Source organism: Brevundimonas sp. AVps23W (genome assembly GCF_058681395.1).
Genome location: NZ_CM178738.1, coordinates 2,893,740 through 2,951,410, shown reverse-complemented (window position 1 = coordinate 2,951,410; position 57,671 = coordinate 2,893,740). Strand labels below are relative to the sequence as shown.

43 protein-coding genes (2 of these 43 cut by a window edge) are annotated in these 57,671 nt (G+C 66.6%); 26 read left to right on the top strand and 17 right to left on the bottom strand.

Going from position 1 to position 57,671, the window contains the following annotated elements; translation table 11 throughout:
- The 7 genes from ACW177_RS14285 to ACW177_RS14255 form a co-directional block, all read left to right on the top strand.
- A protein-coding gene (locus tag ACW177_RS14285) for a phage/gene transfer agent baseplate hub protein (protein ID WP_492026342.1) crosses the window boundary here: on the top strand, nt 1–490 show its 3' portion. Its footprint begins 158 nt before the window's first position; the window shows 490 of its 648 coding nt (coding positions 159–648); its start codon lies off the left edge, out of view; the stop codon is at nt 488–490.
- 8 nt (nt 491–498) lie between these two features.
- Complete coding sequence (locus tag ACW177_RS14280; RefSeq protein WP_492026341.1) at nt 499–939, top strand: NlpC/P60 family protein; 441 nt, start codon at nt 499–501, stop codon at nt 937–939.
- Complete coding sequence (locus ACW177_RS14275; protein WP_492026340.1) at nt 940–4,671, top strand: baseplate multidomain protein megatron; 3,732 nt, start codon at nt 940–942, stop codon at nt 4,669–4,671.
- Nucleotides 4,672–4,760: 89 nt separating this feature from the next.
- Complete coding sequence (locus tag ACW177_RS14270; RefSeq protein WP_492026339.1) at nt 4,761–5,678, top strand: DnaJ C-terminal domain-containing protein; 918 nt, start codon at nt 4,761–4,763, stop codon at nt 5,676–5,678.
- Between the two features lie 25 nt (nt 5,679–5,703).
- A complete protein-coding gene (locus ACW177_RS14265) occupies nt 5,704–6,861 on the top strand; it encodes a phosphoserine transaminase (RefSeq protein ID WP_492026338.1) in 1,158 nt (385 codons plus the stop codon).
- A gap of 73 nt (nt 6,862–6,934) precedes the next feature.
- Nucleotides 6,935–8,230, top strand: a complete 1,296-nt coding sequence (locus ACW177_RS14260; protein ID WP_492026337.1) for an adenylosuccinate synthase — start codon at nt 6,935–6,937, stop codon at nt 8,228–8,230.
- Nucleotides 8,231–8,306: 76 nt separating this feature from the next.
- Entirely contained in the window at nt 8,307–9,113 is an 807-nt protein-coding gene (locus ACW177_RS14255) for a response regulator (protein WP_492026336.1), read from the top strand.
- 45 nt (nt 9,114–9,158) lie between these two features.
- Here ACW177_RS14255 and rpoH read toward each other — a convergent pair whose 3' ends face one another.
- The 3 genes from rpoH to ACW177_RS14240 all read right to left on the bottom strand — a co-directional run bounded on the left by rpoH (nt 9,159) and on the right by ACW177_RS14240 (nt 11,619).
- Nucleotides 9,159–10,046: an RNA polymerase sigma factor RpoH gene (rpoH, locus tag ACW177_RS14250; RefSeq protein WP_267514364.1), complete on the bottom strand. Its 888-nt coding sequence runs from the start codon at nt 10,044–10,046 to the stop codon at nt 9,159–9,161.
- A 239-nt stretch (nt 10,047–10,285) separates the two neighbouring features.
- Nucleotides 10,286–10,591 carry a GNAT family N-acetyltransferase gene (locus ACW177_RS14245; protein WP_492026335.1) on the bottom strand — a complete coding sequence of 102 codons (306 nt, stop codon included), beginning with the start codon at nt 10,589–10,591 and terminating at the stop codon, nt 10,286–10,288.
- Nucleotides 10,592–10,599: 8 nt separating this feature from the next.
- Nucleotides 10,600–11,619 (bottom strand): RluA family pseudouridine synthase, encoded by a 1,020-nt coding sequence (locus tag ACW177_RS14240; RefSeq protein WP_492026334.1) that lies wholly within the window; start codon nt 11,617–11,619, stop codon nt 10,600–10,602.
- A gap of 81 nt (nt 11,620–11,700) precedes the next feature.
- Here ACW177_RS14240 and ACW177_RS14235 point away from each other — a divergent pair, with 81 nt between their 5' ends.
- Nucleotides 11,701–12,339, top strand: coding sequence for a DUF2799 domain-containing protein (locus tag ACW177_RS14235; RefSeq protein WP_492026333.1), 639 nt, complete (start codon nt 11,701–11,703; stop codon nt 12,337–12,339).
- A gap of 4 nt (nt 12,340–12,343) precedes the next feature.
- Here ACW177_RS14235 and fba read toward each other — a convergent pair whose 3' ends face one another.
- From fba to gap, 3 genes are all read right to left on the bottom strand, one after another.
- Complete coding sequence (gene fba, locus ACW177_RS14230; RefSeq protein ID WP_492026332.1) at nt 12,344–13,429, bottom strand: class II fructose-bisphosphate aldolase; 1,086 nt, start codon at nt 13,427–13,429, stop codon at nt 12,344–12,346.
- A gap of 143 nt (nt 13,430–13,572) precedes the next feature.
- On the bottom strand, nt 13,573–14,769 hold the full coding sequence (locus ACW177_RS14225) for a phosphoglycerate kinase (RefSeq protein WP_492026331.1): 1,197 nt from the start codon (nt 14,767–14,769) through the stop codon (nt 13,573–13,575).
- Nucleotides 14,770–15,108: 339 nt separating this feature from the next.
- Nucleotides 15,109–16,116 carry a type I glyceraldehyde-3-phosphate dehydrogenase gene (gene gap, locus ACW177_RS14220; RefSeq protein WP_492026330.1) on the bottom strand — a complete coding sequence of 336 codons (1,008 nt, stop codon included), beginning with the start codon at nt 16,114–16,116 and terminating at the stop codon, nt 15,109–15,111.
- Nucleotides 16,117–16,366: 250 nt separating this feature from the next.
- Here gap and ACW177_RS14215 point away from each other — a divergent pair, with 250 nt between their 5' ends.
- From ACW177_RS14215 to ACW177_RS14165, 11 genes are all read left to right on the top strand, one after another.
- A complete protein-coding gene (locus ACW177_RS14215) occupies nt 16,367–16,519 on the top strand; it encodes a hypothetical protein (protein ID WP_492026329.1) in 153 nt (50 codons plus the stop codon).
- 90 nt (nt 16,520–16,609) lie between these two features.
- The gene (gene ilvD / locus ACW177_RS14210) at nt 16,610–18,361 is read left to right on the top strand and encodes a dihydroxy-acid dehydratase (RefSeq protein ID WP_492026328.1); all 1,752 of its coding nucleotides are present in this window, start codon (nt 16,610–16,612) and stop codon (nt 18,359–18,361) included.
- A 6-nt stretch (nt 18,362–18,367) separates the two neighbouring features.
- Nucleotides 18,368–19,381 carry a ketol-acid reductoisomerase gene (gene ilvC / locus ACW177_RS14205; RefSeq protein ID WP_492026327.1) on the top strand — a complete coding sequence of 338 codons (1,014 nt, stop codon included), beginning with the start codon at nt 18,368–18,370 and terminating at the stop codon, nt 19,379–19,381.
- Between the two features lie 18 nt (nt 19,382–19,399).
- Nucleotides 19,400–21,112 carry an acetolactate synthase 2 catalytic subunit gene (ilvG, locus tag ACW177_RS14200; RefSeq protein WP_492026326.1) on the top strand — a complete coding sequence of 571 codons (1,713 nt, stop codon included), beginning with the start codon at nt 19,400–19,402 and terminating at the stop codon, nt 21,110–21,112.
- A gap of 1 nt (nt 21,113) precedes the next feature.
- Complete coding sequence (locus ACW177_RS14195; protein ID WP_492026325.1) at nt 21,114–21,365, top strand: ACT domain-containing protein; 252 nt, start codon at nt 21,114–21,116, stop codon at nt 21,363–21,365.
- A complete protein-coding gene (locus ACW177_RS14190; protein ID WP_492026324.1) occupies nt 21,365–22,606 on the top strand; it encodes a 2-isopropylmalate synthase in 1,242 nt (413 codons plus the stop codon). The genes ACW177_RS14195 and ACW177_RS14190 overlap by 1 nt, the downstream gene beginning before the upstream one ends.
- Entirely contained in the window at nt 22,599–24,011 is a 1,413-nt protein-coding gene (leuC, locus tag ACW177_RS14185) for a 3-isopropylmalate dehydratase large subunit (RefSeq protein ID WP_492026323.1), read from the top strand. Before ACW177_RS14190 ends, leuC begins: the two co-directional genes overlap by 8 nt.
- A complete protein-coding gene (gene leuD / locus ACW177_RS14180) occupies nt 24,004–24,591 on the top strand; it encodes a 3-isopropylmalate dehydratase small subunit (protein WP_492026322.1) in 588 nt (195 codons plus the stop codon). The genes leuC and leuD overlap by 8 nt, the downstream gene beginning before the upstream one ends.
- Nucleotides 24,588–25,694, top strand: coding sequence for a 3-isopropylmalate dehydrogenase (gene leuB, locus ACW177_RS14175; protein ID WP_492026321.1), 1,107 nt, complete (start codon nt 24,588–24,590; stop codon nt 25,692–25,694). The genes leuD and leuB overlap by 4 nt, the downstream gene beginning before the upstream one ends.
- Nucleotides 25,695–25,908: 214 nt before the next feature.
- Nucleotides 25,909–27,258 carry an ammonium transporter gene (locus ACW177_RS14170; RefSeq protein WP_492026320.1) on the top strand — a complete coding sequence of 450 codons (1,350 nt, stop codon included), beginning with the start codon at nt 25,909–25,911 and terminating at the stop codon, nt 27,256–27,258.
- 90 nt (nt 27,259–27,348) lie between these two features.
- Nucleotides 27,349–28,044 (top strand): TorF family putative porin, encoded by a 696-nt coding sequence (locus ACW177_RS14165; RefSeq protein ID WP_492026319.1) that lies wholly within the window; start codon nt 27,349–27,351, stop codon nt 28,042–28,044.
- Between the two features lie 60 nt (nt 28,045–28,104).
- Here ACW177_RS14165 and ACW177_RS14160 read toward each other — a convergent pair whose 3' ends face one another.
- The 3 genes from ACW177_RS14160 to ACW177_RS14150 all read right to left on the bottom strand — a co-directional run bounded on the left by ACW177_RS14160 (nt 28,105) and on the right by ACW177_RS14150 (nt 34,231).
- Nucleotides 28,105–30,474 (bottom strand): glucan 1,4-alpha-glucosidase, encoded by a 2,370-nt coding sequence (locus tag ACW177_RS14160; protein ID WP_492026318.1) that lies wholly within the window; start codon nt 30,472–30,474, stop codon nt 28,105–28,107.
- 9 nt (nt 30,475–30,483) lie between these two features.
- Nucleotides 30,484–32,019, bottom strand: coding sequence for an MFS transporter (locus ACW177_RS14155; protein ID WP_492026317.1), 1,536 nt, complete (start codon nt 32,017–32,019; stop codon nt 30,484–30,486).
- Between the two features lie 145 nt (nt 32,020–32,164).
- Nucleotides 32,165–34,231: a glycoside hydrolase family 97 protein gene (locus ACW177_RS14150; RefSeq protein WP_492026316.1), complete on the bottom strand. Its 2,067-nt coding sequence runs from the start codon at nt 34,229–34,231 to the stop codon at nt 32,165–32,167.
- 103 nt (nt 34,232–34,334) lie between these two features.
- Between ACW177_RS14150 and ACW177_RS14145 the strand changes: the two genes are divergently transcribed.
- A complete protein-coding gene (locus ACW177_RS14145; RefSeq protein ID WP_492026315.1) occupies nt 34,335–35,348 on the top strand; it encodes a LacI family DNA-binding transcriptional regulator in 1,014 nt (337 codons plus the stop codon).
- 5 nt (nt 35,349–35,353) lie between these two features.
- Here ACW177_RS14145 and ACW177_RS14140 read toward each other — a convergent pair whose 3' ends face one another.
- Together ACW177_RS14140 and ACW177_RS14135 are read right to left on the bottom strand one after the other, a co-directional pair.
- Nucleotides 35,354–36,994, bottom strand: coding sequence for an alpha-amylase family glycosyl hydrolase (locus ACW177_RS14140; protein WP_492026314.1), 1,641 nt, complete (start codon nt 36,992–36,994; stop codon nt 35,354–35,356).
- Nucleotides 36,991–38,799, bottom strand: coding sequence for an alpha-amylase family glycosyl hydrolase (locus ACW177_RS14135; protein ID WP_492026313.1), 1,809 nt, complete (start codon nt 38,797–38,799; stop codon nt 36,991–36,993). The genes ACW177_RS14140 and ACW177_RS14135 overlap by 4 nt, the downstream gene beginning before the upstream one ends.
- Nucleotides 38,800–39,082: 283 nt before the next feature.
- Between ACW177_RS14135 and ACW177_RS14130 the strand changes: the two genes are divergently transcribed.
- Nucleotides 39,083–41,905, top strand: coding sequence for a TonB-dependent receptor (locus ACW177_RS14130; RefSeq protein ID WP_492026312.1), 2,823 nt, complete (start codon nt 39,083–39,085; stop codon nt 41,903–41,905).
- An 80-nt stretch (nt 41,906–41,985) separates the two neighbouring features.
- On the opposite strand, the gene ACW177_RS14125 is transcribed toward ACW177_RS14130, so the two are convergent.
- Complete coding sequence (locus tag ACW177_RS14125; RefSeq protein WP_492026311.1) at nt 41,986–42,615, bottom strand: TetR/AcrR family transcriptional regulator; 630 nt, start codon at nt 42,613–42,615, stop codon at nt 41,986–41,988.
- A complete protein-coding gene (locus ACW177_RS14120) occupies nt 42,616–43,515 on the bottom strand; it encodes a carotenoid biosynthesis protein (protein WP_492026310.1) in 900 nt (299 codons plus the stop codon).
- Nucleotides 43,516–43,767: 252 nt separating this feature from the next.
- Here ACW177_RS14120 and ACW177_RS14115 point away from each other — a divergent pair, with 252 nt between their 5' ends.
- On the top strand, nt 43,768–45,051 hold the full coding sequence (locus ACW177_RS14115; protein WP_492026309.1) for a sugar MFS transporter: 1,284 nt from the start codon (nt 43,768–43,770) through the stop codon (nt 45,049–45,051).
- Nucleotides 45,052–45,122: 71 nt separating this feature from the next.
- Here ACW177_RS14115 and ACW177_RS14110 read toward each other — a convergent pair whose 3' ends face one another.
- Entirely contained in the window at nt 45,123–45,587 is a 465-nt protein-coding gene (locus ACW177_RS14110; RefSeq protein WP_492026308.1) for a TetR/AcrR family transcriptional regulator, read from the bottom strand.
- Nucleotides 45,588–45,863: 276 nt separating this feature from the next.
- On the opposite strand from ACW177_RS14110, the gene ACW177_RS14105 reads away from it, so the two are divergent.
- From ACW177_RS14105 to ACW177_RS14095, 3 genes are read left to right on the top strand one after another with little or no spacing between them, the layout of a single operon-like run.
- Complete coding sequence (locus ACW177_RS14105) at nt 45,864–47,072, top strand: efflux RND transporter periplasmic adaptor subunit (RefSeq protein ID WP_492026307.1); 1,209 nt, start codon at nt 45,864–45,866, stop codon at nt 47,070–47,072.
- 3 nt (nt 47,073–47,075) lie between these two features.
- Complete coding sequence (locus ACW177_RS14100) at nt 47,076–50,342, top strand: efflux RND transporter permease subunit (protein ID WP_492026306.1); 3,267 nt, start codon at nt 47,076–47,078, stop codon at nt 50,340–50,342.
- Nucleotides 50,342–51,787 (top strand): efflux transporter outer membrane subunit, encoded by a 1,446-nt coding sequence (locus ACW177_RS14095; protein WP_492026305.1) that lies wholly within the window; start codon nt 50,342–50,344, stop codon nt 51,785–51,787. Before ACW177_RS14100 ends, ACW177_RS14095 begins: the two co-directional genes overlap by 1 nt.
- A 562-nt stretch (nt 51,788–52,349) precedes the next feature.
- Here the strand turns inward: ACW177_RS14095 and ACW177_RS14090 are convergent.
- On the bottom strand, nt 52,350–52,772 hold the full coding sequence (locus tag ACW177_RS14090) for a cupin domain-containing protein (RefSeq protein WP_492026304.1): 423 nt from the start codon (nt 52,770–52,772) through the stop codon (nt 52,350–52,352).
- A gap of 89 nt (nt 52,773–52,861) precedes the next feature.
- Here ACW177_RS14090 and ACW177_RS14085 point away from each other — a divergent pair, with 89 nt between their 5' ends.
- Entirely contained in the window at nt 52,862–53,785 is a 924-nt protein-coding gene (locus ACW177_RS14085) for a LysR substrate-binding domain-containing protein (RefSeq protein ID WP_492026303.1), read from the top strand.
- Between the two features lie 159 nt (nt 53,786–53,944).
- Here ACW177_RS14085 and ACW177_RS14080 read toward each other — a convergent pair whose 3' ends face one another.
- Both ACW177_RS14080 and ACW177_RS14075 read right to left on the bottom strand, forming a co-directional pair.
- Nucleotides 53,945–54,418, bottom strand: a complete 474-nt coding sequence (locus ACW177_RS14080) for a hypothetical protein (RefSeq protein ID WP_492026302.1) — start codon at nt 54,416–54,418, stop codon at nt 53,945–53,947.
- 623 nt (nt 54,419–55,041) lie between these two features.
- Nucleotides 55,042–57,671, bottom strand: partial view of an autotransporter family protein gene (locus ACW177_RS14075; RefSeq protein WP_492026301.1) — the 3' portion only. 778 nt of this gene lie beyond the right edge of the window; only the last 2,630 of its 3,408 coding nucleotides appear in the window; its start codon lies off the right edge, out of view; it ends in the stop codon at nt 55,042–55,044.

Below are 57,671 nucleotides of genomic sequence, written 5' to 3'. Positions count from 1 at the left end.
CGGGTGGACCGCCGGGGCGGCGGAGAGCGCGGTTGGTCTGGCGGCGGGTGCGGTTTCGGCGGCCGGGGCGCTGGACGACGCGGCGATCAGCGAGGCGGATGTGGCGGCGGGCCTGTTCGACGGGGCGGCGGTGGAGCTGTGGCGGGTGGACTGGTCCGAGCCGGCGCTGAAGGTGCGGCTGTGGGCCGGGGCGCTGGCGCGGATTCGTCGGCAGGACGGGGCTTTTGTCGCCGATCTGGAAGGGCCGTTGGCGAAGTTGGAGCGGGTGGTGGGGCGGACCTATGGGCGCATGTGCGACGCGCGGTTGGGGGACGACCGGTGCGGGGTCGCAGCGTCGCCGGGTCAGGTCTGCGACAAGCGGTGGGAGACCTGCGTCGGGACGTTCGGCAATGGCGTGAACTTCCGAGGGTTTGCGGATGTGCCGGGAGACGATTTCCTGACGGCCTATCCGGCCGGGAGCGCACGGAACGACGGCGGGAGTCGGCGGTGAGGGGGGACGTGATCGTCGCCGCCGCCCGGTCTTGGTTGGGCACGCCTTATCGACATCAGGCCAGCGTGAAAGGCGTGGGGGCGGACTGTCTAGGGTTGGTGCGCGGGGTGTGGCGCGAGGTGATCGGGGCGGAGCCGGAGGCGCCGCCGGCCTATTCGGCGGACTGGGCCGAGACCGGTGGGCGAGAGGCCCTGCTGGAGGCAGCGGGGCAGTGGCTGAGGCTTGTGCCGGTCGCGGATATGCGGGCGGGGGACGTGTTGGTGTTCCGTATGTCCGCAGGGGCGGCGGCGAAACACTGCGCGATCCTGAGCGCGGGCGAGGGGCCGGAGCCGAAGATGATCCACGCCTATTGGGGACGTGCGGTGGTGGAGAGCTGGATGGGCGTCTGGTGGCGTCGGCGGCTGGCGGCGGTGTTCCGGTTTCCGGAGTGTGGTTTGCAGGAGGGCTGAATGGCGCAGGTGGTGCTGAGCGCGGTGGGGCAGTCGGTTGGCGGGCCGGTCGGTCGGGCGATCGGGGCGACGATCGGACGGGCGATCGACAATCGGGTGGTCGGGTCGCTGTCGCCGGCGCGGCAAGTCGGGCCGAGGCTGGACGCCTTGAAGGTGCAGGGAACGGCGGAAGGGGCGCCGATGGCCTGTGTTTTCGGACGGGCGCGGGTGACGGGGCAGGTGATCTGGGCCGCGCGTTTTCTGGAGGGTAAGAGCAAGGGACAGGCGGGCAAGGGCGGTCCGAAGACGGTCGATTATGTCTATTCGCTGAGCTTCGCCGTGGCCCTGTGCGAGGGGGAGATCGACGGGATCGGGCGGGTCTGGGCCGACGGGCGGCTGATGGACCTGAGCGCGGCGGTGATGCGGGTGTATCGCGGCGGCGAGGCGCAGACGCCGGACCCGTTGATCGATGCGGTCGAGGGGGATGTTCCGGCGTACCGAGGCACGGCCTATGTGGTGTTCGAGGATCTGCCGCTGGGGCCGTTCGGGGATCGGGTTCCGCAGCTGAGTTTCGAGGTGTTTCGTCGACCGCGCGGCGCGGAGGCGCGGCTGGAGGACCTGCTGGAAGGCGTGTGTCTGATCCCCGGCGCGGGGGAGTTCGCCCTGGCGACGCAGGCAGTTGTGCGGCGCGAGGGACTGACGCGAACGACGGCGGAGAATGTCCATAATGGCGAGGGGCGGGCGAATTTGGTCGTGTCGCTGGACCAACTCCAGGCGCAGCTGCCGAACCTGAAACGGGTCAGTCTGGTGGTGGGTTGGTTCGGAGATGATTTGCGGGCGGGCGTCTGCCGGGTTCGGCCGGGGGTGGAGCGGCGGGACAAGCCGTCGGAGCCCATGGTCTGGTCCGTGGCGGGCGTGGAAAGGCATGAGGCCTACGAGGTCAGTTGGGCCCCCTCCGTCGGCTTTGCCGACACCTCCCCCAGCGGGGGAGAATCTGCACCAGCCTATGGCGGGACACCATCGGACGAGAGCGTCCGGCAGGCGATCCGGGAGTTGAAGGCGCGGGGGCTGGAGGTGACGCTGTACCCGTTCGTCTTCATGGACTGCCCCGGCTATCCGTGGCGGGGACGGGTGGCGGGCGTGGACGGGGCGGGGGCGACGGCGGAGATCGCGGCCCTGTTTGGCGGCGCCGAGGATTGGGGGCTGCGGCGGATGGCGCTGCACTATGCCCGGATCGCCGCCGAGGAGGGCGCCGACGGCCTGCTGATCGGGTCGGAGATGCGGGGCGTGACCTGGACGCGGGATGCGACCGGGGGCTTTCCGGCGGTCGAGCAGCTCCGGGCGCTGGCGGCGGAATGCCGTGCGGTGGTCGGGCCGGAGGTGAAGCTGTCTTACGCGGCCGACTGGAGTGAATATTTCGGACGGCAGACGGGTGGAGAGGTGGTGTTCCATCTGGACCCGTTGTGGGCCGATCCGAACATCGACCATGTGTCGATCGACTGGTATCCGCCGCTGACCGACTGGCGCGAGGGCGACGGCGGGGTTGATGCGCCAGCGTTCGCCGGGGCGGCGGACCCGGTCTATCTGGCCGCGGGCGTCGCGGGCGGCGAAGGGTTCGACTGGTTCTATGCGGACGAAACGGATCGGGCGGCGCAGGTGCGGACGCCCATCGTCGATACGGCCCACGGCGAGGACTGGCTGTTCCGGCCGAAGGATCTGAAGGGGTGGTGGTCGAACTTCCATCATGACCGGCCGGGCGGGGTGCGGAGCGCGACCCCGACGGCCTGGGTTCCTGGGATGAAGCCGGTGCGGCTGTCGGAGTTCGGCTGCGCGGCGGTGGACCGAGGCGGCAATGCGCCCAACCTGTTCCAGGATCCCAAGAGCAGCGAGAGCGGCTTGCCGCCGGGATCGACCGGGGGGCGGGACGACGCGGTGCAGCGGGCGGCGCTGGAGGCTGTGCTGGGCCATTACCGCAGGTCTGAGAACAATCCGGTGTCGGCGGTCTATGGGGGACGGATGCTGGAGGGGGCGGACGCCTGGTGCTGGGACGCACGGCCCTATCCGGCTTTTCCGGCGCTGGCGGATGTCTGGGCGGACGCGGGCGCATGGCGGGCCGGGCATTGGTTGAACGGGCGGCTCGCGGGGGATGGGCGTGACCTGATCGCGGCGGTGCTGGCGCGAGGCGGTCTGGCGGCGGACGAGATGTCGGTCGAAGGCGTCGAGGGGGCGGCGGCCGGCTATGTCATCGACCGGCCGATGCGGACGCGCGATGCGTTGGAGCCCTTGCTGGCGGCGTTCGACGCGATGGCGGCCGAGCGGGACGGGCGGGTGGCCGTGCTGGGCCGGACGGCGACCTGCGCCGATCTGAGGCGTGAGGCTCTGGCCCTGCCGGATCAGGGGGCGGCGGAGACGGCGACGCGTGCCCTGGAAGCCCGGCCGGGCGAGGCGCGGGTGCGGTTCATCGACGAGACGGCCGATTATCAGACGGGCGCCGTGACGGCGCGGGCGGTGGATGCCGGGGCTGTGGCGACCGGCGGAGGGGTAGATCTGGACCTGCCGCTGGCCTGTGGCGACGGTCTGGCGCGGGCGGCGGCGGAGCGGGCGCTGGATGCGTCGGGGGCGGAGGTGATCACTCTGGCGTTGGGACCGTTGGAGGCCTTGCGGTTGGAGCCGGGCGACGTACTGCAGCTGGAGGGGCGGGACGGCGATTGGCGGGTGACGCGGGTCATGGCCGACGAGACGCCGTCCGCCGTGCTGGAGCCGGTTGGAGGCAGGCGGACGTACGAGGACCGGGTCGGGGGGCACGGAGGCGATGCGCCGGCCGTGGTCGCGGCGCCTTTCGTGCGGGTCATGGATCTGCCGCCGCTGATGGGCGGCGAGGACGACGGGCGGCCGGTCGTGGCGGCGGCGGCAGAGCCGTGGCGGTCGATGCGGCTGCACGCGGGGGGCTCGGCTAATGCTCTGACCGCACGGGCGGACATGGAGGCGCCGGCGACGGTCGGGGTGCTGATCGAACGGCTGGAGCCGGGCCCTCGGCACCGCTGGGACGAGGTCAGCGCGATCATGGTCCGGGTCGAGGGGGCTGCGCCCGAAGGCGCGAACGAGACAGCGGTGCTGGGTGGGGGCAATACTCTGGCGGTCGAGACGGCTGGGGGATGGGAGTTGGTGCAGTATCGATCCGCGGTCCTGGTCGAGGCGGAGACCTGGCGGCTGACGGGCCTGTTGCGCGGGCAGCAGGGGACGGAGGTCGAAATGCGGGCGGGGGCGGCGGTTGGGTCGGTGGTGGTGTTCTTGGACGAACGGCTGGCGCGGGCGGAGATCGGGCGAAATGAGCGGGGACTGCCGCTGATCTGTCGTGTCGGGCCGGCGGGGGCGGCGCCGGGCGGAGCGGGGTTCAGCGAAGCCGGCTTCACCTTGCAAAGTTTGTATGCGCGGCCCTGGTCGCCGGCGGGACTGGTCGTCGAGGTCGGGGGCGAAGGGGTGACGGTGCGGTGGACGCCGCGCGTGCGGTTGTATGGCGACGGCTGGGACGGCGAGCCGACGGCGGTCGATCCGATGCGGTTCCGGGTGAGGGTGCTCGACGGCGGAGCGGTGGTGCGGACGATGGAGGTCGAGGGGACCGCGGCTCTGTATTCCGCAGTCGAAAGGGCGACTGACTTTCCGGGCGGCTTGACCCCGACGGCGCGTATCGGCGTGGCGCAATGGGGCGAGGGGTTCGGCTGGGGCGTTGAGGCGGAAATCGAGCTGGTCTGAGCAAATATGCCGGGTTCGGCCCTTTGCGGGGGCGGGGGCATGGCTTAACTGACGGCCTCTTGGTGTTTTCAGTTGGAGCGGCAACGCACGTGGCAGGCGATCCCTATAAGGAACTGGGCGTTTCGAAGGGCGCGAGCGCGGATGAGATCAAGAAGGCGTTCCGCAAACTGGCCAAGGAACTGCACCCCGACAAGAATCCCGGGGACAAGATCACCGAGGACAAGTTCAAACGGGTGACGGCCGCCTTCGACATCCTGGGCGACGCCGAGAAGCGGGCGAAATACGACGCCGGTCAGCTGGATAATGACGGCAACGAACAATATCGCGGCTTTGGCGGCGGCGGCCGTGCGGGGGGCAATCCGTTCGGGCAAGGTGGCTTCTCCGGAGGCGGTCCTGGCGGGCGCGCTAATTTTGAAGGCGTCGATCTGGACGATCTGTTCGGGATGTTCGGCGGCGGCGGGCGTCAGCGCGGTGCGCGGGACTTCACGGCGCGTGGTCAGGATGTGAAGGCGACACTGGACATCAGTCTGGAAGACGCCATCGCCGGGGCAACCAAACGTATCCAGTTCTCGGACGGGCGGACCCTGGACGTGACCATTCCAAAGGGGGCGGCGGACGGCCAGACCATTCGCTTGCGCGGACAAGGATCGCCCGGACGTGGGGCCGAGAACGGCGACGCCCTGATCGAGCTGAAGATCGAGCCGCATCCGATCTACAAGCGCGACGGCGCAGACTTGTCCATGGACCTGCCGGTGTCGGTGCCCGATGCGGTGCTGGGCGCCAAGGTGCGGGTTCCAACGCCCGAGGGCGTGGTGCAGATGACGATTCCGGCCGGCTCCAACTCGGGCAAGCTGCTGCGGCTGAAGGGGCGGGGCGCCTTCGCCCAGGGACGTCGGGGCGATCTGCTGGCGCGGCTGGTGGTGACTTTGCCGGACGAGCCGGATGCGGCTCTAGTCAAATTCGCCGAAGACTGGCGCGCCAAGCGGCCCTATACGCCGGGACGTTGAGCGGCGCTCGAGCAGGGGACAGACCATGATCGCAAAGCCTGATGTGAAGCCGGCGCGGCCGTGGTTTTCGGCCGGGCCGACGGCCAAGCGGCCTGGGTACAGCCTGGCCGGTCTGCCGCAGGATTTGCTGGGGCGCGGCATCCGAGCGCCCGAAGTGGTGGAGCGGTTCGCGCACGGTCTGAAGCTGACGCGGGCGGTGCTGGAGGTCCCTGACAGCCATGTGCTGCTCTATACGCCGGGCTCCGACACCGGGGCGGTGGAGGCGGCCCTGTGGGGCATGTTGGGCGCGCGGCCGGTGCAGGTGGTGGCGTTCGAGAATTTCGGCCTGACCTGGTTGGCGGACGTGCGGGATCATCTGGGATTGGAACCGGAAGCCCTTACGGCGCCCTGGGGCGAACTGCCGGACCTGAGCCGGGCGGACTGGTCCAAGGATGTGGTGTTTCCATGGAACGGCACGACCTCAGGGGTGCGCGTGCCGGACGCCGACTGGATCGCCGATGATCGCGAGGGGCTGGCGATCTGCGACGCCACCTCGGCCGCCTTCGCCATGAATCTGCCGTGGGACAAGCTGGATGTGGTGACCTTCAGCTTCCAGAAGGGGCTGGGCGGGGAAGCGGGCATCGGCGTGATGGCCCTGTCGCCGCGCGCGGTGGCGCGGCTGGATACGTATCGGCCGGATCGGGCCATTCCGAAGCTGCTGCGGTTGACGGACGGCAAGGGATTCGACCGGGCGCTGGGCGATGGTGTGGCGATCAACACCTTCTCGATTCTGACCATTGAGGACTGGATCGACGCCTTGGAGTGGGCGCAAGGGATCGGTGGCTTGCGCGAGCTGATCAGGCGCACCGACGCCAACTACGCCGCCTTGGCCGAATGGGTGGCGCGGACCGACTGGATCGATTTCCTGCCCGAGCGGGCAGAGATCCGTTCGACCACCTCGGTTTGTCTGAAGTTCGTCGATCCGCGGATCGCGGCCCTTGACGCCGAGGCGCAGAAGGCCTTCGTCAAACGGTTCAAGGCTCTGCTGGAAGGTGAGGCGGCGGTGTTCGACATGGAGCCCCACCGTAATGCGCCGCCGGGGCTGAGGCTGTGGTGCGGTTGTACGGTCGAGACGGCGGATGTGGTTGCGGCGACGCCGTGGCTGGAGTGGGCGTTCGAGGCGGCGGCGGTCGAAGTCGTATAATTGCGCGTGACGGGACGACATCGGATGATTCCCCCGCTATAGGCTGCGCCCGCATTCAAGCGGAGTACGGACTTTGGCGAACGTAGCGGTGGTCGGCGCCCAGTGGGGCGACGAGGGCAAGGGCAAGATCGTGGACTGGTTGTCCAACCGCGCCGATATGGTCGTGCGGTTCCAGGGCGGTCATAACGCGGGCCATACGCTGGTCGTGGACGGCAAGGTCTACAAGCTGGCCCTGCTGCCCAGCGGCGTGGTTCAGCGCAAGCCGTCGATCATCGGCAATGGCGTGGTCGTCGATCCCTGGCACTTGGTCGGCGAGATCGAGAAGATCGCTGTCCAGGGCGTGAACATCAGCCCCGACATCCTGACTATCGCCGATAACGCCTGCCTGATCCTGCCGATCCACCCCGCGCTGGACGTGGCGCGCGAGGCGGCGGCCAGCGCGCCGGGCGCCAAGATCGGCACGACCGGCCGCGGCATTGGTCCGGCCTATGAAGACAAGGTCGGACGTCGCGCGATCCGGGTCTGTGACCTGGCCAATGAAGACGACCTGAAGGTCAAGATCGACCGGTTGCGCTCGCACCACGATCCGCTGCGCGCGGGCCTGGGGCTGGAGCCGATCAATCCGGAGGCCTTGCTGGCCCAACTGCTGGAGATCGCGCCTAAGATCCTGCCCTATGTGAAGCCGGCCTGGCGGGTGCTGGATCAGGCGCAGAAGGACGGCAAGCGAGTGCTGTTTGAAGGGGCGCAGGGCGCCTTCCTGGACGTCGATCACGGCACCTATCCCTATGTCACAAGCTCCAACACCGTGGCCGGTCAGGCGGCGGCGGGGTCGGGCATCGGGCCACGCGGCGTCGGCTATGTTCTGGGCATCGTGAAGGCCTATACGACCCGCGTCGGCGAAGGCCCATTTGCCTGCGAATTGGACGATGAGGTTGGTCGGCACCTGGCGACCGTCGGCCGCGAGGTCGGGGTGAATACGGGCCGCGCGCGCCGTTGCGGCTGGTTTGACGCCGTTCTGGTGCGCCAGTCGGTGGCGATCAACGGCATCGACGGCATCGCCCTGACCAAGCTGGACGTGCTGGACGGGCTGAAGACGCTGAAGATCTGCGTCGGCTACAAGGTGGACGGCGTGGTGCTGGACTACCTACCGTCTAGCCTCAAGGCCCAGGCCGCTGCCGAGCCGGTGTTCGAAGAGCTGGAAGGCTGGAGCGAAAGCACCGCCGGGGTCCGCAGCTTCAAGGACATCAACGCCAACGCCATCAAATATGTGCGTCGGATCGAGGAGCTGATCGGCGCGCCGGTGGCCCTGTTGTCGACCAGCCCCGAACGGGACGACACGATCTTGATGCGGGATCCATTCCAGGGTTGAGGCGAAAGGACGGCCCGATTCAACGGGCCTTAACCAGCAGCGGGTAGGGTTCTGGTCGAAACCGGAGCAGAAGCCCTTGTTCACCGCCGACGCCAGAACCCTGAGCCGCATCGAGCCCGCCGTGCGACGGGTCGTGATCGTCGAGCCGAACGTCGGCGCATCGCGACTACTGTCTGACATCATGAAAGGCCTGGGCGCGAGAGAAGTCTATGTCGCGATCACCGAGGAAGCCGCGATAGAGCTGCTGCGCGATGTAGAACCGGGGATTATCTTTACCGAACGTACAGGCGAAACGCTGAACGGCGAGACCCTTGCGCGACGGATCCGGCGGTCGAACATGGCGTGCCGCACGGCGCCGATCATTATGATCACCAATGAGGCCACCGCCGCCGCCATCAAGGGCGCGCGCGACGCCGGCGTGCACGAGTTCCTGCGCAAGCCCTATACGATCGGAGATCTGTTCAAACGGGTCGAGAACGTCGCCTTGAAGTCGCGTCCGTGGGTCGAAGCTGTCGGCTATGTCGGCCCGGACCGGCGCCGCTTCAACTCGGGCGAATATTCCGGGGCGCGCAAGCGCCGGGCAGACGGCGCAGTCGATAGCAAGATCGACGTCAAGGACCAGGCGATCCGCATCCTGGCGGCGGCTATAGCCCAGTTCGATCAGGACCCGGTTCAAGCCGCCCGCGCGATTCACCAGCAGGCGCAGACTTTGAAGGGGCTTGCAGCCAAGGCTGGCGACGCCAAATTGGCCATCGCTGCCGGCGGCGTGGAAGCCTTCCTGGCGTCAGGCTCCGTGACCAAGGCCGCGCTGTCCCTTCCAATCAACGAACTGTTGGTGACCGCAAGGTCGGCGCCTGCCGTTGAGATGGCCCGGGCGTCCTGAGGCGCCGTCACCTGAGGGAAGGCCTCAGATAACGGCGTCTCCGGATCAGGCGTCGACCAGATTCCGCTCTTCGGCGGCGGCCCGCATGGCCTTTTGCAGCTTCTCGAAGGCGCGGACCTCGATCTGGCGGACGCGTTCGCGCGAGACGCCGTATTCGCCGGCGAGCTCTTCCAAAGTGACAGGATCATCCTTCAGGCGACGTTCGGTCAGGATGTGTTTTTCCCGATCCGTCAGTTCCTCCATGGCCTCTTGCAGCAGGCTCATCCGGATGCCCTTTTCCTCGTCTTCGGCGAGTTGGGTTTCCTGGGACACGGCGGTATCGTCGGCCAGCCAGTCCTGCCATTCGCTTTCGCCGTCGGCGCGCAGGGGCGCGTTCAGCGAGGCGTCGCCGCCAAGGCGGCGGTTCATGTTGGTGACCTCTTCTTCGCTGACGCCCAGCTTGGTGGCGATGGCGGCGAGGTGTTCGGGGTGCAGATCGCCTTCCTCGAAGGCCGAGATCTGGCTCTTGGCCTTGCGCAGGTTGAAGAACAGTTTCTTCTGCGCGGCGGTGGTGCCCATCTTCACGAGCGACCAGCTGCGCAGGATGTATTCCTGGATCGAGGCCCGGATCCACCACATGGCGTAGGTCGCCAGGCGGAAGCCTTTGTCGGGGTCGAATTTCTTGACGGCCTGCATGAGGCCGACATTGCCCTCGGAAATCACTTCGCCGATCGGCAGGCCGTAGCCGCGATACCCCATGGCGATCTTCGCCACGAGACGAAGGTGCGAGGTGACGAGACGGTGGGCGGCCTCGGGGTCCTGGTGCTCAGACCAACGCTTGGCGAGCATGAACTCCTCGTCCTTGGTCAGCATCGGAAACTTGCGGATTTCCGTCAGATAACGCGACAGGCCTTGTTCAGGCGACATCACCGCGAGCGTACTATTGGCAGCCATATACAGGTCCCTCCGACCGTCTAAACGAGCGGGCTCTTCGTCATCGGCCACAATGTGTGCACCGACGTCTCACCCCTCAACCGGTGAAGTAGCGATGGGTTGCCGCCATTTTTAGAGGCGGGCGGTCACACGAAAGCGTGACCGTGGCCCCGGCGCCACGTTCGCAAGCAGATGTCTATATAGAACTAGGTCAGTTGCTATTCAAGACGGGCTATCCGCGAGCGATGGTGCTCGCCTCCCTAGACGCCCAGCAGATCGCGATAGGTCGGGTGCACCGCGTCGGCGAACTCGGGGTGCTTCTTCAGATAGACGGAGAAGAAGGGGCAGACGGGCAGGATAAGAAGGTTGCGGGCTCTGGCGTCGGCCAGCACATGCTTCGCCAATCGGCTGGCGATGCCTTGCCCCTCAAGCCGCTCCGGCACCAAAGTCTCGGTGATCATCAGGTTCGGCGGGGACAGGTTGTAGGTGACGACCGCCACCTCGCCGTCCACGGGCAGTTCGTAACGTTTGAGCTCGGCGTTGTCGTGGATGTCGGGGTCGAGCATGGCGGGCCTCAAAGGTCGGAGAGCAAGGCTTCGAGCCGGACCATATCAGGAGGCGGCGCGGTCTCGAAGCGGAGGGTCTTGCCGGTGACCGGATGGACGAAGCCGAGGACGGCGGCGTGCAGGGCCTGGCGGGTCAAACCAGCCTCAGCGATCGCCGCCCGCACTGGGGCGCCAGGGCTGCCGGAGCCGTAGGTTGCATCGCCGAGGATGGGCGAACCCTTGGACGACAGATGAACGCGGATCTGGTGGGTCCGGCCGGTGTGCAGCGTGCAGGCGACGCGGGCGGCCATTGGCGCGCCCCTTGATTTGGCGGGTTCGCCGAAGGTCGCCTGGACGACATAGTCGGTGATCGCCTCACGGCCGCCGGCCTTCAGCACCGCCATTTTCTTGCGGTCGCCGGTGGAGCGTCCGATGCGGGTTGCGATACGGCCACTGGACGGAGACGGCGCGCCCCGCGTCAGGGCGATGTAGGTGCGTTCGATGTCGTGGGTCGCGAACAGGGCGGACAGGCCCTGATGGGCTCGGTCGGTCTTGGCGGCGACCATGACGCCGGAGGTGTCCTTGTCCAGGCGGTGGACAATGCCGGGACGGGCCACGCCGCCGATGCCAGACAGGCTGTCCCCGCAATGGGCGAGCAGGGCGTTGACCAGGGTGCCGGTCTCGCAGCCCGGGGCCGGGTGGGCCGCCATGCCGGCGGGCTTGTCGATGACGATTAGATCGGCATCTTCATACAGGACCGTCAGGGGGATGGCTTCGGCCTGAGGCGTGGCCGGGGCGACGGGCGGCAGGGCGACGACATAGAGGCCGGGCTGGGCCTTGGCGGAGCCGGTGCTTAGAACCACGCCGTCGCGACGGACAGCGCCCTGCGCCACCAGGGCCTGGAGCCGGGCGCGGGATAGGGTCGGGAACGCCTCGGCCAAGGCCTTGTCCAGGCGAACGCCAGGCGCGTCGATGCGGGCCTCCAATACTTCGGCGGCGGCGAGGGGCGGGGGCAGGTCGTCTTCGTCGATCAGATCTGGGTCGGACACCGTTGCTCCCTAGCACAGCACACGGCTTGCGCGAGGAGCTGTCATGGTTCGATAGTGAAGCTTGGGGCGTAGGGGATTGCGATGAAGCGTTTTCTGATCACGGGCGGCTGGATCGCGGCAGCGGCGCTGCTGGGCAGTTGCACGACCATGAGCAAGGACGAATGTCTGGCGGGCGCCTGGGGCGAGAAGGGCTATGCCGACGGCGCGGCAGGCTATCCAGTGACCCGGCTGGACGACCACGCCAAGGCTTGTGAAAAATACCAGGTGGCGCCCAATCCGGCGGCCTATGGATCGGCGCGCGAAGACGGGCTGAGGACCTATTGCACCTTCCAGCGGGGTTGGACCGAGGGGCGGGCGGGCAACACCTATTACGGCGTCTGCCGACCCGAGGAGGAGGCGGAGTTCCTGCCCGCCTATAACGACGGGCGCAGGCTGCACGAGGTCGAGGCGGCGGTCGATGCCGCCGAAAGCGCGCTGAGCAGCGCCGAGTCTCGCATCGAGGATCGCGAGGACAAGCTGGACGCCAAACAGCGCGAACTGCGCCAGGACGGCCTGACGGACGAACAGAAGCAGCGAATCCGCGACCGGATCGACGAGGTGCGCGGGGAAATCCGCGACGCGCGCCGCAACGCCCGAGAGGCGCGCGACGCGCTGGATCGCGCCGAATGGGACCTGCGCCGGGTGCGAGGCGAACTGAGCGGTCGCTACCCGGTGTTCTGATTGATCAGGCGGCCTTGACGGCGGCGGCGCGGAAGGACGGGTCCAGGTCGCCCGAGGCGTAGCGGTGAGCCATCTGGGCGGTGGACAGCGGGCGGATGCGTGACGCCTGACCCTCGCAGCCGAACTGCTGATACCGTTCCATGCACAGCTTCTTCATCGCCGCCTTGGCGGGCTTCAGATAGGCGCGCGGATCGAACTCGCGCGGGTTCTCCATCAGGGCCTTACGGATGGCGCCCGTGATGGCCATGCGGTTGTCGGTGTCGATATTGACCTTGCGCACGCCGTGGCGGATGCCGCGCTGGATCTCTTCGACCGGCACGCCCCAGGTCTGGGGCATTTCGCCGCCGTACTGGTTGATGATGTCCTGCAGATCCTGCGGCACGGAAGAACTGCCGTGCATCACCAGGTGGGTGTTGGGCAGGCGGCGGTGGATGTCCTCGATCACATTCATGGCCAGGATGTCGCCGTCCGGCTTCTTGCTGAACTTATAGGCGCCGTGGCTGGTGCCCATGGCGATGGCAAGAGCATCGACCTTGGTCGCGGCGACGAAGTCGACGGCCTGGTCCGGGTCGGTCAGCAGTTGCGAATGATCGAGCTTGCCCTCGAAGCCGTGGCCGTCTTCCGCCTCGCCCATGCCGGTTTCCAGCGAGCCCAGTACGCCCAGTTCGCCCTCGACCGAGACGCCGCAGGCGTGGGCCATTTCGGTGACGCGGCGGGTGACCTCGACGTTGTACTCGTAGGAGGCGGGGGTCTTGGCGTCCTCTTCCAGCGATCCGTCCATCATCACCGAGGTGAAGCCGTACTGGATGGCGGTGGCGCAGGTGGCCGGGCCGTTGCCGTGGTCCTGGTGCATACAGACCGGGATGTCCGGATAGAGTTCGGCCAGGGCGTCGATCAGCTTGGCCAGAACCACGTCGTTGGCGTAGTTCCGGGCGCCGCGGGAGGCCTGGATGATGACCGGGGCGTTGACCTCGTGGGCCGCCTCCATGATCGCCAGACCCTGCTCCATATTGTTGATGTTGTAGGCGGGTAGGGCGTAGTCGTTCTCTGCCGCGTGGTCGAGCAGCTGTCGCAGCGTGATGCGCGCCATGATGAAATCTCCTGAGCCGAAAGTCTTTTATGATTGGGCCGGAGACTAGCGTTGCGACGCAACAAAGTCACGCCGTGTTACAACCAATCCCCTGCGTAACACGACAGAAGCGCGGTCCCCGATGGTCCGCGCCCCGTCGGCGATCAGGCCTGCAAGGCCTCGACGCCCGGCAAGGGTTTGCCCTCCATCCATTCCAGGAAGGCGCCGCCGGCGGTGGAGACGAAGGTCATGTCGTCCGATACGCCCGCGTGGTTCAGGGCCGAGACGGTGTCGCCGCCGCCGCCCACGGCGACCAGAACACCGGCCTTGGCCAGGGCGGCCGCATGGCGGGCGACGGCCACGGTCGCGGCGTCGAAGGGCGGAACCTCGAACACGCCCAGGGGGCCGTTCCAGATCAGAGTCTTGGACGCGGTCAAGGCCTCCAGCAGGCGCGCAACCGTGGCCGGACCGGCGTCCAGGATCTTGTCATCGGGCGACAGGGCGGCGCCGGCGACGACGGGGCGTGACGCGGCGCCGGGCTTGACCTCGGTCGCAACCACGAAATCCACCGGCAGCAGGAGCTGACACCCGCGCGCCTCGGCCTCGGCCATGATCTCGCGCGCCGTATCGGCCATGTCTCGTTCGGCCAGGGATCCGCCGATGTCGATGCCCTGGGCGAACAGGAAGGTGTTGGCCATGCCGCCGCCGATGGCCAGCCGGTCCAGCTTGCCGACCAGGTTCTTCAGCAAGTCCAGCTTGGTGGACACCTTGGCGCCGCCGACGATGCCGATGACGGGCTTTTGCGAATTGCCGAGGGCGGCGTCCAGGGCGTCCAGCTCGCGGCGCATGGATTCGCCTGCGTAGGCGGGGATGTGGTGCGCGATCCCTTCGGTCGAGGCATGGGCCCGGTGGGCGGCCGAGAAGGCGTCGTTGACATAGAGGTCGCCCAGGTCGGCCAGCTTCTGGGCGAAGACCGGATCATTGGCCTCTTCCGCCGCATGGAAGCGCACGTTTTCCAGCAGGACCACGCCGCCGGCGTCCAGGTCGCGGATGGCGTCAACGGCGTCCGGGCCGATGCAGTCGTCGGCGAAGCGGACCGGCGCGCCCAGCAGTTCCTCCAGCGGCTGGACCACCGGCTTCAGGCTCATCGACGGGACGCGCTGGCCCTTGGGCCGGTCGAAGTGGGCCAGCAGCGCCACCTTGGCGCCCGCGTCGCGCAGGCGCTGGATCGTCGGCAGGGCGACGCGCAGCCGGGTGTCGTCCGTGACCTTGCCGTCCTCCATCGGGACGTTGAAGTCCACGCGGACCAGGGCCGTCTTGCCGGCGAGGTCCTTGGCGTCGTCGAGGGTGCGGAAGGTCATAAGAGCTCGTTTAGCTAGGGACGAATAAGACCTCGACCCCAGTATTGGAGCTGATGGTCGCCAGGAGAATGAACGCGCAGGTGACTAGAAGCGGAATTCCGAAATAGACCCATTGCATCCGTGGAGAGTGTCTAAAGCTGACAGCGATGAGTGCGACGAGCCAAACTATAGAAATGCCATAGGCAGCAATCAGAATTGGACCGTAAATCTCATCGAGGAAGGCGTCGGGCATTTGGGTTGCAGCCCAGGGGAGGCTAAGCAGCGCGGGTCCTGCGTATCCACTTGATATCCATAGGGCAATAGTGGCGGCCCAAAGCCATTTGGGCCGCCTTTTCTCCATCAGAGGAACTTCGCCATCACCAGGGCCGTGTCGGCCATGCGGGTCGCGAAGCCCCATTCGTTGTCGTACCAGCTGAGCACACGCGCCAGCTTGCCGTCGACGACCTGGGTCTGGGGGAGGGCGGCGGTGGAGGAAGCGGCGATGTGGTTCAGGTCGCTGGAAACCAGCGGATCGGTCGTCGTGAACAGGACGCCCTTCATCGGGCCGTCGGCGGCGGCCTGAAGCGCCGCGTTGATCTCGTCAGCCGAGGTGTCGCGACCGGAGACGACCTTCAGATCGACGACCGAGACGTTCGGGGTCGGAACGCGGATCGACGAGCCGTCCAGCTTGCCCTTCAGTTCCGGCAGAACCAGGCCCAGGGCCTTGGCGGCGCCGGTCGAGGTCGGGATCATCGACAGGGCGGCGGCGCGGGCGCGGTACAGATCCTTGTGCATCGTATCCAGCGTCGGCTGGTCGCCGGTGTAGGAGTGGATGGTGGTCATATAGCCGCGCTCGATGCCGAACAGGTCGTTCAGCACCTTGGCCACCGGCGCTAGGGCGTTGGTGGTGCACGAGCCGTTGGACACCACGATGTCGTCGGCGGTCAGGGTCTCGTGGTTGACCTTATAGACAATGGTCTTGTCCGCGCCCTCGGCGGGAGCCGAGACCAGGACGCGCTTGGCGCCGGCCTTCAGGTGGGCGCTGGCCTTGTCCTTGGCGGTGAAGATGCCGGTGCATTCGAAGGCGATGTCCACCTTCAGCTCGGCGTGCGGCAGGTTGGCCGGATCGCGCTCGGCCGTGACCTTGATCTTGCCCGTACCGACGTCGATCCAGTCTTCGCCCGAGGTCACCGTGCCGGGGAAGCGGCCGTGCACCGAGTCGTAGCGGAACAGGTGGGCGTTGGTCTCCACCGGGCCCAGATCGTTGATCGCCACCACTTCGATGTCCGTGCGGCCGTGCTCGATGATCGAGCGAAGGACGAGACGGCCAATGCGGCCGAAACCATTGATGGCGACGCGAACGGTCATGGGGAGGCTCCTCTGAACGATTATGTTGTTGGGCGTCTCAATGGAACTGTCGCGCCCCGGTTTCAACCCCGCCGCCGCGCCTAAGCCCTAACATGGCGTGAGCAAGCGTTACGTTTGGACGGTGCAACATCGTTTCCGGCAAGAAACACCCCTGCCGGGGTGCTTTTCGGTCTGTTGAGCAAAATTTTTGCGACAGGGGTTGTGCGGCGCCCGCCGGTATGGTTTCTTGGCGTCAGAACAGGGAGCCCCCGTGGCCACGATGACGCGCGACATGATGAAGGGACGTACCGCGAAGGCGGTGGCGGCCGTTCGCGCGCCGGGCGGCCTGGAAAGCCCTGTATTCCTCATTCTCCTCGTACTCCTCGGCCTGCTTACGCAAGCGGCGTGGATGCACGCGACCTGACCTAGACACACTCAGGATCGCCTCGCACCACCCCGCTCCCGAAAGGAAGCGGGGTTTTTAGTGCTTGGCGGTTCGAAAAGAACCGGACCGATGACGCAAGATTCTACCTCACAGCCCAGACAGCCCAATGCGCGCAGCGCGGCGGTGACGGCTGGCCCGAACCGGGCCGCAGCCCGTTCGTATCTGCGCGCCGCCGGCATGCAGGACGCCGATTTCGACAAGCCGATGATCGGCATCGTCAACACATGGTCGACGGTCACACCGTGCAACATGCACCTGGACCGCCTGGCCAAGGATGTGCGCGCCGGCATCATCGCGGCGGGCGGCTATCCGGTCGATTTCAACACCATCGTCGTCACCGACGGCATCTCGATGGGCACGGCGGGCATGAAGGCCTCGCTGATCAGCCGCGAGGTCGTCGCCGACTCCATCGAACTGGCGATCGAGGGCCACCAGCTGGACGGCGTGGTCTGCATCGTCGGCTGCGACAAGACGATCCCGGCGGCGGCTATGGCTTTGGCCCGGATGGATATCCCCGGCCTGGTCTATTACGGCGGCACCATCATGCCCGGTGTTATCGGGGTGAAGGAGGTCTCGGTCCAGGAGGTGTTCGAGGCCATCGGCGCCCATTCGGCCGGGACGTTGGACGACGCAGGTCTGAAGGCGGTCGAACAGGCCGTCTGCCCCGGCGCCGGCGCCTGCGGCGGTCAGTTCACAGCCAACACCATGGCCATGGCCCTGTCGGTCATGGGCATCTCGCCCATGGGCGCCAATGACGTGCCGGCGGTGGACCCCGGCAAGGCGGCCGAGGGCGAGCGCTGCGGCCGACTGATTGTCGAACGGGTCTTCGCCGGCGACACGGCCCGCAAATACATCACCCGCGCCAGCCTGAAGAACGCCGCTGTCGCGGTGTCCGCCTCCGGCGGCTCGACCAATGCCGTCATGCACCTGACGGCCATCGCGGCTGAGGCCGGCGTCGATTTCGGCGTTGAGGATTGCCACCAGGCCTGTGTCGAGGCGCCGGTCATCTGCGACCTGAAGCCGGGCGGCCGATTCCTGGCCTCGCACCTGTTCGCCGTCGGCGGCACCCGCCTGGTCGCGCAGCGGATGGCCGAAGCCGGCAAGATCGTGAACACCCCAACCGTCAGCGGTCGCAGCCTGTTCGCCGAAGCGGCCGAGGCCGAGGAGACCCCCGGTCAGGTGGTCGTGACCACCTTCGACGCCCCGGTCATGGACCGTGGCAGCTTCGCCGTCATCTATGGCGACGTCGCCCCTGAGGGCGCGGTCATCAAGCTGACCGGTCACAAGGTCGACAAGTTCGAAGGACCGGCCTGCGTCTTCGACAGCGAGGAAGACGCCTTCCACGCCGTTCAGGACGGTTCGGTCGGCGAGGGCGACGTCATCATCATTCGCTACGAAGGGCCCAAGGGCGGCCCCGGCATGCGCGAGATGCTGCAGGTCACCGCCGCCCTGAAGGGCCGCAAGATCGACAATGTCGCCCTGCTGACCGACGGTCGTTTCTCGGGCGCCAGCTACGGCTTCGTCGCCGGCCACGTCTCGCCGGAGGCCGCCGTGGGCGGCCCGATCGCTCTCATTCGCGATGGTGACCGCATCACCATCGACGTCACCAACCGCCGCATCGACGTCAATGTCGATCTGGCGACGCGCCGGGCGGGCTTTACGCCCCACGTAGTCCGCCCGGCGCGAGGTGTCTTCGCCAAATACCGCGCCTCGGTCGCCTCGGCGGCCCAGGGCGCGGTCACCATTCCCAACCCGCCGCCGGCCCAGATTCCCGATTTTGGCCAGGCGTCTCACAAATCCACTGCTGCTCAGGACGCCTGAATTCTCATGGCCATCACCATCTACACCAACGAAGACATCAAGCCGGGCGCCATCGCCGGTCAGCGCATCGCCATCATCGGCTATGGCTCGCAAGGCCGCGCCCATGCGCAGAACCTGAAGGACAGCGGCCATGACGTGGTCGCCGGCGTCCGTCACGGCGGCACGGGCTGGAAACACGCCACCGAGGACGGCGTCCCGACCGCCGAACCGGCCGAGGCCGTCAAGGGCGCCGACATCATCGCTATCCTGACCCCGGACATGGTCCAGGGCGACGTCTATCGCGACATCATCGAGCCGAACGCCAAGGAAGGCTCGGCCCTGCTGTTCGCCCACGGCTTCTCGATCATCTACGAGCGCATCACCCCGCGTCCCGACATGGACGTGATCCTGGTCGCGCCCAAGGGACCGGGCGATCTGGTCCGTCGCGAGTTCCAGCGCGGCCGCGGCGTGCCGTCGCTGTTCGCCATCGAGAAGGACGTCACCGGCAAGGCCCGCGACCGGGCCATGGGCTATGCCAAGGGCAACGGCGGCGCGACCGGCGGTCTGCTGGAAACCACCTTCCGCGAAGAGACCGAGACCGATCTGTTCGGCGAACAGGCCGTCCTGTGCGGCGGCGCCAAGGAACTGGTCATGCAGGGCTTCAACACCCTGGTCGAGGCCGGCTACCAGCCCGAGATCGCCTATTTCGAATGCCTGCACGAGCTGAAGCTGATCGTGGACCTGTTCTACGAAGGCGGCATCTCGAAGATGCACCACTTCATCTCTGAGACGGCCAAGTACGGCGCCGTCGCCAGCGGCCCGCGCGTCGTCAACGAAGAGACCAAGGCCCGGATGAAGACCATCCTGGAAGAGATCCAGGACGGAACCTTCGCGCGCAACTGGATCGCCGAGAACGAGGCCGGCAAGCCCCAGTACGAAGCCTGGCTGAAGGCGGACCGCGAAAGCCAGATCGAACAGGTCGGCGCCCGTCTGCGCGAGCGGATGGCCTGGCTGAACACGCCCAAGTCCGAAGCGGCCTGAGCCCAAGCGAAAGACCGGATGACCCTGATGACCGCCGCCGCCTTCAAATCCTCAGCCGAGGCCGCCCCTCAATCGGGGGCGCGCCTGCTGGTCTCCACCCTGGAGCGGCTGGGCGTGGAGGTGGTGTTCGGTTATCCGGGCGGCGCCATCATGCCGGTCTATGACGCCCTGGCAGGGTCCAAGCTGAAGCATATCCTGGTCCGCCACGAGCAGGGCGCGGCCTTCGCCGCCGACGCCTATGCGCGCAAGAGCGGCAAGGTCGGGGTGTGCATGGCCACCTCCGGCCCCGGCGCCACCAATCTGATCACCGGCATCGCCAATGCGATGATGGATTCGGTGCCGATGGTCTGCATCACCGGCAATGTCGCCCAGGGCCTGATGGGCACCGACGCCTTCCAGGAGATCGACATCCTGGGCGTCACCCTGCCGATCGTGAAACACTCGATCCTGGTCCGCGACGCGTCCGAGGTTCCGGCCGCGATCGAGGAGGCCTTCCATATCGCCGCCTCGGGCCGCCCCGGTCCGGTCCTGGTCGATCTGCCCAAGGACGTGCAGTTCGCCACGACCAGCGACGACTACGGCTTCCATATTCCCAATGAGACGCCGCGCATCGACCACGACGCCATCGCCGCCGCCGAGGCCGCGATCCGGGCCGCCAAGAAGCCGCTGGTCTATATCGGCGGCGGGGTGAAGATCGGCCGTGCGACCGAGGCCCTGCGCGCCTTCGTCGCCGCGACCGGCATCCCCCAGGTCTCGACCCTGAACGCTCTGGGCACCATCCCGACGGATGCGCCGGGCATGTTGGGCATGTTGGGTATGCACGGCGCCCGCGCCGCCAATCATGCGGTGCAGGACAGCGACCTGCTGATCGTCGTCGGCGCCCGGTTCGACGACCGCGCCACGGGCAAGCTGGCCGAGTTCGCACCCAATGCCCGCATCGTCCATTTCGACATCGACGCCTCGGAAGTCGGCAAGCTGCGGGCGGCCAATGTCGCCGTCGTCGGCGAGCTGAGGGACGGGATCGAGACCCTGACGGCGCGGATGGCCGGCGGCCCGGCCCTGGATATCCAGTCCTGGTCCGAGGACTGCGCCCAGGCCGCCGCCGTCGGCGCCTATCGCTATGACGCGCCGGGCGAGGGGGTCTATGCCCCCGCCCTGCTGAAGGAAGTGTCGGAAGCGGCCGGCGATGACTTCGTCGCCGCCTGCGACGTGGGTCAGCACCAGATGTGGGCGGCCATGCACTGCCGCTTCTCGCGGCCCGAAGCCCACATCACCTCGGGCGGCCTGGGCGCCATGGGCTTCGGCCTGCCCGCCGGCATCGGCGCCAAGCTGGCCGATCCGTCGGCGACGGTCGTCACCATCGCCGGCGACGGCGGCTTCATGATGAACATCCAGGAGCTGGCGACGCTGAAGCGTTACGGCATCCCGCTGAAGATCGTGCTGATCGACAACTCCTCGCTGGGCCTGGTGCGCCAGTGGCAGGAGCTGTTCTTCGCCGAGAACTATTCCGAGATCGATCTGTCCGACAATCCGGACTTCGTGAAGGTGGCCGAGGCCTTTGGCATCGAGGCCTTCCGTATCGATCGCCGCGATCAGGTGTCGGACGGCATCCAGCGCCTGCTGGCCGCCGACTGCCCCTGCCTGGCCCATGTGGTCATCGATCCCCGAGACAATGTCTGGCCGCTGGTTCCGCCGGGCAAGAGCAACGCCGAAATGATGGAGGGCTCCTGAGATGAGCAACACGATCCACATCCAGATCGACCGCGCGGACGGTTCGCTTCAGCGTCTCATCGGCCTTGTGGAGCGCCGCGGCTTCCATATCGACGGCATGAACATGGCCGACGAGGGAACCTTCCGCCGCATCGCCCTGACCGTACGCGGCCGCGACGCGGGCCGGTGTATTGACAATTTGGGCCGCCAGATCGACCGCCTGTTCGGCGTACGCCGAATCGGCAACGACATTATTCAATCCGAGGCCGCGTAATGACCGCCGAAAAAGTACGAGTATCCGGCGTATCCCGAACTGAGGAGATCGCCGCCGACCCCAACCGGGTCATCGTCTTCGACACGACGATGCGGGACGGGGAACAGGCGCCCGGTTTCTCCATGAGCGCCCAAGCCAAGGTGAAGATGGCCCAGGTCCTGAAGGACCTGGGCGTTGACGTTATCGAGGCCGGCTTCGCCGCCGCCTCGCCGGGCGACGAAGATTGCATCCGCCGCGTGGCCGGCGAGATCGAGGGGCCGATCTTCTGCTCCCTGTCGCGCGCCAACGAAAAGGACATCGACGCCAGCTTCCGCGCCCTGCAACCGGCGCCCAAGTCGCATCGTCGCTGCCACACCTTCATCGGCACCAGCCCGATCCACCGCACCGCCAAGCTGAAGATGTCGACCAACGAGGTGCTGTCGACGGCCGTCCGCTCGGTCGAATACGCCGCCAGCCTGTTCGACGACGTCGAGTTCTCCGCCGAGGACGCCTTCCGCACCGAGCCCGAATTCCTGGCCGATGTGCTGGAGGCCGCCGCCGACGCCGGCGCCCGGACGCTGAACGTGCCCGACACCGTCGGCTACGCGACGCCGGAAGAAGTGCGCGAGACCTTCCGCGCCCTGGCGGCTCGGATCCACAAGCGCCATCCCCACGTGATCTTCTCTGCCCACTGCCACGACGACCTGGGCATGGCGGTCGCCAACTCCCTGGCCGCCATCCAGGGCGGCGCGCGTCAGGTCGAAGGCGCGATCAACGGCATCGGCGAACGCGCCGGCAATGCCTCAATTGAAGAAGTCATCATGGCGCTGAAGGTCCGCGAGGATCGTTACGGCGTCACCACCGGCGCCGACAGCCGCCACCTGGTCCGCGCTTCCAAGATCCTGTGCGAGATCACCGAGACGGTCATCGCCCGCAACAAGTCGGTGGTCGGCATCAACGCCTTCGCCCACGAGGCCGGCATCCACCAGCACGGCATGCTGGCCGACAGCCGCACCTATGAGATCATGCGTCCCCAGGACGTGGGCTTCGAGGGCAGCTGGTTCGTGCTGGGCAAACACTCCGGCCGCCACGCCATCGCCAAACGCGCCGAAACCATCGGCCGTCCCATCGAGGGCGAACGCCTGGCGGCGGTGGTCGCCGGCTTCAAGCAGCGCGCCGACCAGATCGGCGAGATCAGCGACGCCGAACTGATCGCCATCATCGACCGTGTCGACGGCGTGACGGTGGCCCAGTATGCCTGATCCGAAAACCCTGTTCGACAAGGTCTGGGACGCCCACGTCGTGCGGCCCGAGACGGCCGACACGCCCGGGGTTCTGTATATCGACCTGCACCTGGTCCACGAGGTCACGAGCCCGCAGGCTTTTAGCGAGATCGAGGCGCGCGGACTGAAGGTCCGCCGCCCCGACCGGACCTACGCCACCCTGGACCATTCGACCCCGACCCTGCCGGCGGGGCTGAACGGGCTGAAGCCCTATGTCACCGCCCAGGCCGAAGCCCAGGTGCATCGGCTGGAGAAGAACTGCGCCGCCCATGGCGTGCCGCTGGCCGGCTGGGACTCCGATGATCGCGGCGTGGTCCATGTGATGGGGCCGGAACTGGGTCTGACCCAGCCGGGCATGACCGTGGTCTGCGGCGACAGCCATACGGCGACGCATGGCGCCTTCGGGGCCCTGGCCTTCGGCATCGGCACGTCCGAGGTCGGCCATGTCCTGGCGACCCAATGCCTGTTGCAGCGCAAGGCCAAGGCCATGCGGGTGACGGTGACCGGAGAACTGCAGCCCGGTGTGTCGGGCAAGGACGTCGCACTGGCCGTGATCGCCGCCATCGGCTTCGGCGGCGGCACCGGCTATGTCATCGAATACGCCGGCGAGGCGGTGCGGTCGCTGGACATGGAAGGGCGGATGACCCTGTGCAACATGTCCATCGAGGCTGGCGCCCGCGCGGGCATGATCGCTCCGGACCAGACCGCCATCGACTGGCTGCGCGGCCGCAAGCACGTCCCCGCTGACTACGAGGCTGCAACGGCCGAATGGCTGACGCTGGCCACGGACCCGGGCGCGACGTTCGACAAGGAAGTCGTCATCGACGGCGCCGCGATCCGTCCAATGGCGACCTGGGGCACGACGCCGGACGCCGGCGCTCCCATCGGTTCGCCCGTGCCCCAGCCCCAGTCGGATTCCGACCGCAAGGCCATCGCCTATATGGGCTTCACCGCCGGAGAGGCGACGACCACCCAGCCGGTGGATGTGGTCTTCATCGGCTCCTGCACCAACGGCCGTCTTCCCGATCTGCGCGCCGCCGCCGAGGTGCTGCGCGGTCGCAAGGTCAAGCCGGGCCTGCGAATGCTGGTGGTGCCGGGCTCCGAAGCCGTGCGTCGCGACGCTGAGGCGGAAGGTTTGCATGAGGTCTTCATCGCCGCCGGGGCCGAATGGCGCATTCCCGGCTGCTCGATGTGTATCGCCATGAACGGCGACTTCGTCGCGCCGGGACAACTGGCTGTCTCGACCTCCAACCGCAATTTCGAGGGCCGCCAGGGCAAGGACGCGCGCACCATCCTGGCCAGCCCCGCGACGGCGGCGGCGACGGCTGTGGCCGGGGTGCTGACTGACCCCCGCGTCTTTTTGAGCGAGGCAGTCAATGTCTGAACCCTTCCAGGTTTTGACCTCCAGGACAGTGATCCTGAGCCAGGCCAATATCGACACCGACCAGATCATCCCCGCGCGCTTTCTGACCACGACCTCGCGCGAGGGTCTGGGCAAGGCCGCCTTCCATGACTGGCGCTATGAGGCCGACGGGTCGGAGAAGCCTGAAGCCATCCTGAACCGGATCGACCCGGCCGAGCATCGCATCCTGCTGGCGGGCAAGAATTTCGCCTGCGGCTCGTCGCGCGAACACGCCCCCTGGGCCCTGTACGACTATGGGTTCCGGGCGGTGATCTCGACCGAGATCGCTGACATTTTTACATCTAACGCGTTGAAAAACGGCCTACTGCCCATCGTCGTCAGCCAGGACGTCTGGGACGATCTGGCGTCGCAGCCGGATCAGCCGGTCACGATCGACCTTCAGGCCAACCAGATCCGGCGCGGCAATGCTCAACCTGTGCCGTTCGGGGTCGAATCCTTCGCGCGCGAATGCCTGCTGAACGGGGTGGACACCCTGGGCTGGCTGCAATCAAACCTGCCTGAGATCGAAGCCTATGAGCGTTCGAGAGAGACCGTCCGATGACCAACGCCGCCCCCAAGACCTATAATATCGTTCTGCTGCCCGGCGACGGGGTCGGACCGGAAGTGACGCGCGCCGCGCGCGACGTCCTGGCCGTGATCGGCGACTTCTACGGCCACAGCTTCAACTTCACCGAACACCTGATCGGCGGCGCCGCCATCGACGAGACGGGCGAGCCCCTGCCGGAGGCGACCCGCGCGGCCTGCGTCGCCGCCGACGCGGTTCTGCTGGGCGCCGTCGGCGGACCCAAGTGGGATGGCGGCAAGCGCCGACCCGAGGAAGGTCTGCTGGCGATCCGCAAGGCGATGGGTCTGTTCGCCAATCTGCGGCCGTTGCAGGTGTCGCCGGTGCTGGCGCACCGTTCGCCGCTGAAGCGCGAGATCGTCGAAGGCGTCGATCTGATCGTCTTCCGCGAACTGACCGGCGGCGTCTATTTCGGCGAGAAGACCCGCACCGCCGACCGCGCCACCGACCTGTGCGAATACACGGTGTTGGAGATCGAGCGCGTCACCCGCGCGGCCTTCCAGACCGCCCGTCAGCGCCGCGGCAAGGTGACCTCGGTCGACAAGGCCAATGTCATGGAGACCAGCCGTTTGTGGCGCGAGGTCGTAACTCGCATCCATGCCGAGGAATTCCCCGAGATCGAGCTGGAACATGCCCTGGTCGACTCCATGGCGATGCACCTGATCAGGAAGCCGCGTGAATACGACGTCATCCTGACCGAGAACATGTTCGGCGACATCCTGTCGGACGAGATTTCGGTGCTGGGCGGCTCGATCGGCCTGCTGCCATCGGCGTCGCTGGGCACGGAGGGGCCCGGCCTGTTCGAACCGATTCACGGGTCTGCACCGGACATCGCCGGACAGGATCTGGCCAATCCGGTCGGAACCATCCTTTCGGCGGCCCTGCTGCTGCGCCACAGCCTGAAGCTGGAGGACGAGGCTGATTCGATTGAGGCCGCCGTTGCGGCTGTTCTCGCCGCCGGCGCCGTCACGGCGGACCTGGGCGGGGCGCTGGGCACCCGCGCCGCGACCGAGGCGGTCATCGACGCAATTCGAGCCATCCATTGGGCGGCGGCGCATCGGGTCCAAATGCACTGGGCGTGACCTGATCGGGGCCTGAATTTCGTACCGCAAACTCCGTTTGCTGGAACATGAACTGAGGCCAAAAGCCCCGCATGACGCAAGAATCATGTGGGGCTTCTTTTTTATTAATGACCGTTGCAAGAAAGTTGCACCGTTTACGGTCAAGCCTCTTGCGTCAAAAGCGATTGCAGTAAAACCTTCGCATCTGCGAGATTGCTAAGGGGGATTTTTGCTCATGTCGCGTGTCTGGAATCGACTTCCGGGAGCCCTCGCGCTCCTGCTTCTGACCATCGGACTGTTTTATGCGGGCGGCGCCTTCGCTCAGACGCCCGAGGCGGCTCCCGCTCTTCTGGCGCACCAATCGGCGCTGGAACTGGACGGCGCGGGCACGGCCTGGCTGGGAACCTCCACCGCTCTGGTCCTGCTGATGACCCTGCCGGGTCTGGCTCTGTTCTACGGCGGCATGGTGCGCCGCAAAAACGTCATCGCCACCATCACCCAGTCGGTCGGCGTCTTCGCCGTCGTGTCGCTGGTCTGGTTCATCGCCGGCTACAGCATCGCCTTCGGCGCCAATCCGGACGCGGCGCTTCAGCCCTATGTCGGCAGCATCGAGATGCTGTTCCTGAACGGCGTGACCCTGGGAACGGCCAACAGCCTGCTGACGGGCATTCCCGAATACCTGTTCATCGCGTTCCAGATGACCTTCGCCATCATCACCCCGGCCCTGGTCACCGGCGCCTTTGCCGAGCGGATGAAATATTCGGGCCTGCTGCTGTTCACGGCCCTGTGGTCGCTGCTGGTCTATTCGCCCATCTGTCACTGGGTGTGGGGCGGCGGCTTCCTGGGCGCCGCCGGCGTGCTGGACTTCGCCGGCGGCGCGGTCGTTCACGTCAACTCGGGTGTGGCCGGTCTGGTCTGCGCCATCTTCCTGGGCCGTCGTAAGGGCTATGGCGCCGAACCCATCATCGCGCACAACCCGGTTCTGACCATGATCGGCGCCTCGCTGCTGCTGGTCGGCTGGATCGGCTTCAACGCCGGCTCGGCGGGCGCTGCGAACGAACTGATGGGCGTCGCTCTGCTGAACACCGTCCTGGCCGCCGCCGCCGCCGCCCTGACCTGGAAGATCATCGAGCTGATCGAGAAGAAGAAGGTCTCGCTGATCGGCATGCTGTCGGGCGTGGTCGCCGGTCTGGTCGCCATCACTCCGGCCGCCGGCTTCGTCGATCCCAAGGGCGCGGTCATCATCGGCCTGATCGCTGGACCGGTCTGCTACATCTCGTCGGTCTGGATCAAGAAACTGCTGCGCTACGACGACTCCCTGGACGCCTTCGGCATCCACGGCGCGGGCGGTCTGATCGGCGCCCTGTTGACCGGCGTGTTCGCGACCACTGCGATCAACAGCCTGTCGGAAGGCGCCACGGTCGGCGCCCAGGCCCTCGGCCTGGCCTGGACCATCGCCTACAGCGCGGTCGGCACCTTCGTCATCCTCGTCATCTGCAAGTTCACCACGGGCCTGCGCGTGAGCGAGGCGGAAGAAGCCGCCGGTCTGGACACCTCGCTGCACGGCGAGAGCCTCGACCACTGACGGAAACGGGACGCGGCTCCGCCGGCCGCGTCCTGCCTGCCGAGCCCGCCTCGGCGCTAAAGAAACAGATATAATCAAGGGGATATCACTATGAAGTTTGGATTCTTCCGTTCCGCCGCTGCGGCGGCCCTCGCCACCGGCCTGATCGGCCTGGCGGCGCCCGCCTCGGCGCAAAGTGACATGGACGTCGCCTTCAACGCCGCCGTGGTCAGTGACTATGTGTTCCGCGGTTTCAGCCAGACCAGCGAAGATCCCGCCATCCAGGCCGGCGTCGATCTGACGTCCGGCAGCTTCTATGCCGGCGGCTGGGCTTCGAACGTCGATTTCGGTGACGATACCGACGCTGAAGTGGACATCTACGGCGGCTACCGCACCGAAGCTGCCGGCTTCGCCCTCGACTTCGGCGTGATCGGCTATCTGTACGTGGGCACGCCGGACGGGGCCGACTACGACTACGCCGAGTTCAAGGCCGCCGCTTCGCGCGCCGTCGGACCCGCCACCATCGGCGCCGCCGTCTATTACTCGCCCGACTTCTTCGGCGTCGATGAAGCCGCCACCTATGCCGAAATCAACGGCGCCTTCAGCCCCGCTGACAAGTGGACCATCTCGGGCGCCGTCGGCCAGCAGTGGCTGGACGTCACCGACGACTATGTGACCTGGAACGCCGGCGTCGCCTACGCCCTGACTGACAATCTGGCGCTCGACGTACGCTACCACGACACCGACGTGGACGGCGCGCCTGGCGCCGAGGACCGCGTGGTCGGCACGATCAAGCTGGCCTTCTGATCTTAGGTTAGCCGCTAATAGGATGAAGGCCCCGGAGAGCGATCTCCGGGGCCTTTTTCTTTACCTGGCGTAGCGGTTCGCGACCGGGTCGTATCGGTCCCAAACCTTGCCGTCCGCCAGTGACCGCAGCAGCTTCAGATATTCGGCATGGGTCCAGGCCAGGGGCGTGGCGGAGTCCGTGTTCTGACCCAGGGCATAGTCATGCGCGGTGGGGTCGCCGACTCCGTCCCAGACCTGTTCGGCCAGCATCAGGCCGTCGTTGGCGAACCTCTCCATGCCGCGCACATAGGTCTGGCGAATGGCGGCGATCTCTGCCGCAGACGGCGTTCCGTTCACACTGACGCGGGCCAGTTCATAGTGACCGCGTTCCCCGGTGAAGAAGGGCCAGACCCGGCCGCGTTGCCCGGGGCTCATCTCGCCGCCCACGCCATAGTTGGCGCCGGTGACATGATCCTCGCCATAGCCATCCACGCCATAGCGGCGCCAGCCGGGCGTCGTGTCGCCTTCCACACCGAAATCGTAGCGGACGCGGTACAAGTCATCCAGCGACTGGTCGTCATAGACGGGCAGGGTCGAGACGATGTGCGGATCGTCGGCCTTGCGCACGCCGTAGCGCACCAGCTCCAGGAAGCCGCCGTCCACCACACGATCCTCTGGCGGGGCGATCTGGCCGTTGGCGGCGCCGATCGGGGCCTTGTCGTTGGGGTTCTCGTTCTGGGTGATGCGGATGTAGTAGCGACCGTCGCCGAAGTCGCCGTTGATGGTGAACATCCGCTCTTCGATCTTGGACGCATAGCTGTCGGCGGCGGCCTGATAGCGGGTCGCGGCCGCCGCATCGCCCGAGACCCGGGCCATCTCGGCCGCAACCGTCAGGCCGGCGACTACGGCGGCGGTGCTGGACGGGGAATAGCCCTGCTGCTCTTCCCAGCGTTCCTGCTGAGTAAAGGGCGGCGTGATCTCGGCGTCGTTCCACAACAGCCCGACCTTGCCGCCATCGACCAGGAAGTCGGCGGCGGGCTTCAGCATGGACCGATAGTGGTCGGCCATTTCCGCATCGGACAGCCAGCCCATCTTCCACAGACGATAGCCCAGCATGATCGGCATGGCCGTCTGGTCCAACTGAACCGCGACCCATTCCAGCTCGCCATCGACATGGGTCTTTTGCAGGAACCAGCCGCCGACGCCGGTATTGCCGGGCGTGTTTGCGTCCACCTGGACCTGGGGCAGATAGTTGAAGGCCGCCAGCGGCGTCTCCTTGTCGCCCAGGGCCGCCAGGGCCATGGCCACCTGATAGAAGTCGCGCGGCCAGACCGCCTTGTAGCCGGTCGAGGATTTCGACGCGTCCACCGTGTCGCCCCAGGGGTTGGACAGCGAGGCGATCAGGGCGCCGGCGTGGGTGCGGTCCTCCTGCACCTTCAGCATCAGGGCCGAGGCATAGGCCAGTTTGCCGCCGTCGGTCGCCTGTTCGGCGATGCGCGGCAGCTCGCTCAGCGAGGCGACATAGTCCGCCCAACCCATGCGCTCGCCCTCGCCGTTGAAACGGGCCAGAACCTCGTCCAGTCCGGTCGCGAAGGCGCCGTCCGCCGCCGCCTGGGCCGCCGCCTCGCTGTCGCCGAAGCCGATGACGAAGTCGCGTTGAACGCTCTCGCCCATGCGCAGGCGCGGCAGGGCGCCGGTCATCATCGTGTTGCCCGCCGTCTCGCCGGTCGAAGCATAGGTCCAGTCCAGCTTTCCGTCCTTCAGGTCGGTCAGGCCGTCCGATGCCCCGACGAAGCCGACGCTGGCCGCAGTGAAGGCCTCACTGGGCTTCAGCACCAGATGTGTCGAGCCCTCCCAGGCGTGGAAGCCCTGGGGCGTGACGGCGCCGCGATCATCCACCCCGGTATTGGCGATGTGCGGCTCCAGCAGCAGATAGGGCGTGGCCTCGCCGCTCAGTGCCGTGATGACGACTCGCAGCACCAGGGCGTTGCGGTCAGGGTCGGTGAAGATGCGCTTCTCGATCTCGAACCGGCCGACCTTGTCGCGGGTCGTGACCTTGTAGGCGGGGGACAGCGGGCGGCCCTCGGCGTCCACGTGCAGGTATTCTGTCTTGGCCGTGGTGTCGTCGCCTTCCAGCGCCAGACCATCCGGTGTGACCACGGCGAAGCGGAGCGCCTTGATCTGGGCCTCGTGGATCAGGCCGTACATGGTCTCGGTCAGGACGCCGTCGGCGATCGAGAACCAGACCTTGGACACCGCCCCGGTCGAGCCGCCGTCGCGATATTGGCCGTCGACGTAGGCTTCGTAGGACGCGCCGGCGCCGGTCTTGGCGGCGCTGGACCAGGTCGGCAGGTCGCCCGGCGCGCCGGGCGCGACGGACTGTGCAGACGCGGCCGAGGCGACGGCCAGACCGGCGGCGCCGGCCAGGCAAAGGGTTTTGAACTTACGCATGGAGAAGCCTCACGGGTTGGGCGTGGGGGAGGGGGAATGTTCGCGCACCAGCAGGGCGCTCGCCGCCGCCAGCACGAAGGAGACGGCGCCGAGCACCAGAGCCCAGATGGCCTGGCCGTCGAACAGGGTCTTCAGGATCAGGCCCAGGACCGTGGCGGCCAGCAGCTGGGGCACGACGATGAAGATGTTGAAGACGCCCATATAGACGCCCATCTTCCGGTCCGGCACCGCCGCCGACAGGATGGCGTAGGGCATGGAAACGACTGAGGCCCAGGCGAAGCCGACGCCGATCATCGGCAGCCACAGCAGGCCCGGATCGCGGATGACGAAGACCCCGAACAGGCCCGCCGCCCCCAGCAACAGCATCAGGGCGTGGGTCGCCTTGCGGCCGATGCGCCTGGCCAGGACCGGCAGGGTGAAGGCCGCCAGGGCCGCCACGCCATTATAGACCCCGAACAGAACGCCGACCCAATCGGCCCCGGCGGCATAGGCGGCCGAGGTGGTGTCGGTCGTGCCGTAATGAACGCTGGTCACGGCGGCGGTGGTGTAGATCCACAGGGAGAACAGGGCGAACCAGCTGAAGAACTGGACGACCGCGAGACCCCGCATCGTCTCGGGCATGCGGAAGATGTCGTTCAGGATCTCGGTCGCGGCGTTGACGATCTGGCGGCGTTGCATCATCCCGACCGCGATCTGCAGCAGCCCAAAACCGGCGAAGAAGCCGGCCAGGACCAGCAGCTCCTTCTTCAGGTTCAGCGCGCCGATCAGCACGAAACCCAGGCCCCCCAGCACGGCACAGACCAGGCCCGACGTCATCCAGCCCTGAACGCTACGCGCCGGCGCCTCGGGGCCGTCGTCAGCAGGCGCGCCCAGGGCCGCCTGTTTGGCGCGCTCAAAGGCGGCGATCTGTTCGGGGCTGTATTCCTTGGTGCTCAGCACGGTCCAAAGCACAGCCGAGAACAGACCGGCGGCCCCGACATAGAAGGCGATCTTGACCGACAGGGGCACGACCCCCGCCTCGGCCGTCGAGACCACGCCGAACACGTTCGACAGCAGCCACGGCAGGACTGAGGCGAATACCGCGCCGGCGCCGATGAAGAAGCTCTGCATCGCATAGCCGGCGGTGCGCTGCTCTTCCGGCAGATTGTCGCCGACGAAGGCGCGGAACGGCTCCATGGTGATATTGATCGAGGCGTCCATGATCCAAAGCATGGCTGCGGCAAACCACAGGCCGGGGCTGTTGGGCATGGCGATCAGCGCCAGGGTGGTGGCGATGGCGCCGACCAGGAAATAGGGACGCCGACGCCCGAACCGGGTCCAGGTCCGGTCGCTGAAATGGCCGATGATCGGCTGAACCAGGAGGCCGGTCAGCGGCGCGGCGATCCAGAGGATCGCCAGCGAATCCACCTCGGCGCCCAGGGTCTGGAAGATCCGGCTGGTGTTGGCGTTCTGCAGGCCGAAGCCGATCTGGATGCCGAAGAAGCCGACGCACATGTTCCAGATCGCCAGGCCGGACAGGCGCGGGCGGTGGGCGAGCAGGGTCATGCGACGCCTCTCTTGATCGTCGTCATCCTAGGCCTTGTGCCTAGGATCCATAGACTCCGTCGAAGACGGTGCGCACCGGCGGACACCGGGAGTATGGATCCTCGGGACAAGCCCGAGGATGACGGGTTTGAGGGTTGAGGGCCGCTCATCGACGACGGCTCCGGCCCAGCGGCACGAACCGGATCGCCTGGCCGCCGCCGGGCGCCAGGGCCAGGGTCAGGACGTCGGCCGAAGTCACCTCGCGCTGCTCGATGACGATGTCCTCGCGCTTGCCGCGATAGTCGGCGTCAGGCCCGTCCCGGTAGATCTCCGCGCGATAGCGGCGACCGTCGTCCAGGAAGTCGAGGTGCGCGGTCAGAACACGCGGATGCTCGTCGGTGATGGCGCCCAGGGCCCAGACGTCGGACGTCCGGTCCTTGCGCGCAATGGCGACATAGTCGCCGATCTCGGCCGCCAGCACCCGGGTCTCGGCCCAGTCGCAGGGCACGTCCTTGATGAACTGGAAGGGCGCCGGATTGGCCTCGTAGTTGACCAGCAGATCGGCCGCCATCTGGATCGGGCTGTAGATCACGACATAGAGGGCCAGCTGCTTGGCCCAGGTGGTCTGCACCCCGCCGGGGCTGCGCGTCTCCATGCCGAAAATGCCGGGGGTATAGTCCATCGGCCCGGCCAGCAGGCGGGTGAAGACCAGGTTCGGCTCGTGCTCGGGCGGATTACCGGGGTTGCCCCAGGCCGAATATTCCATGCCGCGCTGGCCCTCGCGGCTGATGATGTTCGGATAGGTGCGGCGCAGGCCGGTGTCCTTGAACGGTTCGTGGGCGTTGATCGCCACCTTGTGACGCGCGCCCGCCTCGACGACCTTCATATGGTGTTGAGCCATCGCCTGGCTCTCGTGCCAGGCCATGACCATCTGGCCGTCCGGCCCGGCGACGCGCGCGCCTTGCGCGTCGGCCACATAGCCGGTCTTGACCGAATGGACGCCCAGGCGGCCGTACAGCGCCATCGCCGCCTCAAGCTGCTGCTCGTAATGGAAGGCGTTGCCGCCGGTCTCATGGTGGCCGATCAACTGAACGCCCTTGGAAGCGGCGTAGGTCGTGACCCGTTCAAGATCGAAATCCGGATAGGCCTCGGTGAAGCTGAAGTCCGAACCATTGGCGAACCACTGGCCGTCCCAGCCCTTGTTCCAGCCCTCGACCAGAACCCCGCCGAAGCCGTGCTTGGCCGCGAAGTCGATGTGTTTCATCGCGTTCTCGGTGGTGGCGCCGTGTTTGGGACCGGAGTTCCAGCTCTTCAGCTCCAGGTGCATCTCCCACCAGACGCCGACGTATTTCATCGGCTTGAACCACGACACGTCGCCCAGCTTGTTGGGCTCGTTCAGGTTCAAGATCAGGCTGGACTCGATCAGGCCCGCCGCAGTGTCCGACACCTGCAGCGTCCGCCAAGGCGTATGGAACGGCGCCTGGCGCACCACGGCGGCGTTGGTCAGGCCCGGCGTCAGCTGGGCGCGGAACTTCGTCTCCTCCGACCGCCGCAGGTTCATCCCGGCGTAGTCGACGCAGGCGGCCTCGTGGATCGAGACGTGCAGGCCCGACTGGCCCTTGACCGTCATCGGCGTCTGGGCGCTGCCGACCGCGCTGATCGGGGTGCGGCTGTAGAGGTATTCCTCGCGGTTCCATTCCCAGGCCGGGCACCATAGGGCTTCGCCGTCTTCGGCCAGGTTGAACTCGGTGATCTCCGACCCGATGCGCACCGTCTTCAGCGCGGCCTGGTCCGGGAACTCGTAGCGGAAGCCCAGGCCGTCGTCATACAGGCGGAACACCACGTCAACGCGGCGTTGCAGGCCGGCGGTCTCGGCGTAGCTGACCCGCCATTCGTTGTAGTGGTTGCGGATGAACCGCCGCTCGCCCCACGGCTGCTCCCAGGTCTCGTCCACCGTCACCGGTTGGCCGGCGGTCAGGGCCAGACCGCGCTCCAGCGCCGGGGCGTCGGTCAGTAGGAAGCCCAGCTTCGACGGAGCGACGACCATCCGCCCCTGACGCAGGACGGCGTACATCGGCCGGCCGTCGTTGTCGGTGAAGGCCTCGACCGTCAGGACGCCGCCGGGCGAGCTGGCGCGGGCATGGACCGGGCTGGTTTGGGCGCGAACGCCCGTCGCGCCGAAGGCCAGGATCGAGGCGCCGCCGAGGGCCAGAAAGGATCTACGCTTCATCATCGGAACTCCGTTACGCCGCCTCTTGCCAACCGCCGCGAACGGTGGCTGAAATGTTTGCAGAAAAATTTGCAGTCAAAACAGGCTGTGCTGGGGACCCGCGACCTTGAGCCGCAAGACCACTCGACTTGAAGACATTGCGCGCCTGGCCGGCGTGTCGGTCGCCACCACCTCTCGGGCGCTGAACGACAGCCCCGCCGTCAACGACCGCACCAAACAACTGATCTGGAAGCTGGCGAAGGAGCACGACTACCCGTTCCGCCGCTACATGCCCGCCGGCCCGATCGGGGCCCAGGGCACGATCGCCCTGGTGACGCCACGACCCCAGGGACGGGAAGGCCGGATCTCCGACCCCTTCTTCCTGGAGCTGCTGGCCGGGGTGGGCGAGGCGGCGCGCGAACGCGGCTGCGACCTGCTGATGAGCCATATTTCGCCCGCCACCTATGACGAACTGGCGGCGGCGATGAACACCAGCCGCGCCGACGGCGTGATCTTCCTGGGCCAGTCCAGCCTGCACGCCGCCTTCAACCGGCTGGCGGCCGGTGACTACCGGTTCGTGGTCTGGGGCGCCGACCTGCCGGAACAAGACTATTGCTCCATCGGCTCCGACAACTTCTCGGGCGGTCGTCGCGCGACCTCGCATCTGGCGCGGCTGGGGCGCACGCGGATCGTGTTCTTGGGCGATCTGGATCCGCCCGAGGCGATGCAGAGGCACCGGGGCTATCTGGAGGCGCTGGAGACGGCGGGTCTGTCCGTTGACGCCGAACTGATCGTCCCCGCCCATTTCGAGGTCGAGTCCGCCGAGGCGGCCGTTGACGCCCTGGTTCGCCGGGGCGTGCGGTTTGACGGCGTGGTGGCGGCGTCCGACCAGATCGCCCTGGGCGCGGTGCGCGCGCTGGAACATGCCGGACTGACCGTGCCCGGCGACGTCTCGGTGATCGGTTTCGACAATGTGCCCTTCAGCCGCTACTCGCGCCCGGCCCTGTCCACCATCGCCCAGGACACGATGAAGGCCGGCCGGCTGATGGTGTCCAAACTGCTGGACCACGGGGGCGCGACGGCCGGTCGGTCGGAACGCGTTCCCACCGATCTGATCGTTCGCGAGACCTGTGGCGGCTGACCGGTTCATGCCAGTCTGAAGACCAGGCCGGCGAGCGGGGGCAGGGTGGAGCCGTCGGCCTCAGTCCAGTTGATCGCCTCGATCCGCGTCGCCTCGACCGGCGGACGCCAGTCGATGGGATCGTGGCCCAGATTGAAGACGCACAGGAGCCGCTCTCCGCTCCCGCCGCGCTCCTGTCGTTCGAACACCAGCAGGTGCGAGGTCTCGATCGGCGTCATCCCGCCATAGCGCAAGGCCGGATGCTGATGACGCAGCCGGATCATCCGGCGCGCCACCTTCAGGGTCGAGGCCGGATCGGCCTCCTGCGCGTCCACCGCCAGCGGCAGGTGGCGCGCATCGACCGGCAGCCAGGGTTCGACGGTCGAGAAGCCGGCGTTGGCCTGATCCGCATGCCAGGGCATGGGGGTCCGGGCGCCGTCGCGGCCCAGGGTCTCGGGCCAGTTGGCGATGGCCTCGGGATCGACCAGCCGCTCGAACGGCACCTCGGCCTGGGGCAGGCCCAACTCCTCGCCCTGATAGACGAAGACATTGCCGCGCAGGCAGACCAGCAGCAGCAGGGCCATCTCGGCGAAGGCCTTGCGGTCCCGGCCCTGGGCCCAGCGTGACACGGCGCGCGGCGCGTCGTGGTTCGAGAAGGTCCATGAGGGCCAGCCCTCGCCCTGCTGGTCCGGCCACATGGTCTCGCCCTGGGCGACCAGTTCGCTCTTCAGCGTGTCGGCGTACAGATACAGGAAGCCATAGGCCGAGTGCAGGCGGTCGGTCCCGGCGGTGTATTCCTTCATCTCGCGGTCGGCATGGTCGCCGCCCACCTCGGCCACGGTGAACCGGCCCTCATAGCTGTCGGTCAGGGCGCGGATCCGGTTCAGGAAGCCGATGATCTCGGGCTGGCTCTGGTTGTTGATCTTGTCCTGGAAGTCGAACGGGCGGGTGCGTTTCTTGCCGTCGTTGATCGGCGGATTGTCGGTCAGCTTCAGGTCGTGGATGGAGAAGTTGATGGCGTCCAGTCGGAACCCATCCACCCCCCGGTCCAGCCAGAACCGCGCCGCCGCGATCAGGGCGTCCTGTACCTCGGGATTCCGCACGTTCAGCTGGGGCTGCGAGGCCAGGAAGTTGTGCATGTAATACTGGCCGCGACGCGCGTCCCAGGTCCAGGCCGGACCGCCGAACACCGACTGCCAGTTCGACGGCGGCGATCCGTCCGGTTTGGCGTCGGCCCAGACGTACCAGTCGGCGTGCGGGCCGCGGCGCGAGGCGCGGCTGTCCAGGAACCAGGGGTGTTCGTCCGAGGTGTGCGAGAAGACCTGGTCGATCACCACCTTCAGGCCCAGGTCATGGGCCCGCGCCACTAGGGCGTCGAAATCGGCCAGGGTTCCGAAGATCGGATCGACATCGCAATAGTCGGCGACGTCATAGCCGAAGTCCTTCATCGGCGAGGTGAAGAAGGGCGACAGCCAGATCCCGTCCACGCCCAGCGAGGCGACATGGTCCAGATGGTGGGTGATCCCCTTCAGGTCGCCGACGCCGTCGTCGTTCGCGTCGGCGAAACTGCGCGGATAGATCTGGTACAGCACCGCACCCCGCCACCATTCAGTGTGGGCGGTCGCCGGCTGGGCGGCGGTCGCGAGGTCGAGGGTAGGGGCGTTCACTGTGGGGCGCTCTTGCAAATCAGATAGTCGAGAGGGGCGATGCGGACGGCGTAGCTGGCCGGGGCCGAAGCCTGGGATTCGCAGTCGCCGCGAACAGACTGCCACCGCCGCGAACCGGGCTCCACCTCGACCTGGGCCGTGACTTCGGCGGTCGAGGTGTTGAACAGAACCAGGGTCTCCCCTCCGGCCTCGTCCATGCGGGACATGGCGAACAGGCCCGGCGCCTCGCCGGCCGCGCGGACGACCTGACGGCCGTGGCGCAGCGCCGGCTCGGCGGCGCGGATCCGGGCCATCTCGGCGATGGCCGTATAGAGGGGCGCCTCGGTCGAATAGGGCGTCTGGCGACCGCCGATGGGCTGCTCCGCCGCATAGACGGCCGTCTGGCTGGCGAACATGTCCTGGCGCGAGTTCCCGTAACCGCCGGCGCCAGCGAAACCCTGTTCGTCGCCGTAATAGAGGGTCGGCACGCCGCGGCTGAACATCATCAGGGCATGGGCCAGTTTCACCCGCGCCAGGATCTCGGCCTCGTCGGCCTCGGGCTTGGCCTGTTTCACGAAGAAGCCGGCCCGGCCCATGTCGTGGTTGCCCAGGAAGGTCGGCAGGATGGCGGCCGTCTCCGCCCCCTTGGCGTAGACGGCGTCGGCCGCGAACAGCTTGGCCAGGGCGTCGGTCCCCGACTTGCCCGAGGCGACGTCCACCGCCGTCTTCTGGAACGGGAAGTCCAGGACGGCCGGATAGGCGTCTACCCGCGTGAACCGCGCCGTGACCGCCGGGTCATGGTCATAGACCTCGCCGAAGATGTGGAAGTTCGGGTTTCCCTTGGCCCGCGCCCGCTCCTGCATGGCGGGGATGAAGGCCTGCCAGAACTCGGGGTTCACGTGGCGGGCGGTGTCGATGCGGAAGCCGTCGATCCCGTACTTGTCGATCCAGCCGCCGAAGATGTCGATCATGCCCTGGACCACGACCGGATCTTCGGTCAGCAGGTCGTCCAGGCCGGCGAAGTCCCCGTCCAGCGAGCTCTCGCCCGCAAACGTGCTGTCGCCCCGGTTATGATAGTGGATCGGGTCGTTCAGCCAGGCGGGAACCTTGGCCGTCTCCTCGCCCGCCGGAACATAGGGACTGTAGGCGTAGTCGGGCCGGGTCAGGCGCGAGAAATCCCGCCCGTCAAAACCCTCGTTGATCGCCGCCCCGTCCAGCCCGCCGCGACGGGTGTAGGGATAGTCGGCCCGGCTGCGGTATTCGCAGGGCCGGTCGGGACACTCGCGATAGCGGATCACGTCGGCCGTGTGATTGGCGACGATGTCCAGATAGACCTTCATGCCCCGCGCATGGGCCGCATCGACCAGGGCGCGCATCGCCGCCTCATCGCCGAAATGCGGATCGACGGCGGTGAAGTCGGTGATCCAATAGCCGTGGTGGGCCGCGCCGGTGTATTCGCCGTGCGTCTGGACCGGCTTGTTCTTGAAGATGGGCGCCAGCCAGACCGCCGTCGCGCCCAGGCCCTGGATATAGTCCAGCCGCTGCGTCACCCCGGCTAAATCGCCGCCGTGGTAGAAGTCGGTGTCGGACGGATCAAAGCCGCTCTTCAGCCGCTCGGGCGCATAGCCGCCGTGATCGTTCGACGGATCACCGTTGGCGAACCGGTCGGGCAGCAGGAAATAGATGACCTCGTCCTGGGGCGGGCGCTTACGTAACGCCGCCAAGGCGTCCGACGCCTGAACGGGCAGGGGAGAGGTCGAGGCCAGCAGGGCCGCAGCCATCATCACGGCGCGCTTCGGCGTCTTCCACAGTCGGTTGAGCGTCATCCGGTCGTCCTCCTGTCCGGAAAGTGCAAAGCCTTCCAGATCGATTTGCAAGATTTTGCAGTCCCGGCGTCATGTGTCAACGCGCATTAGAATGCTGCGATGCAGCATTCATCCGCCATGAACTGGCGCAAAAGCGGCTAATATGGGGTGGAAGCCAAGCTTAAGGTGCGGCCAAAATGCGCCGCAGAGATTAACCGCTTGCAAGAATGACAAATGTTTGCATATTTTTGCGAAGGCTTCGGTTGCGACATTCAGAATCGCGACAGCCTCAGGGAGGATGACCATGTCTCAACGTCTTAACCGGCGCATGCGCCTGATGTCGGGCGCCGCATTCGGCGCCGCCATGCTGATGTCCGTCAGCAATGTTCACGCCCAAACCGCCGTTCAGGCTGACGAGCAGGCCGCCGAGGTCGGCGAGATCGTCGTCACCGGCATCCGCCGCTCGATCGAGGCCTCGATCTCGGCCAAGGCCAACAACACCTCGATCGTCGAAGTCATTTCGGCCGAGGACATCGGCAAGCTGCCGGACGTCTCCATCGCCGAATCCCTGGCCCGCCTGCCGGGCGTGACCTCGCAGCGCCTCGACGGCCGCAGCCAGGCCATCTCGATCCGCGGTCTCGGCCCCGACTTCACCACCGCCCTGCTGAACGGCCGTGAAATGGTCACGACCGGCGACAATCGCGGCGTCGAGTTCGACCAGTTCCCCTCAGAACTGCTGGGCGGCGTGACGGTCTACAAGACCCCGGACTCGGCCCTGATCGGCCAGGGCCTGGCCGGCACCGTCGACATGCGCACCATTCGCCCCCTGGCCTATGGCCGCCAGGCCGTCGCCGTGAACTATCGGCATGAGTGGAACGACATCGGCGCCCTGAACTCGGGCACGACCGACAGCGGCGACCGCTACACGATTTCCTACATCGACCAGTTCATGGACGGGACGCTGGGCGTCGCCCTGGGTTACGCCCACATGAGCTCGCCGTATCAGTCCGAACGGTTCAACGCCTGGGGCTATCCGACCTATTCTGACGGCAATCTGCTGACCGGCGGCGTCAAACCCTATGTCATGTCGTCGGAGCTTGAGCGCGACGGCTATATGGGCGTGCTGGAATGGCGCCCGAACGACCGCATCCACTCGACGATCGACGCCTTCTATTCCGAGTTCAAGAACACCCAGGTCCTGCGCGGCATCGAGTTCCCGCTGGCTTGGGGCGGCCTGGCCGAAAGCCCCGGTCGCTCCGACACGGTTCTGGGCGGTTGCCAGATCACCAACAACGTCGCCACTCCCAACGTCTGCCGTCCGGGCCCGTCGCTGCGCCCCGGCTACACGGTGGAAGACGGTCTGATCGTCGCGGGAACCTGGGACAACATCAAGGGCGTCGTCCGCAACGACCTGAACAAGCGCGACAGCAAGATCACCGCCCTGGGCTGGAACACCGAGTTCGTCGCCAACGACGACTGGACCCTGGGTCTGGACCTTAGCTATTCGAAGGTCGAGCGCAACGACATCATCCTGGAAACCAACGCTGGCACGGGCCGCAACATCAACGGCGCCCTCGACACTCTAGGCTTCGAACTGACCGATGACGGCGTCACCCGCTTCACCAGCCAGCTCGACTACGCCGATCCGACCCTGATCCGCATCACCTCGGCCCAGGGTTGGGGCGGGGATGTCATCCCCGGCGGCCAGGTCGGCTATATGAACACCCCGTCCATTGAGGACGAGATCAAGGCCGTTCGCCTGACGGCCAACCACACCCTGTACCAGAGCCCATTCAAGTCCATCGACTTCGGCTTCAACTATTCCGAGCGCAACAAGACCTTCGTCAACGATCAGTACTACATCGGCGTCCCCGGCGGCGGCGACCTGTTCGTGCCGTCGGAATATCTGCTGGAACCGACCGACCTCGGCTACCTCGGCATCTCGCAGGTGCTCAGCTACGACGCCCTGGGCCTGGTCAACAGCGGCCTGCTCGACCTAGTGCGCAACCCCAACGCCGACGTCGCCGCCGGCAACTGGGAAGTGACGGAAAAGGTCTCGACCGCCTATGTCCGCGCCAACATCGACCATGAGCTGTTCGGTCGCCCACTGACCGGCAATGTCGGCATGCAGTTCGTCTACACCGACCAGCAGTCCAGTGGATTCTCTGCCCGCCAGGTCGGTCCCGGCGTGTCGGAAACCATCGCCGTCAGCGGCGGTGTGGATTATCTGGAGATCCTGCCCAGCTCGAACTTCATCCTGGAAGTCGGCGATGACCTGTTCGCCCGCTTCGCCGTGGCTCGCACTCTGGCGCGCCCGCGGATGGACGACATGCGCGCCTCGCAGAACTATTCGTTCAGCGTGGCCAACAACATCCCCACCGCCCAGCCGGACAATCAGTCGCCCTGGAGCGCCAGCGGCGGCAATCCCCAGCTGCGGCCCTATATCGCTGATGTGGCGGATATCTCGGTCGAGAAGTATTTCGCCAACCGCAAGGGCTATGTCTCGGTCGCGGCCTACTACAAACACCTCGAAAGCTATGTTTACAATCATAGCGAGATTGTCGATTTCACCGGCTATCCGACGGGCGGTGTGACGCCGGTTATCAACCAGGGCCTGTCCTCGCGGCCGGACAACGGCGACGGCGGCTGGATCAAGGGGATTGAGTTCTCGGTCTCGGCGCCGTTCGACATCATCCATCCCGCTCTGGAAGGCTTCGGCGCCCTGTTCAGCGCCTCCGCCACCGACAGCGAGGTCCAGCCGGATCCGACCCAGGCCCCCACGACCATGCCGGGCCTGTCGGAAACCGTCATGAACGGCACCGTCTACTATGAGCGCTACGGCTTCCAGTCGCGGATCTCGGCCCGCTACCGCTCCGACTACCTGGGCGAGGTGGCCGGCTTCGGCAACGGCCGCACCCTGCGTTCGGTGGCGGCGGAAACCGTCGTCGACGCCCAGGTCGGCTACGAGTTCCAGTCCGGGCCGCTGGAGGGCCTGTCCGTCCTGGCCCAGGTCAACAACCTGACCGACGAACCGTTCAAGACCTTCCAGAACGGCGATGAGCGCCAGACCATCGATTATCAGAGCTACGGCCGGACCTTCGCGGTGGGCATGAACTACCGCTTCTGATTTCTCTCCTGAGCCAACTGGGCCGCCTCGGAAACGAGGCGGCCTTTTCTTTTGGCGCGGCGGACCCGCTGCGACGGATATCAGGAGGCCAGGAGGGCGGGCAGGAAGACTGCGTCGATCAGCGCCTCCAGCTGGCGCATGTCCGGGGGACGCCCCTCCAGCAGGGAAATGCCCAGAATATAGGCCCCCGGCACGCCGGCGATCACCTCGGACGCGGCGCCGGGCTTCAACCGTTCTCCTCTTCGGGCGGCGCGGACGAGCACCTCCTTCAGGTGTGCGGCGCCCATCTTGTGCAGGTCGGCCGCCAGGACCGTGAGCAGTTCCGGATCGTCGCGACCGGCCAAAACGACACTGGCGAAGATGCGCGCCCTGCGCGCCGTCAGGGTCGTGGCGATCGTCCGCGCCAGTTCAACCAGATCGTCACGCAGATTGCCCGTATCCGCGACTGCGACCGGCAGGGTCGCCAGTTCTCCTTGCAGGGCTGCGAGGACCAGGTCGCGCTTGTCGGCGTAGCGCCGGTAGATCGCGGGGATCGACCCGCCGGCGCGCCGGGACACCTCCGCCAGGGACAGGGCGTCGAAGCCGACATCGGCCAGAACGTCCAATGTGGACTCCAGGATGGCCCGGTCTATCGCGAGGCTCTTGGGGCGTCCTGCGCGAGTAGGTTGATCTCCCGTCAGTCGATCCGGCTGCTTCAAACTATCGCTCATTCATATCCTTCGCCAGATCTTGAACAACGCCAGAAGGGCGACGGGGATCATGGTGAAAGTCGATAGGATCGCCATCGTCTCGAACATGTCCGCCTTGTCCCACACCTGCCCGACTGCATCCACGGCCGTTCCGTTCACAGCCGGCCCGACCAGTTGATACAACCCAAACTGAAGGCCGATTGATCCGTAGATCAGCACGCTCGGCAAGGTTTCCCCACGCGCTTCGATTCTCGTGAGACCGACCGTATTGCTCTGCTTCCAGGTCAGATAGAGGCTGAAGATCTGGAAGAAGGACCAGGTCACGAACCACCAGCCGAGATAATTGCTGTAGGGCACGCCGAAAAGACCGCCTCCGTCTTCCCAGATCCAGGTCTTGCTGACCGTAGACGCCCAATGATCCGTCGATACATCCCACATCGTCATCACTGCCCCGGCGACCACGGGCAGGGCGAATGTGTTCAGGCGGTGGGGCCAGCCTCTACGCCAGTCCAAATGCACATCAGCCTGGTCTAGAAGCGTGCTCGCCACCATCCAGCAAACGTATCCAAGGCCGAAATAGATTACGCCGATTGCGGTGGGCACGTAGAACAGTTTGTAAACGCCGGTGTAGTGATAATTCCCGAATGGAAAACCTGTGACGATGCTCAGGTTTTCGAACCCATTGCTTACGACGTAAGCCACGACCAGAAACAAGAGAATTCCCCCCGCGCCGTAACGGCGCGCCCCGTGGAGGATGGCGAACGGGAAGACGAACAGGAGCGGAACGGCCATTCCGGCGCCGGGCCCAAGAACGAACTGCAATCCTAGAGCCAGGGCGATGGTCAGGATGGCCAGGGCCCACGACACGCCGCTCGACCAGCCGCCCGCCGAGGCTTTTCCTCCCCAGTACGCTTCACCCATAGTCACAGCCTCCATCGGTTGGAGCGCCTGTCTTAGACCTGAATAACGTTACGGTATATGATCGTAATGTGAAATCTGAATTCGCTCCGACAGCCAGGGCGCGACGCGCCGAACGGGCCGTTCAGCCTGCCAAAGTTTGGTTACAGCCGGCGCTTTTCTGCTGGACGGCGCGTTCGGGATGCCCGAACCAAGACGATCAGAACCGCGCGGGCAAAGCGCGGCCGTCCTTAGTTCTATTCGTAGGGGGAATTCATGTCCGCTCCAGAGGCCGCAAAGCGCCAGGGTACGACCCTGGCCTTCGCCTATGTCACCAGCCTGTTTTTTGCTTGGGGGTTCGTGACATCGCTGATCGATCCGCTGATCGCTGCGGTGAAACGAGTGTTCGATCTCAGCTTGGCGGAAGCTATGCTGACCGCGTCGGCTTGGTTCATCGCCTATGGTCTGGCGTCGCTGCCAGCGGCTTGGGTTCTATCCAGGTTCGGCTACAGCCGCTCTATCATCGTGGCGCTATCGACGATGGTTGTTGGCTGCCTGATAGTGCCGGTCGCCACCATTGCGGATGTCTACGGTCTGGTGTTGTTGGCTCTGTTCGTCATAGCATCGGGCGTGACGCTGTTGCAGGTCGCCGCCAATCCGTTGTCGGCCTCGCTGGGCGCCCCCACGACCGCGCACCTGCGTCTAACCTTCTCGCAGGCCTTCAATTCTCTGGGCGCCACCCTGGGTCCGGTGATCGGATCGACCGTCCTACTGACTGGAGGTGTCTTTGCTGCGGATGCGGTGATTAACGCCGCGACGCGCGGGGAATCGTTGCGCTCCATTGACTTAGCCTTCTTGGCCGTCGGCGCCTTCTTCGCCGTCGTCGCAGTCTTTATCTGGACAGCGCGTAAGCAGATCGACAATGCGGTGCAGAGCCAGCCCGCCGTCGGTGTTGTATCGCCCTTCAGCGCCTTCAAGTCGCGCTGGGCCGTGTTCGGCGCTCTGGCCATCTTCTTTTACGTCGGCTCCGAAGTAACCATTGGCACCCTGCTGATCCCGTTCATCAGCTCTAGCGAAGGCTTAGGCGTCGCCGCCCATGAGGCCGGCCACATGGTCGGTTGGTACTATTGGGGCGCTGCGATGGTTGGTCGTTTCGTAGGCAGCGCCTTGCTTACGCGCGTGCGGGCGCCGATCCTTCTCTCGATCTGCACGGTCACCGCAGCGGTGCTTGCCCTCGTCGTTACTCAGACGGAGGGCGCAACGGCTGCCTACGCCGCCCTGGCTATCGGCTTCTTCAACTCGATCATGTTCCCGACGATCTTTACACTGACGCTGGAACGGTCCAGCGCCAAAGCATCGGCGACTTCGGGCCTCTTAATTTTCGGCATCATCGGGGGGGCTATCTTGCCGCCCATTGCAGGGAAGGTGGCGGACAATCTCGGTGCAATCACGCCCGCCTTCTTCATTCCTCTGGCGGGCTACGTCGTCCTGATCTGCTTCGCCATCGCCTGCGCCCGCACCAAGGCCAAGGCGGAAGTGACGACGACCGTGTCGCACTGAAGCGTCAGGCCTGAACAAGACAAAGGGCGCGGAGGGAAGCCTCCGCGCCCTTCTTCATTTCCAGGGGCTCGTCAGCCGTCGATCAGGGCCTGAAGGATCGGCGCCAGCCGGTCGCGCATCTTTTCGCACTCGGCCTGTTCGATATCGAAACTGCCGCCGCCCAGTTCGCGGCTGACCGACATGCCCATGATGAAACCGGCCAGCAGACGCGCCCGCACCTTGGCGTCCGGTCCGCTGATCCAGTCTTCCAGAGGGCCGAAGAAACGATGAGTGCAACTGGTCTGCACCATCTCCGACGCCTTGGCCGAGCCGATCGAGCGCAGCATGATCGACATGCCCTTCAGCTTTTCGGCCTTCTTGGGTTCGAACACGACCTCGTGCGCCACGCGCCGGCCGAAGTCGGCCTTTTCGCCGGACATCAGGGCGGTGCCGTCACCGCAGCTGTCCAGGGCCGCCACGAACAGATCGTCCTTCGAACCGAAATAGCGGCTGATCAGGGCCGCATCGACCCCGACATCCCGCGCGATGTCGCGCATGCCCACGTCGTCATAGCTCTCGGCCGCGAATCTTTCGCGTGCAGCGTCAAGGATGGCCGTGCGGGTTGCAGCGGCGTTCCTCGGGCGGGGGCCGGGACATAACAAGGGGGTGACACTCCAGAAATCAATAACCGTAGACACCATATGGCTTTGTCAACGCCTGTTGACAAGCTCCACGATGCCTCGCATTAAGTCACCATGCGTTGACAACGGCCGACTCCCCATCGGCCTCTGTCCGCACGACTGGGATTTACCTCCGACAGGGAGATTGCGCAGATGCGCGGGCTGAAGATTGCGGCCGTGTCCGTCATGGTGACGGGTGCGCTTTATGGATGTTCCCCGAAGGCTGAAGGCCAGGCGCCCGGCGGCGCCCCGCCGGTGACTGTGGCTACGCCGCTGCAGCAGCAGGTGGTGGACTGGGACGAATTCACGGGCCGGTTCGAAGCGGTCGAGAGCGTGGACGTGCGCGCCCGCGTCGGCGGCTATGTCCAGGCCGTTCACTTCCGCGACGGCCAGATGGTCCAGAAGGGGCAGCTGCTGTTCACCCTGGACCCGCGTCCGGCCCAGGCCGCTCTGGCTCAGGCCCAGGCCCAGGTGGCGCAGATGCAGTCGCAGCTGACCCTGGCCCGCGCCAACCTGGCCCGCAGCGAGACCCTGCTGGCCTCGCAGGCGGTGTCCAAGGCCGAGTATGACGCCAACAAGGCCGCGGTCGATGCGGCCGTGGCCAATATCGCCGCCGCCAATGCGGCCGTGCGGACGGCTCAACTGGATCTTGAATACACCCGCGTCACGGCGCCGACCTCGGGCCGCGTCTCGGATCGTCGCGTCGATCCGGGCAATCTGGTCGCGGGCGGCTCCTCGGCCGGCGACATCCTGACCACCATTATCTCGGGCGGTCCGATCCACTTCGTCTTCGACGGGTCGGAAGCGGTCCTGCTGAAATATCTGCGCGACGGCGGCGCCGCCAACGGCGCCCCGGTCCGCATCCGCCTGCAAGATGAAAGCGGCTTCACCCGCACCGGCCGCCTGGACTTCTCGGATAATGCGCTGGACACGTCTTCGGGCGTCATCCGCATGCGCGCCATCGTGTCGAACGGCGACGGCTTCCTGCGTCCCGGCCTGTTCGGCCGCGCCCAGGTCGCGGGCGCCGGCTCCTACGACGCCCTGCTGGTGCCCGACACCGCCATCGGCACGGATCAGTCGCGCCGCATCGTCTCGGTCGTCAACGCCGACGGGTCGGTCACGGCCAAGCCCGTCCAGCTGGGTCCGATCGTCCAGGGTCTGCGCGTGATCAAGTCGGGCCTGGCCCCGACCGACCGCGTGATCATCGCTGGTCTCCAGCGCGCCGCCCAGCCGGGCTCCAAGGTCACGCCCAAGAACGGCCGCATCGCCCCCGTCGCCGAACAGGCGTCGGACGCGCCGGTCACCCAGGCGGCGCCGGCTTCGACCGGTTCGTTCGCCAGCAGCTTCTCCACCGGCGACTAAGCCATGAACATATCCCGCTTCTTCATCGACCGGCCGATCTTCGCGGCCGTGATCTCGGTGGTGATCACCATCATCGGCGTCTTCGCCTATCCGCTGCTGCCCCTGTCGCAGTATCCGGAGATCGCGCCGCCGACGATCACCATCAACGCCACCTATCCCGGCGCCTCGGCCGAGACCCTGGCCGAAACCGTCGCCGCCCCCATCGAGCAGGAGGTGAACGGCGTCGAGGACATGCTGTACATCACCTCGTCGTCCACCTCGGACGGGGCGGTGGCCATCACCGTCACCTTCCAGCCCGGCACCGACCTCGACGCCGCCCAGGTGCTGGTCCAGAACCGCGTCTCCCTGGCTGAACCCCGTCTTCCCGACGCGGTCCGCCAGACCGGCGTCGTGGTCAACAAGGCCGAGAGCGGCTTCCTGATGGTGCTGGGTCTGACCTCGCCCGACGGCTCGCTCAGCAACGACTATGTCGGCAACTACGGCAACTCGACCCTGCGGGACCGCCTGCTGCGGCTCGAGGGCGTGGGCGCGGTCCAGGTCTTCGGCGGCGGCAACTATTCGATGCGGATCTGGATCGACCCGGCCAAGGCGGCCGAGCGCAACCTGACCGGCCCCGACATCGTCGCCGCCCTTCAGGCCCAGAACGTCCAGGCCGCCGCCGGCTCGATCGGCCAGCCCCCGTTCGCGAACAACGCCTCGGCCTTCCAACTGCCGATCCAGGTTCAGGGTCGTCTGACCGATCCCGACCAGTTCTCCAACGTCGTCCTCAAGACCGACAGCGAAGGGCGCGTCACCTATCTGCGCGACGTGGCGCGGATCGAACTGGGCGCTCAGGATTACGGCATCCGCGGCTTCTTCGACGGCGAGCGCGGCGTCGGTCTGGCCATTGTTCAGCAGCCGGGGGCCAACGCCCTGGGCACCGCCGAACGCGTCCTGGCCGAGGTCGAGGCCGTCCAGGCCGAACTGCCCGCCGGCATGAAGCTGTCCGTCCCCTATAACCCGACCGAATTCGTCGCCGCCTCGGTCGAGTCGGTTCAGCACACCCTGGTCGAGGCCGTCATCCTGGTCGTGATCGTGGTCATGATCTTCCTTCAGACCTGGCGCGCGGCCATCATTCCCATCGTGGCCATTCCGGTCGCCCTGGTCGGCACCTTCGCGGTGCAGCTGGCCCTGGGCTATTCGATCAACTCGCTGTCCCTGTTCGCCCTGGTCCTCGCCGTCGGCATCGTCGTCGATGACGCCATCGTCGTGGTCGAGAACGTGGAGCGGGCCATCAGCGAAGGCCTGTCTCCAAAGGAGGCCGCCTATCGATCGATGCAGGAGGTCTCGGGCGCCCTGATCGCCATCGGCCTGGTGCTGGTGTCGGTGTTCGTGCCCACCATGTTCGTTCCGGGCATTCCGGGCATCTTCTATCGCCAGTTCGCGGTGGTCATCGCCTCGGCCTCGGTCATCTCCCTGTTCGTGTCGCTGACCCTGTCGCCGGCCATGGCCGCCCTGCTGCTGAAGCCGCACAGGAAGGACCACGAGAAGGCGCGCAAGCCGGGCGTCCTGGGCTCCGTCGTCTATTACGGCGGCTGGGCCGGGCGTAAGTTCAACGAGGGCTTCGACTGGCTGTCGGATCGCTACGGCCGTCTGACGGCGCGCCTGGTGCGCACCGTCGGCCTGGTCCTGATCATCTACGCCGGTCTGCTGGGCCTGACCGCCTGGCGTCTGGTCGATACGCCGTCGGGCTTTATCCCCGAGCAGGATCAGGGCTTCCTGATCGGCATCGTCCAACTGCCGGCCGGCGCCTCGCTGGATCGCACCGAAGCGATCATGCAACGCGCCAGCCAGATCATCCGCGACACCAAGGGCGTCGACGGCACCGTGGCCTTCGCCGGCCTCGACGGCGCCAGCTTCTCGTTCGGCTCCAACGCCGCCACCATCTTCGTGCGTCTCAGCCCCTTCGAGGACCGGACCAAGCAAGAGGCGGCCGCGGCCCTGGCCGGGGCCATCACCCAGGCCACGGGTTCGATCGAGGACGCGCAGATCTTCGTCATCGCCCCGCCGGCGGTCCAGGGTCTGGGCAACGGCAACGGCTTCAAGATGATGATCCAGGACACCTCGGGCGCCGGCTACCGCGCGCTGGAGGGGGCGACCTTCGCCATGATGGGCGCCGCCGCCCAGGCCCCGGATCAGGTCAGCCAAGTCTTCTCGACCTACAACACCGGCTCGCCCCGCATCTCGGCCGACGTGGATCGTGACAAGGCGCTGATGATGGGCGTTCAGCCCAGCGCCGTGTTCGACACCCTGGGGGTCTATCTGGGCTCGTCCTACGTCAACGACTTCAACATGCTGGGCCGCACCTATCGGGTCACGGCCCAGGCCGAGCCCCAGTACCGCGACGACATCGCCGACATCGCCAACCTGAAGACCCGCTCATCCAGCGGGGCCATGGTGCCGATCGGTTCGGTGGCGAACCTGGTCAATGACTCAGGCCCGTCGCGGATCGTCCGCTACAACCTGTTCCCCGCGTCCGAGCTTCAGGGCAATCCGGCCATGGGCGTCTCCTCCGGCCAGGCTCTGGGCATCATGGAGCAGATGGCGACCAGCACCCTGCCGCAAGGCTTCTCCTACGAGTGGACCGAACTGGCCTATCAGCAGAAGGCGGCCGGATCGGGCGCGACCATGATCTTCCTGATGGCCGTGGTCTTCGTCTTCCTGGTGCTGGCGGCCCAGTATGAGGCCTTCACGCTTCCGCTGGCGGTCATCCTGATCGTGCCGATGTGTCTGCTCGCGGCCATCATCGGGGTGAACCTGCGGGGTCTGGACAACAATATCCTGGTCCAGATCGGTCTGGTCGTTCTGATCGCGCTCGCGGCCAAGAACGCCATCCTGATCGTCGAGTTCGCCAAACAGGCGGAAGAGGAGGAGGGCATGAACCGCTTCGACGCGGCCGTGCACGCCGCCCGCAGCCGTCTGCGCCCGATCCTGATGACCTCCTTTGCCTTCATCCTCGGCGTCGTGCCGCTGATGCTGGCGACCGGCCCCGGCGCCGAAATGCGCCAGTCGCTGGGCACGGCGGTCTTCTCCGGCATGCTGGGGGTGACCTTCTTCGGCCTGATCTTCACGCCGGTCTTCTATGTCGTGACCCGTTGGATGTCGTCCAAACTGCCGCAAGGCAAGACGCCGACGCCGACCAAGACTGAAGCCGTCCGCTACGATCAAACTTCCAGCCTGACCGATCCCGATGCGCCGGCTCCGGCGACCGGGCGGGGAGGGGACATCTGATGACCCGCACCAAGACCCTCAGCTTCCTGACCACCGCAGCCCAGTTGACGGCTTCGGGCGCCCTGCTCGCCGCCTGCGCGGTCGGGCCCCGGGCGCCCGCCGCCGACCTGCCTGTGGCCGGGACGGGCGCCTTCATCGGCTCCGCCTCGACCACGGTCTCGACCGCTCCGGCGCGAGACGACTGGTGGCGGCTGTACGACGACCCGACGCTGGACGGCCTGATCCGTCAGGCCTTCGCCGAGAACAACGAGCTGGAGGCGGCCTTCGCCAACCTGCGCGCGGTTCGGGCGTCCCTGTCCGAGGCGCGCGTGGGCCGGTTTCCGACCACGACCACCAGCGCCCAGGCTCAGCGCAGCCGCGCCTCGGCCTCCACGGTCACCGGCCTGCCCGCCGGCGAGGACGCGCCCGAGGTCGACACCTATGACGTCGGTCTTACGGCCAGCTATGAGGTCGATCTGTTCGGCCGGGTGGAATCGACCATCCGCGCCGCCCGCGCCGACGCCCGCGCCGCCGAGGCCGCCCTGGCCACGGTCCAGGTCTCGGTCGCGGCCGAGACGACCCGCGCCTATGCCGACACCTGCTCGGCCAACGCCCAGATCGCGGTGGCCGAACGGACGCTGGAGCTGCAACGCAACACCGCCAATCTGACCCAGACCCTGCTCGACGGCGGGGCGGGCACCGGCCTGGACGTGGCCAGCGCCCGTGCGGCCCTGGCCCAGACGGCGGCGACCCTGCCGACCCTGCGGGCTTCCCGCAACGAGGCCCTGTTCCGGCTGGCGACCCTGACGGGCGTCACCCCGGCCGAGGCCAGCCAGGCCGCCGCCGCCTGTGTCCGGCCGCCGCAACTCAGCCGGCCGATCCCGGTCGGCGACGGCTCGGCCCTGCTGGCGCGTCGCCCCGACGTGCGTCAAGCCGAGGCCAATCTGGCCGCCGCCGCCGCCCGCGTGAACGTGGCCACCGCCAACCTCTATCCGCAGATCAGCCTGGGCGGCTCCATCGGCTCCGCGGCCCTGGAATCGAGCGAACTGGGCGACGACCAGAACTACCGTTTCAGCTTCGGTCCGCTGATCAGTTGGTCCTTCCCCAACGTCTTCGCCGCCCGCGCCCAGATCAAGGCCGCCGACGCCCGCTCCGACGCGGCCCTGGCGACCTTCGACCAGACGGTGCTGACGGCCCTGCAAGAGACCGAGACGGCGCTCAGCAACTACGCCAACGAACTGGACCGCCGCGCCGCCCTGAGCGAGGCCCGCGACCAGGCCGCCCGCGCCGCCAACCTGTCGCGTCAGCGTTTCAACGCCGGCGCCGACAGCTTCCTGGTGGTGCTCGACGCCGAACGCACCCAAGCCGCCGCCGACGCCGCCCTGGCCCAGTCGGACGCCCTGGTCACCACCTACCAGATCGCCCTGTTCCGCGCGCTGGCCGGCGGCTGGCAGGCCGACACCTGATCGAAGGCTCCGCCCTCTCGCGCAGGCGAGGGGCGGAGGTCGCCGACGTCCTCTTTCCTTTCGTCATTCCGGGCGCAGCGCAGCGGAGACCCGGAACCCAGCGGCGCCGAAGGCGAAATGGTTCAGCTGCACGATGCTGGACGACCGAGTCCGCGACAGTTTCGCGCTCCCGCGCGCCGCTGGGTTCCGGGTTTCCGGGCCAAGCGGCCCTCCGCCCGGAATGACGAAAGTAGGAGGCCAGTGGAGAGCTGACATGGTTGCTCCCCGCTTGCGGGGAGGGGCTGCGGCATTGCGTCTGCCGCGCGCGCACAGCCCGATCCGCACCCGATCCTCGGGTCAAGCCCGAGGATGACGGGCTGAATGTGTCCAACCTCGCTATCGCCTGCCCCCGCCACGCCTTTCGTCACCCTCGCCCACGCTGCGGGGGCAGCAAACCGGGTCGCAGCGCAAAGAAACGGACATTCCAACGGGCTGGAAAGGGTGAATTTCGGACCTAGACCACCGCTCTCTCTCACCGAGTTGAGCCACTCAAAACTTTGCGTCCTCGCCTTACGGCGATGTCCTATTGAGCCGCTCGTACGACTTCGGTCTCACCCGAACCCATCAAATAGAATCCGATGAAGCTTGCCGGCTCGCTTGCCGACAGGTTGTCGAACACCGCGATCGCCGTGTTGGCTGGCTCGAAAAAGGCGTCACCCGCGTGCAGGGTGTGAGCCGGCTGCCCGTCGACCTGGAAGGTGATGGTTCCGCGCACGACGTAGCCGACGACCGGGATCGGGTGCTCATGGCGACCCGAGCGCTGGCCGGGCGCTAAGGTCATGCTGACCCCGCGCACATGGTCGATCATCTTGGGCTCGGACAGCTGGGCGCCAAGGATCGGGGTGCGCACGACGCTGACCACCGCCTTGGCGTCCGCTGCTGTTTGGGCCACAGCGGGCGCCGCTATCGCGACAAACACCGCTGCCAGGCTGAGGGCCTTGAACATGACTTATCTCCGTTTTCCGAGCGCAGGATGGTGACGTGAGACGTTTTGGTCTATCGGGAATATCGCGATGAACTGTCCTGTTTTTTCGAATGATACGCACCAATCTTGATCTCGACGCCTTGCGTGGCCTTCTGGCTGGCGTCTCGTTGGAGAGTTTCAGCAAGGCGGCAGACTATCTGGGGCGTTCGAACTCAACGCTCAGCGCTCAGATGCATAAGCTGGAAGCGCAGACCGGCGTGCCTCTACTGCGTAAGGCCGGGCGCCGACTGGAGCCGACGCCGGCGGGCGAGGTGCTGATCGGCTATGCCCGAAGGCTCATCGAACTCAACGATGAGGCGTTGAGCGCTGTGCGCGGCGGCGATCTGGACGGCGGTGTTCGCCTCGGCGTGCAGGAAGATTTCGAAACCCTGCTGCCGTCCATGTTGGCCGCCTTCGCTCGCGCCCACCCCAAGGTACGCATCGAGGTACGGGTTACGCGCAATCGCGATCTTCTGGACAGGATCCAGGCCGGTTCGCTTGACCTGGCCTTGACCTGGGGAGCCGAGGGAGCCACAGGGGGCGAAATCCTGGCGGTGGCGCCCATGTGTTGGATCGGTCAGCGGTCCGCACCGAGGCCGCCCGCCGCCCAGGAGGCTCTGGTTATGTTCGAGCCGCCTTGCCTGTTTCGCACGGCGGGTGTCGACGCCCTCGACGCGGCCGGCATCAGTTGGCGCCCATCATTCGTGAGCGCCAGCCTAAGCGGCCTATGGGCTGCGGTGGAAGCGGGTTTCGGCGTCACAGTGCGTACGCCAATCGGCTTGCCACCTTCCTTAAGCGCCTCGCCAGGCGGGCAAGCCGGCTGGCCCGCCTTGCCGAGGATCGCCCTGAGATTGCATCAGGCCAGCGCGACCCCGGCCACTGATTATCTGGGCCGCGTCGTGCGTGAGGCCGTGGCGAGCGCGATCACGGCGGCCGGTTTGCCCTACAGCTCTGACGATCCGTCTTCCGGGTCTCACGCTTCGCGCATTGGCTAAGGTCCGCTAAGGGGCGATTTGTGCGACGGGCGCCAGTCCCGGAAGCCGACATCGGCGCCAGAGGGGATGTCGTCTTTCAGGCAGATCGGGAATGGCCGGTCTCAGCGCTTGCCAGCCCCTTGTTCGCCGGACGCCGATCCACTTCTCCCCGACCGCCGCCTATCCCGCCGCCCGCGTGCACCGGCGCTGGTGAGCGATGCCCTTGAGAAAGCCGCGGCGCACAAGGCCGGCGCGGATCGCCGCCTGAACCTCCCGATCATGGGCCGCCGCGCCGGACAGCCGACGCACCCAGCTCCTCAGGGGGATGAAATCGGTGGCAGTGTCGCGAACCATGTCCAGCGCGGCGTTAGCGGCCTGGTCGCCCGTGCCGGTCGCCGGCGTCTCCTGATCGACGTCGGGGCCGAGGGCCTCGTCCAAGGCGTCGATCTGGGCGATGATGGCCGAGCAGCGCTGCAGACCCGCCGTCGCATAGGGGGCGTGGCGCGCGGTGATCAGAATCTCGGGCACCTCCTGTCGCCGCAGGTTGAGATCGTCCAGCGGCGCCGTCGCCGCCTGGCCCACGCCATCGCCGAAAGTCTTTCCGCCCTGGGAGGCTTGATCCCGGTTCAGCTGTACGCCCAATAGGCCAGGCACGGAGCCGCAGGCCCCGAGGCCGGATAGGCCCAAGGCTAGGATTGGCAGGACGACGAGGGAGCAGGCGATCCTCAAAGCACCATTCCAAGTGTGACGATAGCTGGCACAGCGTTCGGATCGCCGGACAGTTCCGGCGGCCGCCCTGATCGGCGCAACCAGCCCGTCGAATGGCCGTCTGGGGAGGCTAGGCTAGCTTCAACAGGGCGTGGTGACAACGAAGCGGATCATCCTTCACCGCTGCCCATCACGCGCGCACGCTCACGTCCCACACGCCGTCACCCTCCGGCTCGTCCGGAGGGCCCACCTTTCCGCGCGCAGGTTAGTGCTCAGACGCCGTCTCTGCATCGCAGGTCGTGGGACGTCCAGCGTAGGCCCTCGGGACGAGCCCGAGGGTGACGATTTGGATGGAGCGGCGCGCCCAATTCTTACGAAATAAAACCGTCTTTTCAGAATGTTAGTGACGGAAACAACGCCTGAGCTCGGCGCCGTTCGGCGCCGGGTTATAATCGCGCCCGGTCTTTGACATCTCAATCCGACCCGACGTCTCCGCCCAAGCCCCGAGCCGAGAATAGACGAAAATAGACTCTCTTTTTTAGGGTGGAATGAGTCTATTTCCGCCTCTCCTAGAACAGGAAGGTCGCGCGCAGCAGGAAGCTGTAGCGGACATAGTCCTCCAGCAGCTGGGCGTCGCCGGAGATGGTCAGGGAGCTGAGGCCGTTGGCCATGGTCATGCCCAGGCCCAGCACCGGCCCGCCGCCGCTGATCGGTTCGCCGGTCAGGCTGAAGCTCTCGCCGCCGCTGATGTAGCGGGCGGTGGTCGCGTCATAGTCGGCCGACAGGATCTCCTTCCAGCCCAGCTTCAGCTCCGGACGGTACATCTGGTCCCGGCCCAAGCCGTAGCCGATCTTCAGCGCGGCGGTGGCGCTGGCGACATGGCCGTCGCGGCCGTCGACCTCCAGGTCGAAGGCGTCGCCGCCGCCCGACTCGCGGCGCGAGCCTTCCGACAGGCTGAAGTACTCGGCATAGGCTTCCGGCCGCAGCGACAGCCGCCCGAACCGGTGCTCGTAGGAGAAGCCGCCGGCGGCCGACAGCGTATAGCCGTCCCAGTCCGAGTCGGTGCTCAGATAGACGTCGTCGCCGACCAGGGTGCGGGTGCTGTTGAACATGGCGTAGCCGACCGCGCCCCGCGCCCAGCCGCTCCATCCATGCCCCTGGGCGCGCCAGTACAGGCCCAGCTCCAGCAGGTTGGATGACAGCTCTTCCTCGGCCTCCGACTCCGGATCCTGGGTGTCGGACGAGGCCAGGGCCACCGAAACCCCGACGGCGCCCTTGTCGGTCATCTTCTCCACGCCGCCCGCGACGCCGAAGCCTTCCGAGCGATAGCCGTAGGTGTCGGTCTTGTCCTTGTCCTCGTAGAAGTTGATCTCCTGGACCCAGCCGCTGACCTCGCCGACGGCGGCGGTGCTGTTGCGGTTCGCCAGGGCCTGGGTCACGGCCTCCACCCCGCTGGCGAGCGACATCAGCGTGGCGCCGGAATGGTCCGGCAGGGTCTGCTCGTACAGGTTCATGAAGTCTTCGCGCGTGGACTGCTCCAGGAAGGCGTCCATCACGTCTTCGTCGCGGCTCAAGGCGCTGTAGAAGGCCTCATAGGCCGCCGTCTCGACGCCCGACAGACCCATTTCCGTCGTGGTCCGCTTGCGCAGGTTCACGTCGATGGTCCCCGCCGTCTCGTCGCCCGACAGGGCCGAGACGATCATATAGGGCGAGCTGCCGGTCAGGTCGGTCCCCAGAACGTCACCGTAAGACAGCGAACCCGCCGTCAGCAGACGATAGGTCTCGCCGTCGGTGTCGACCAGCGAGTCGAGGTGAACGCTGATCGTCGCCCCGTCCTGGAACACGGCCGCGCCGGACACGACATAGTCGCCCGCAGTGTCGGCGGCCGGATCGACGGTGAAGTAGATCTCGCCGCTCTCGCCGACCGTCAGACTGGTCAGGTTCAGGGTCTCGCCCTGAAGGCCCTGCAAGGTCCCGTCGATGACATTGATGTCCAGCAGACCGTCGGCGTCCGACAGTTCGCCCTGATAGGTGGCGTCGCCGCTGATGGACAGACTGTCGGCTCCGGATCCGAACGACAGGTCGCCGATCACATAGCCGTTCTGGATATCGACGACGTCGTTGCCCGAGCCCAGCAGGATGTCGCCCACGATATAGGGCTCCGACGCATCGGCGACCCCGTCATTGTCGTCGTCGTTGTCGTCGTCATCTTCGGCGTCGAGGATGCCGTCGTCGTCGTCGTCCGGGTCTTCGTCGTCATACAGGTCGTCGCCGTCGTAATCGGACAGGAGTTCGTTGGCGTCCGCCCGCTGGGTGATCGTCACGCCGGTGGTGTTGGCCGAGAAGTCGATGGCGATGGTCGCGCCCGTGATCTCTTCATCGTCCGTCTCGTCGTCGTCGTCGTTGTCGGTCGCGACGATGTAGCCGTAGATCCCGCCGCTGTTGGTCAGGCTGGTGACCGAACCGCTGGCGTCGCGAATGGCGACCGCGTCGCCCGCCTCGCCGTAGATGTAGGACGAGATGGTCCCGCTGTTGACGATGCTGGTCAGCGAGGCGTCGGCGTCGATCTTCAAGGCGGTGGAGACGTCCGTGGCTTCCGTGGTCGCGGACGCTGTGATCGATCCGCTGTTGAGCAGGGTCGAGACCGTGGCTCCAGACGCCAGCCGCAACGCGGTGGCGTTGGCCTCGCTCGAGCTGCCGGTGATCGAGCCGTCGTTCAGTATGCCGCCTTGGATCAGGGTGGACCCCGTCCCGCCGCCGATCAGGACGGCGGTCGTGGCGACGTCGTCGAAGATGCCGGAAGCGGTGATCGAGCCTTCGTTGATCAGGCCATAGCCGCTGTCGCCATAGGCGCTGATGACAATGTCGCCGGTCTCGGCGCCGATGGCCAGGGCAGGGGCGGCGCCATAGGTGGTGATGGACGAGGTGCTCTCGTTGTCTTCCAGAATCCCGTCGCCGTCGCGGTCGTCGTCGTCGGCGTTGATGGTTCCGTCGCCGTCGTCGTCCTCATTTCCGTTGGTGACGCCGTCGCGATCATCGTCGCCGTCTTCGCCGTCGGAGTCGTCATAGGAGGGCGCGGCGCCCAACAGGATGCCGCCGCTGACGCTGGCCGAAACCTGAACGGCCGACCCGGCCTGCAGCAGATCGTCCGCATCGAGGTCTTCCAGATAGAGGGTGTCGTTGGACAGCTTCACGTCCT

Excerpts from the sequence above, each read along its gene's own strand:
- ACW177_RS14275 (WP_492026340.1), top strand. The coding sequence starts at position 940 with ATGGCGCAGGTGGTGCTGAGCGCGGTGGGGCAGTCGGTTGGCGGGCCG.
- ACW177_RS14265 (WP_492026338.1), top strand. The coding sequence starts at position 5,704 with ATGATCGCAAAGCCTGATGTGAAGCCGGCGCGGCCGTGGTTTTCGGCC.
- rpoH (WP_267514364.1), bottom strand. The coding sequence starts at position 10,046 with ATGGCTGCCAATAGTACGCTCGCGGTGATGTCGCCTGAACAAGGCCTG.
- ACW177_RS14245 (WP_492026335.1), bottom strand. The coding sequence starts at position 10,591 with ATGCTCGACCCCGACATCCACGACAACGCCGAGCTCAAACGTTACGAA.
- ACW177_RS14235 (WP_492026333.1), top strand. The coding sequence starts at position 11,701 with ATGAAGCGTTTTCTGATCACGGGCGGCTGGATCGCGGCAGCGGCGCTG.
- fba (WP_492026332.1), bottom strand. The coding sequence starts at position 13,429 with ATGGCGCGCATCACGCTGCGACAGCTGCTCGACCACGCGGCAGAGAAC.
- ACW177_RS14225 (WP_492026331.1), bottom strand. The coding sequence starts at position 14,769 with ATGACCTTCCGCACCCTCGACGACGCCAAGGACCTCGCCGGCAAGACG.
- gap (WP_492026330.1), bottom strand. The coding sequence starts at position 16,116 with ATGACCGTTCGCGTCGCCATCAATGGTTTCGGCCGCATTGGCCGTCTC.
- ilvD (WP_492026328.1), top strand. The coding sequence starts at position 16,610 with ATGACGCAAGATTCTACCTCACAGCCCAGACAGCCCAATGCGCGCAGC.
- ilvC (WP_492026327.1), top strand. The coding sequence starts at position 18,368 with ATGGCCATCACCATCTACACCAACGAAGACATCAAGCCGGGCGCCATC.
- ilvG (WP_492026326.1), top strand. The coding sequence starts at position 19,400 with ATGACCCTGATGACCGCCGCCGCCTTCAAATCCTCAGCCGAGGCCGCC.
- ACW177_RS14195 (WP_492026325.1), top strand. The coding sequence starts at position 21,114 with ATGAGCAACACGATCCACATCCAGATCGACCGCGCGGACGGTTCGCTT.
- ACW177_RS14190 (WP_492026324.1), top strand. The coding sequence starts at position 21,365 with ATGACCGCCGAAAAAGTACGAGTATCCGGCGTATCCCGAACTGAGGAG.
- leuC (WP_492026323.1), top strand. The coding sequence starts at position 22,599 with ATGCCTGATCCGAAAACCCTGTTCGACAAGGTCTGGGACGCCCACGTC.
- leuD (WP_492026322.1), top strand. The coding sequence starts at position 24,004 with ATGTCTGAACCCTTCCAGGTTTTGACCTCCAGGACAGTGATCCTGAGC.
- leuB (WP_492026321.1), top strand. The coding sequence starts at position 24,588 with ATGACCAACGCCGCCCCCAAGACCTATAATATCGTTCTGCTGCCCGGC.
- ACW177_RS14170 (WP_492026320.1), top strand. The coding sequence starts at position 25,909 with ATGTCGCGTGTCTGGAATCGACTTCCGGGAGCCCTCGCGCTCCTGCTT.
- ACW177_RS14165 (WP_492026319.1), top strand. The coding sequence starts at position 27,349 with ATGAAGTTTGGATTCTTCCGTTCCGCCGCTGCGGCGGCCCTCGCCACC.
- ACW177_RS14160 (WP_492026318.1), bottom strand. The coding sequence starts at position 30,474 with ATGCGTAAGTTCAAAACCCTTTGCCTGGCCGGCGCCGCCGGTCTGGCC.
- ACW177_RS14155 (WP_492026317.1), bottom strand. The coding sequence starts at position 32,019 with ATGACCCTGCTCGCCCACCGCCCGCGCCTGTCCGGCCTGGCGATCTGG.
- ACW177_RS14150 (WP_492026316.1), bottom strand. The coding sequence starts at position 34,231 with ATGATGAAGCGTAGATCCTTTCTGGCCCTCGGCGGCGCCTCGATCCTG.
- ACW177_RS14135 (WP_492026313.1), bottom strand. The coding sequence starts at position 38,799 with ATGACGCTCAACCGACTGTGGAAGACGCCGAAGCGCGCCGTGATGATG.
- ACW177_RS14130 (WP_492026312.1), top strand. The coding sequence starts at position 39,083 with ATGTCTCAACGTCTTAACCGGCGCATGCGCCTGATGTCGGGCGCCGCA.
- ACW177_RS14125 (WP_492026311.1), bottom strand. The coding sequence starts at position 42,615 with ATGAGCGATAGTTTGAAGCAGCCGGATCGACTGACGGGAGATCAACCT.
- ACW177_RS14120 (WP_492026310.1), bottom strand. The coding sequence starts at position 43,515 with ATGGGTGAAGCGTACTGGGGAGGAAAAGCCTCGGCGGGCGGCTGGTCG.
- ACW177_RS14115 (WP_492026309.1), top strand. The coding sequence starts at position 43,768 with ATGTCCGCTCCAGAGGCCGCAAAGCGCCAGGGTACGACCCTGGCCTTC.
- ACW177_RS14110 (WP_492026308.1), bottom strand. The coding sequence starts at position 45,587 with ATGCGCGACATCGCGCGGGATGTCGGGGTCGATGCGGCCCTGATCAGC.
- ACW177_RS14105 (WP_492026307.1), top strand. The coding sequence starts at position 45,864 with ATGCGCGGGCTGAAGATTGCGGCCGTGTCCGTCATGGTGACGGGTGCG.
- ACW177_RS14100 (WP_492026306.1), top strand. The coding sequence starts at position 47,076 with ATGAACATATCCCGCTTCTTCATCGACCGGCCGATCTTCGCGGCCGTG.
- ACW177_RS14095 (WP_492026305.1), top strand. The coding sequence starts at position 50,342 with ATGACCCGCACCAAGACCCTCAGCTTCCTGACCACCGCAGCCCAGTTG.
- ACW177_RS14090 (WP_492026304.1), bottom strand. The coding sequence starts at position 52,772 with ATGTTCAAGGCCCTCAGCCTGGCAGCGGTGTTTGTCGCGATAGCGGCG.
- ACW177_RS14085 (WP_492026303.1), top strand. The coding sequence starts at position 52,862 with ATGATACGCACCAATCTTGATCTCGACGCCTTGCGTGGCCTTCTGGCT.